The sequence below is a fragment of the Larkinella sp. genome, assembly GCF_965227735.1.
Taxonomy (GTDB): Bacteria; Bacteroidota; Bacteroidia; order Cytophagales; family Spirosomataceae; genus Larkinella.
In genome coordinates, this window is record NZ_OZ245776.1 from 6,103,226 (window position 1) to 6,160,896 (window position 57,671).

Sequence of the window (57,671 nt, forward strand, 5' to 3'; positions counted from 1 at the left end):
CAGCGCGCATTACCTGATTTATTTGGGGAAACAGATGCCGTCGGAATGGGTGTTCAGTCTGCCGAAAAAAGGCGCTCCACCCACCGGAGCGGTTTTCAAAGCCGAACTCATCGACACCTGGAACATGACCATTACGCCCGTTTTGGACAGCTTCCGGCTGGGCGAAGCCAAAGATTACCGGGTGTATGACGAAGGATTTAGGAAAATCCGCCTGCCTGCCAAACCGTATCAGGCGATTCGACTGACGCAGATCAAATGAAATGGTTTTCGATATTTATTTATTATTTGTGATTGTTAAGGAAAAACGATAGGGTACGAAAAAGAAAAATCAGCCCACGGTTTCAACCGTGGGACCTGGAGGGAAAAACCGGGTGTGCCAAAACCGTTTTAACGGTTTCAGGGTCTCAAAACCGTTAAAACGGTTTCAAAATGTGGGTGGATATTTTGCGAAACCCCACGGTTGAAACCGTGGGCTGGGTAACAAACCGGGTCTTAGGCAATTAATCTATTGCGAAGAGAAAATTTCTTTTTGTTACTTTTGACAAACTCAGATAGTTTAGAATAAAACCGTATGCTACCGAATCAACGTCGGGATAAAATACTTGAATTGCTGAAGGAAGACGGCTCCGCCAAAATCGTCAACCTGGCCCGGATTTTTAAGGTGACGGAAGTAACGATTCGTCAGGACATCGAAAAACTGGAAAAAGACGGACTGGTGATCAAGGACCACGGCGGGGCTTACCTGAAAAACGTGGAGGATCAGGTGCGGACGGTGTCGCTGGGAAACCAGGAAAACATCGATAAAAAAGAGCGGATTGCCAGCAAGTGCCTGGAGTACATCGAAAGTGGTGACACCATCATTCTGGATTCGGGTTCGACCACCACAGAAATTGCCAAGAAACTGCGCGGCTACCGAAACCTCACCGTCATTACCAACGCCCTGAACATCGCCCTGATTCTTGGCGCCGAAACCGGGATCGAGGTGATCATGACCGGCGGGGAGTTCAAACCGCCCACGTTATCGCTGACGGGCCAGAAAGCCGCCGATTTTTTCAAAGGCATCAATGTTCAGAAGCTGTTTCTGGCGACGGCGGGAATTTCGCTCAAATCGGGCTTAACGTATCCGAGTATCAGCGACCTGGTGGTGAAAAAAGCCATGATCGATGCCGCCGATGTAACCTATCTGGTCGCCGATTCGACCAAAATTGGCAAAAGCGCGTTCGCCAGTCTGGGAGCCTTGTCGCTCATCGATTACATCATCACCGACGCGACCATTCAGGAAAAGTACAAGCAGGTTTTCCACGACAACGAGATTGAGTTGATTATTGCGCCGTAGGCAGATCAAAGTTAGTTGACGGCCAGTGGGGAAAATTATCCAATCGCATTGATAAATTGTCCAGTTTTGTAATACCTTAAGGGTTCTGTCCCTTCCTGGACAGAACTTTTTGTTTCCAGATTCCTACACTCAAAGAACCTAAATGCTCATGTCTGAGAAAAAGATTATTGCCATTTTCGGCGCTACCGGTGCCCAGGGGGGCGGACTTGCCAGAGCCATTCTCCATGATAAAAACAGTGAATTTGCCGTTCGGGCCATTACGAGGGACACCAATTCCGATAAGGCGCAGGAACTGGCGCAATTAGGAGCCGAAGTGGTAACGGCCGACATTGATGATGAGCAAAGCCTTGGCCAGGCCCTGGAGGGAGCCTATGGAGCCTTTTTTGTGACCTTTTTCTGGGCGCATTTTTCGCCGGAGCGGGAATACAACGAAGCACGCAGCATGGCCCAGGCGGCTAAACAGGCCGGGTTGAAGCACGTGATCTGGTCGACGCTGGAAGATACCCGCGAGTGGATTCCACTGGACGATGACCGGATGCCAACCCTGCAAGGCAAATACAAAGTACCGCATTTTGATGCGAAAGGCGAAGCCGACCGATTCTTTACCGATTTAGGCGTACCAACTACCTTCCTTCGGGCTTCTTTTTATTGGGAAAACTTCATCTATTTCGGAGCAGGCCCTAAAAAGGGACCGGATGACAGGCTGTATCTGACCTTGCCGATGGCTGACAAGAAGATGGCCGGTGTGGCTTCCGAAGATATTGGCAAAACCGCGTATGCCATCTTCAAGGGCGGTCCGGAATTTGTTGGGAAGACCATCGGCGTGGCGGGGGATCAACTGACAGGTCAGGAAATGGCTGCGAAACTCTCCCAGGCGATCGGGCAGGAGGTCACCTACAACTACGTTACGCCGGAGGTTTACCGGGGCTTTGGCTTCCCGGGGGCTGATGATATGGGCAATATGTTCCAGTTTTACCGCGATTTCGACGAGGTGTGCAACAAGGTTCGGGATGTAAGCTACTCCCGGGAGTTGAATCCCGAATTGCAGTCGTTCGATGCCTGGCTGGAGCAAAACGCCGGAAAAATTCCGCTGGACTAAAGACCGGTTTTTTACTCAAACAGCCAGTCGATGTTCTTTTTATTGCCCGCCAGGCCCGCGTCAAAAACCGGAATCTCCTGATTGCCGTCCATGAAACCGAGCAGTAAACAGGCTCCTTTTCCCAGATTCAGGGTGTGCCTTCCCGCCTTGAACGAATACGTATGCACGTTGACCGGCGGAAAGCCATCCAGCAGAACGGCGTTCGAAATTTTGATTTCCGACTGCCCGTAGTCGTTGGCGCTGGCGTCGGTTTCCAGTTCCGGCGCGGGTAAGTAGCGGGGATTCTTTTCGGTAAAAAAACCGACCAGCAGTTTGACGGGTTGGCTGGCCGTAAAGGTCAGGCTGGTGCGTTCCGACTGCTGTGTCGATTTTGCCAGTTGCAGCCCTTTCAGATTCTTCAATTCCTCCGCTACCGCAGCGATGGCAAGAGCAGTATCGGAAAAAATACGCTGCCCTTTTTCAACGGTATAGGTCTGCACGGTCGGGCTTTGAATCGTAACGGTGGCCGGTTTGAACCACAGAGGTTGCCTGGCCACAGTCACCGGAGCCGATTTCAGCGAGTCGATGACGGATTTGAACCGCGTCAGTTCTTTTTGATAAACCGGCAGCATTTCTTCCCACGTTTTGTAGGTTCCATCGACGCCCCGCATCGGAATTTTGCGCTGCTTCGTCTGCATGCTGTTGGCATACAGGTACGTATCTTTCGTTAGTTTCACCAAATCGGTATAGTGTTCTACACTGCTTTCCAGCAGCGGAACGGCTTTTTCCAGATCGCGGACGTCGGTGGAATATTTGTATTTCAAAACCGTCAGGGCCGCCTGGGCTTTCTGGGCGTAGAAGTTCGCCATCGCATTCTGGGCGTAGACGTCATTTTTCAGACGGTCAAATTCGGCCTTGTTTTTAGTCACCGACCCAGCCGCCTTGTCAATGGCTGCCACGGCTTTTCTGCCGTGTTCAACCACTTCATCCGCCACCTGAACCGGCGTTTCTCCAAGGTGTTTTTCGTGTTTCGACTCCTTCTCGGCGTATTCGATAATCATTTCACCCTCAGGTGCTTCCGATTCATACATGAGCGTAAACAGCCCGTAACGAAACGGATTGACGAGTTGCGTCATCAGCATACCAAGTGTGAGGGTCTGGCGGTTGCCATCGGTGATGCCGTAACGTCTCAACAGTTTCGGTGAAATCTCGCCGGTTTGCTCGTAGGCTTCCAGCACGTCTTTGCCCTTGTCGGCCGGTAAACCGTATTGATCCGCCAGTTGATTGCCCCAGTAGGTAACCTCTGTCGGACGATCCCGTTCGGAATTCCAGGCGTAGCGCGCCCAGGTTTTGTACCAGATCCAGTCGCGGTCGAGCTGGAGCAGACGGGGTGACGTTTTATCGGCGGTGTAGGGCCAGTCCCAGTACGACGCCTGTGGATAGAGATGCAGGCCATTCGCGCCATATACGTTGTGCATCGCCTGAACGGACTTCTGAATAAAATCGGGCGAACCGTACCGGAAAGGCTCCAGATTAGCCAGAATGTGCACATTTTCAACGTGAACGGTGCCGATGTTGCTTAACGTCCGGTGCAAATCCGCCCATTTGCCGCGGGGTGTGTAGGTTGTCAGGGCCTCGCCGTTGTACTTCGCCATCGTGTACAGATTTTTATAGATTGGCAGGGCGGCTTTCATCACGCGGGGCGCATCGGAATCGTGGGCGCGGAGCACAATTGGCGGTTCGGCGGTTTGGCCGAGGGCTTTCAATCCGTCTTTGACGCCCGGAATAATCGTTTTGGTGAACCAGTCGACGTCATCCTGCCCGACACCTTCCATCGCTTCACCGAGGGTGATGAGCAGGCCGACATTCGGGTATTTCTGAACAAACGCAGCAATGGATTTCTGAGTGTAGTCGGCAATGAGCGGGGTAATGGGGCGGTTTCGGTCCTGGGTTTTGAGATTGTGTTTTTCGGCAAACGGTTTTGAAAGAATGATGTTGTAGAACATCTGAATGACCCAGATGCCGCGTTTGTCGGCTTCGGCGGTCAGGAACCGGAACATTTCTTCGTTTTTCCGGAAGGTCGCGTCGGTCACTTCAACGGCGTAGGGATAGTCTTTCAGCCGAACCAGCGAAGCAAAGGGGTGGCCGTTCCACAGATACAGGGAGTTGTAGCGGTTTTCAGCCATCTGATCCAGATACCGAATCCAGAGCGCTTTGTCATATAGCCACGGGAAGGTTTCGGGGGTATAGGGATATTCATACACCTCGCGACCGGGGAGATACACCGGTTTCTGGATGCCCACCGCCGTGCCGCGCAGCACCATTTCCGGCTGGTCGCGCAGGTTGATCGTTTCGGGAAGCTGGCCGGTTTTGCTGATTTTTTCAGCCATTTCCAGACAGCCGTACAAGACACCGGACGGGTCGGCTCCCACAATGAGCAGCGGATTCTGCGCGTCTCTCCGAATGGCGAAGCTTTCTTTGACCGGGTTTGGGTCTGCCGTTAATTTGTAACGCGAAGCAATCGGTTTGATGTTTAGATCAGACCATAACCCAATGACAATCTGTTGGCTACTCTTCGCCGGAATGCCCTCGAAAAACGTAGTTTGATAACCGGCTTTGGCCAGGGCTTGTTTGAGTTTTTCAGCACCAAAGCTGACGCGAACGTGCGCCGAAACCGGCGTGACGATGGTGACTTTTTTGCCGGTTTCCTGGGCAATGACGGACCCGATGCCTGGGAAGAAGAAGAGAACAGGGAAAAGAAAACGTTTCGCGTAGCGGTTCATACAACAGGACTTAGGAACAGTACAAATTTACCCTGACTGTGTACCGGTAATCTCCAGCATTTTCTCCAAAAAATATACAATATTAGCCTGAGGTAAGTCTAGGACTTCGAAACCGTATTTCTAAGAAGTTGAATTCGTGACGGCATTTTTCGGCTGAACCGGCTTTGATGCTGGTGAAGTTGCCTTGCCCCGCGTGAAGGAAATAAGAACACCCGTCAGCACTAAACCGCTCATGGTCAGGTAGGCATAATGCATCCCGCGCAGTTGGGCCGCCGTCGATTCGGGCGAGGCATCGTGCGCCAGTGCCCAGCGGTTGCGGGTGCTGTACCAAACGGCGGCCGCAATGGCGATGCCGACGACAAATCCCAGGTTGCGCATGAAGGCAATCATGCTGCTGGCAATGCCGCGCTGGGCGATGGGGGCCGCGTTGAGGGCGCTGCTGCTGTTGGGCGACTGAAAAAGGCCAAAGCCCAGACTCACCAGCGAACTTCGCCAGATGACGTCTTGCCAGGTCCAGTCGACGTCCAGAAACGAAAACGCAAAATAACCGCCCGCCGTGATCAGTAATCCGAAACTGGACAACCAGCGCGTGCTGATCCGGCTGGAAAGATACCCGCCCAACGGAGCCACCAAACTGAGGGTCACGGGGCCAGCCAGTAAAATCAGGCCGGCGCGTTCGGGCGGAAGTCCCAGAAGTTGTTGCAGGAAAAAAGGAATGACAAACAGATTGCCGCCCGACGCCAGAAAACCGCAAAAGGCCGCCAGGATAGCCGCTGTGTAGGGCCGGATGCGGAACAGGCTCAGTTGCAGCATCGGCTCCCGAACCCGCATTTCCCAGAGCAGAAACAACACCAGCAAAACCGTGCCGATCGATAGGAGCGTGACCACGAGCGGATGATCCCAGCCATAGTGCGGTTCCGGCCCAAAATCCAGACCGGTGAGCAGGGAGATGACGCCGAATAGAAACAGGCCCGCGCCCACCAGATCGAACCGTTGGCCAGTCGCTTTCGGGCTTTCCGGCAGGATGGTCCACGCCCGCCAGATGGCCAGCAAACCAATCGGTACGTTCACAAAAAAGATGCTTGACCAGCCGAATTTACCCAGCAGAAAACCGCCAATGACCGGCCCCGCACTGGACCCGGCGGCCACAATGGAACCCATCAGCCCCATGGCCTGACCGCGTTCCTGCGGAGAAAAGGTATCGCCGATGATGGCCGGGCCGACGGCGAAAATCATGGAAGCGCCCAGCCCCTGAACCACCCGAAACCCCACCAGCGACCACAGGTTCCAGGCCAGCCCGCAGAGCAGAGAGCCCAGCACAAACACGCAGAAACCGGTGATGTACAGCGTTCGGCGGCCCACCCAGTCGGAGACTTTTCCCATGATGAGCAGCGTGCTGGTGGTGGTCAGCAGGTAACAGAGTACGATCCACTCGACACTGTCGCCCGCGCCCAGTTCCCGCCGGATGGTGGGCAGGGCAATGTTGACAATGCTGCTGTCGAGCGTCGACATGAACGTTCCGAACATGATGGTGCCCAGAATAATCCATTTATTGGGAGAAGACGATGAAACGGCCGACGTTGTTGATGACACAGGAAAACCAGGCTACTTTTTCGAAGAAACGGGTTGTGGGGGCTGGTTGTTCGGAATGGAATAAGGAAATAATGAATATTGAATAGCCAATATTGAACAACGAAGTATAGCGGTCCATTGACTTCGCTATTCAATATTGGCTATTCAATATTCGTTATTTTTCAAATATCATGACGTGTTGCTGGGGCAGTTTGGTATACACGCTTTTTAGCCGCAAGCCGACGGCTTTCATTTCTTTCGTGGCCTGGGCAATGCTCATCTTGTGGTGGGGTTTGATAGGCACGTTCGGATCTTCGGCGCGGTATTCGACCAGCACCACGCGACCACCCGGTTTGAGCGCCCGGACGATGTTCGTCATCATTTCGCGGGGGTGTGAAAACTCGTGGTAGGCGTCGATCATCAGGGCCATATCGATGCCACTGACGGGAAGTTTGGGGTCCGCAATGGTTCCCAGAACCGGTTCGACGTTGGTCACGCCTTTCTTCTTTTTGGCGGTATTCAGGTCATTGATCATCTCATTTTCAATGTCGACCGCCAGAATTTTGCCTTTCGGAACCTTGGGTGCCATCAGAAAGGTAAAATACCCGGTTCCGGCCCCCACGTCGGCGACGACATCGGTCGGTTTCAGGTTCAGGGCGTCCAGCAGCAGATCGGTGCGTTCTTCCTGTTCGCGCTCCGGGCGTTCGAGCCAGGCGGCTCCCAAATGACCCATAACCTGCGAAATTTCCCGGCCCAGGTAGGTTTTTCCGATGCCGTCGTAAGCCGCTTTTCGGTACTGATACACGCCTTTGGGCGAATCGGCAGTGGCACCGGGTTGCTGACCAAAAGCCAACACGCAATGGAAAGTCGTGAACAGAAGGAAAAGGCAGAGGGACCGGAACGGGTTTTTCATGGCGGGCAGGAAATGAGCTATGGGTTGAACAAGCTGTAAAAGAAAGTGTTTATTTAGGGATTATTTACCATCAATCCCGCTTTCTCATGAATCTAATTTTGCACTTGTTACTCGATGCCGCCGTGATTTTCGGCTTGGCCTACATCATGCCTCAGGTAGATGTAAAAAGTTTTGGTACCGCCCTGCTGATTGCCGTTATCCTGGCCGCGCTTAACTTTCTGGTCGGCTGGATCATTCGTTTTCCGCTCAACCTGGTGACGCTCTTCTTCTTAACCGGCATTGTGCGGATTGTAGTGACGGCCATTCTGCTGAAGCTGATCGATAAAATGATGGGGAGTTTCACCATTGCCGGATTCTGGCCCGCGTTGGTAATTGCGGTTTCTGTCGCCATTGCCGGTGCCATTGTCGACGGTGCCCTGGCACCCTCCGAAGCGGTTGTGGAAGAGCGCCAGCGGGAAGCCGTGCTGCTGACACCCGGTGCGGAATTCGCTTATACTTTTAAACGGTAAAAAAGTACTTTAGAAAGGAATTTTAAATATCGAATGTCGAATGATCAATGTAAAAGTTTTGCCAATCCGGCACTTTTACATTGATCATTCGACATTTATCATTCTTCAGGAAAGTTAATCTACGATTTTCAAATCGACCTGAATATTCCCACGGGTCGCATTGGAATAGGGACAAACTTGGTGCGCTTTCTCAACCAGTTCTTCCGCTTTGGAACGCTCTACGCCCGGAATCTGAACTTCGAGAACAACGGCTAATCCAAAGCCGCCGTCTTCATTTTTACCGATACTGACCTGAGCCGTGACCCTGGTCTGACCCGCTTCAACTTTCTGCGTGCGGATAATTAAACTCAGCGCACTATCGAAACAGGCCGCATACCCGGCAGCAAACAAGGTTTCCGGGTTGAGGTAAGTGCCACTCGGCCCACCCATTTCTTTCGGTACGCGGACATCAACATCCAATGCTCCATCGTGTGATTTTACGTGGCCGTTGCGGCCTCCGGTTGCGGTGGCTTTCGCCGTATACAGTTTGTCCATGCTAAAAAATAAGTCACCGCCGAGGTTCGGCGGTGACAAAATACGTTTTCAAGACAACTGGCTTCGGGTCGAAATGGTTGCAGAAACGGTTTATTTCGCTTTGCGAATGTAGATGTTGCCGTGCATGTTTTTCATCATCACCTCTCGACCCCCGCCGTTGACTTTCCCCTGTACCCAGTCGTCGATGCTGACCTTATACATGCCGTCTTTGTTGCTGCGGCTGGCTTTGGGCTGGCTTTTGTCCACGTCCACGTCGAAGTCGCTGTAAATTTCGCCCCGGTCGGATTTGAGCTTTACGTCAAATTTGGCAGTGGCCGGAAAGGTGACATCGACATTGCCGTTGAGGGTAGAAAAGGCCATGGGTGCTTCGGAATTGACGTTTTTAAACGTGGCTTTCAGTTGACCATTGACGCTGTTGGCAACGGCAGAGCCCGACACGCCGGTCAGCGTAATGGGACCGTTCACGTTATTGACCTCCAGTTCTCCACTCACGTTTTCAATGACAATATCCCCGTTGTTGATCGTGCTGACTTTAAGCGAGAATTGTTGCGGGACTTTGATGGTCAGGTTGACGTTTCGTTTCATGGAACCGCCCGAACTCAGGTTTATCTTGTTATTTTTCTCTTCAGCGCTTAAATCGAGGCCGCCCCGGGTCGAAATCCGCTTCATGCCGTTGGCGAGTTCGTCGGGTTTTTCTTCTTTTTTCTTACCGGTATTCGTTTCTGCCACAGCGTCCACCACCACGTCTTTTCCGCTGTAGCCCACGACGTGGATGGAGCCGTTGATGATGCCGACGTGCAGGGAGCCCGGTTTGTTCGGGTCGGTCAGTGGAATGGTAAGTTGTTCCCTGATGTCACTTTGGGCCAGCAGCGGTTGGATTTCTGCCAAAGAAATAAGCATGAACAGGGTAACCAGGATGCGATTCGTTTTCATGGAATTTTAGCTTGTTTTTTACTGGAATAGAGAGGTGTATTTTGCCCCTAAATCCCCTAAAGGGGACTTGGACGCCGAAACATCCGGATGCAAAAGTCCCCTTTAGGGGATTTAGGGGCAAAACCGCTACGATTGTTTTTTGATGTACACGTTACCGTTGAACGTCTCGAACTGGAGCGTTTTACCGCCGTTTCCGATTCGGATGGACGTATCCTTGTTGAGCTTGTAAACCGTGCCGTCGCCCCGTTTTTCCTGCGTTTTAGTCACTTTGACGGGCAGGATTTCGGCATTGGGGAAATCGGTGTAGAAGTCGCCCTGAAAACTTTTGAAGCTCAGGTCGGCGGATAAACTGGCCGGATAACTGATCTTGATGTCGCCATTCAGCGTGTAATACTTCGATTTTTCGGGCGGACTGACCAGGTAATTGGCTTCCACATTGCCGTTGATCGTTCGGGCATCGGTGGCTCCTTTGATGTTGGTTAACGTAATGGCTCCGTTGACGTTGTGGGCAAATAAAGAACCGCTGACGTCTTTCACCGTTACATCACCCCCGTTCACCGTCGATACGTGCAGATTCATGGAATAGGGGACTTTTACGGTAAAATCGAGGTCGTATTTGTAGTCGATCCGCCGGTGGTTGGTGCCATCTTTCCAGTTATTTCGATTCGGCCGCGAATCATACGGCTGGGCGATGTAGGCAATAACACTGTCGGCATCCTGATCGAACTGCAGCAGAAATTCTTTCTTGCCCTGTTCCAGTAACTCACTGGTTTTGGCCCGAATGCTCCGGTCCACTTCCAGCACTATTTTGGTGCCTGAATAGCCTTCTACCTTAATAAAACCGCTGATGTTGTAGATGGCCAGCGTGCTGCTGCCAGCGTCTTTCGACAGCGTAAATTCCTTGCTGATGTGGTCCTTAAATTCCAGGGTTTGGGCCGATGCAGCGGCACAGGAAAGCCCCAGCCCCACCAGCAGGAGGGAGATAAATGGTTTCATACGGAGTTGTGTTTTTAGAGTAAAGAGTTAGGACTTTCGCTTTTGCCCCTAAATCCCCTAAAGGGGACTTGGACACAGCTTAATCTGGATGCTAAAAGTCCCCTTTAGGGGATTTAGGGGCAAAAGCGAAAGTCTTAAGAATAAAGAAGTGAGAGGGGAAGAAAACGCGGATCGAATGACAAGTCTGTACTCTCTTGTCTATCCTCTTTTCTCTTCTAGCTCAAATCCTTGATGGTCTGTTCGATTTTCACCTTGACGAAGTCGTTGAGGTTTTCCTGCCGGAGCAGTTGCCGAAGCGGTTTGAGCGATCGTTTTTCCTGGAGTTTCACCATCACGTCGGCCAGCGCGGATTGCACCAGGGGCGAATCCTGTTGGACAATCGAATGCACCAGGCCCTCCCGCACCCTGGGATCAGCCGCGAGCTGGGCCAGGGCTTCCAGCGTCACCAGCCGGACGTTTACATTCGAGTCGTTGTTGAGCGTACTCAGCAGCGCTTCGACCACCTGCGCATCCACCTGTTCAATGTCCTTGGTGTATTCCACTGCCCGAAGCCGTTCCGTAGCCGAAGAGTTTTCGAGCAGTGACAGCAAAACTGTCTGCCGCATCTGTTGCACCTGAGCACCTAATTCATTGATTTGCTGCTCATAAACCGGTGCTTTTTTCGCACTCAGCCAGTAACCACCCGCCAGCCCAACCAGCACGAGTGATAGGCTGTAGGCCACCCGAAGGACGAGTTCGGGCGTCAAAAACCGCCGAACCCGGCGCAGGATGCTCTTCCAGGAGCGACGGCGTTTTTTAGCCTCTTCGATCTGCACCGTTTCCAGCATGGCGTAAAACCGGGAGCGGACTTTATCGCCGGGTTCCGGCACGGGCACGTTGCCCATCGCCAGCCAGAGTTGGCGGGTGGCAGCCAGCTCTGCCTGGCATTCCGGGCAGTGGGCCAGGTGGGCTTCAACGGCGGCCCGTTCGGTGTCAGGAACCTGATTGCTCAATAAATCAATCAATTGCTCTTTTGCGCTTTCACAGTTCATGGTTGTGTTCGTTTCGGTTCGCGATGTCTAAAAATCACGGCCTTAAGCTTTTAAATACACGCGTTTCAGTTCATTCATGGCCCGGTGAACCCGAACCTTTACGGCTCCTTCGGTGGTGTCCAGAATCCCGGCAATTTCTTCGTATTTCAACTCCTGAAAACGACTTAAAATCAGGACTTCACGGTTTTCGGGACTCAGTTTTCGGAGGGCATCATGAAGGGATGCCAATTCCTGTTCTTTCTGCATCGATTCATCCGCCGAAGGGCCACCGCCAATTTTCTCCACAAAATCAGCCACGTCGTAATGATGTACCGCGTGTTTGTTTTTCCGGACGTGATCAGCCAGCACATTGCGGGCCAGGTGATACATCCACGTCCGAAACTCACCGTCGCCGGTGAACGTATGGCGGTATTTCAGCATCCGGTAAAACACGTTCTGCACCAGATCCTCGCTCGCATCGGTCTGCCCGGTCATGTGATACAGGAAACCGAACAGGGCGCGGTGATACCGCTCGAAGAGCAGGCCCATCTTCTCCAGATTGCCGTCCTTCACCTGCAGCATGAGTGAGTTGTCCGTCAGCGATTTCAACCGGGTGTGTGTTTCGGGTTGGTCTATTTGGGTGTGGAAACTTTGCGGCTTTGAGAAGGTTACACAAAGAGATGAAATTTTTTCGTCTTGTTTTTTGTAACTTGCTTGTAATGATTTTCGACAACCACAATCGCCCCATCACCTATCTCCGCCTGGCCGTCACCGATCGCTGCAATCTGCGGTGCTTTTACTGCATGCCGGAAGAGGGGATCAAGTACCTGCCGAAGAGCCAGTTGCTGACGTATGAGGAGATGGAACGGCTGGTGCGGGTGCTGGCCCGGCTGGGGGTGTCGAAAGTCCGGATTACCGGCGGAGAACCGTTCGTCCGAAACGGGCTGATGGATTTCCTCTGGCGACTGAAAGCCACCGAAGGCATTGACGAACTGAACATTACGACCAACGGCGTGCTGACCGAACCGCTGGTGCCGGAACTGGTGAGGCTGGGAATCGGTTCGGTGAACCTTAGCATCGATACGCTCGATCGCGAACGGTTTCGGCAAATCACCCGGCGCGACGAACTCCCCGCTGTGCAGGGAACGCTCAACGCCTTGCTGGAAAACCAGATTCCGGTGAAGCTGAATGCGGTGGTGATGGAAGGAAAGAACATCGAAGACCTGCCGCTCCTGGCCGAACTCACCCGCGACCATCCCGTTGACGTACGGTTTATCGAAGAAATGCCGTTCAATGGCGAGGGGAGTCACTACCCGGTTTTGAACTGGACCCACCGGCGCATTCTCCAGGAATTGCAAGCTTTGTATCCGGGTTTGCAACGGCAAACCGATTCGCCGTTTTCGACCGCTGCGACTTACCGGATTCCGGGTTATCAGGGAACGCTTGGGATCATTGCCGCTTTCACCCGCACGTTCTGCGGTACCTGCAACCGCATCCGCCTGACCGCGCAGGGAACGCTCAAAACCTGCCTGTACGACAACGGCGTGCTCGACGTACGGGCGTTGCTCCGGTCGGGCGCAACCGATGCCGACCTGACAGCCGCTTTCCTCAAAGCCTTCGCACACCGCCCGAAAAACGGTTTTGAAGCCGAGCACGAACGCGGCCCGGTTACGGAATCCATGTCGACGATCGGCGGGTAATGGAATTCAGTCTGGCAATTGCCCTTTAAAACCGCTCAGTTTTTTTCAATCCATTACGTTTTGCGTCGAACAAGTCGCGTAGCGACTCAATGTTTGTAGCCCGCAGATTGCCGTTTGTTTTCGGTCGCGTAGCGATCAAACCAGTTTGCCGATTTGTTCGGTCGCTACGCGACCATGTGCCAGGTTGAAAACCGCATGATGCTACAAACATTGGGTCGCCAGGCGACCAAGGAGGCTTTAATACTTTAGGGGATTCTTTTCAATGTAAATAATGGCAACCGGCTTCCACGCAATTCACGGAACAACTCTGTTTGTCCGAAATTTCTTTTCCTGTCCGTAAATGGACACTGGTTGTCCGCTCAGGGACAAGCCAATGCAGTAATAAAACCGGTCATTGCCATTCATCGATCTATGTTGCCTTTGATGTATTAGGTATTACATAGTACCTGTTATTGCCTAAAATTTGTTTGACTATTTGCAAACCATATACGTACTATCTCTCATGATTCGCAACTACTTCAAAATTGCCTGGCGGAATCTGGTCCGCAACCGCGCTTTTTCGGCTATCAACATTGTCGGTCTGGCGTTTGGTCTGGCGTCCTGTCTGCTCATCAGCCTGTATGTGCTGGACGAGTTAAATTTTGACCGGTATCATGAAAAAGCGGATCGGATCGTTCGTGTCATCTTCCGGGGCACCGTTCAGGGTGGAAAAATGAACGAATCGCACGTGATGCCACCGACTGCGCAGGCCCTCAAGGCGGATTATCCGGAGGTGCTGGAGTCTACCCGTTTGCGGCAGGCGGGGTCACCAACGGTGGTGCTGGGCGACCAGAACTATACCGGTGACCAGATGGCGTTTGCGGACGCCAATTTCTTTCAGGTCTTCACGCTGCCTTTCCGGAAAGGTGATGCCAGAACCGCCCTGGTGGAACCGAACACCGTGGTTATTTCGGAGCAACTGGCGGCTAAATATTTTGGAAAAACCGACCCCATTGGTAAAACCCTGGCGTTTAAAAACGCGTCTTCGGTTTTTAAAGTTACCGGGGTCATGGAGAAAATACCGGCGAATTCGCACTTTCACTTCGACCTGTTTGCTTCGATGGCGAGTTTCGAAGACGCAAAATCACCATCCTGGATGATTTCGGAGTTTTTTACGTACCTGGTGCTCCCGGAGGGCTACGATTACAAACAACTGGAAGCGAAACTGCCCCAAACCGTCGAAAAATACATGGGGCCGCAACTCAAGAAGGCGATGGGCGTGAGCATGGCCGAGTTCCGCAAGGGCGGCAACGAACTGGGCCTGTACCTGCAACCGTTGACGGACATTCACCTGCATTCGGATTTTGCCTACGACCTGGGGAATAACGGCGATATCAAATACGTCTATATTTTCGGCGCCGTTGCCCTCATCATGCTGCTCATTGCCTGCATCAATTTTATGAATCTCTCGACGGCGAGTGCATCCAAACGGGCGCGGGAAGTGGGCGTTCGGAAGGTGATGGGCTCTCAGAAGAAGGAACTGGTCTGGCAGTTTTTGCTGGAATCGATGCTGTTGTCGTTCATTGCCCTGGTGCTGGCCAGTCTCTTTGCGTTTGCCGCGCTACCACTATTTAACAGCTTGTCTGGCAAGAATTTAAGCTTGCAGCTTGATGCGGTTCCTACGTTGTTGCCCGGTATTTTGCTGTTCGGCCTGTTGGTTGGCGTTCTGGCGGGCAGTTACCCGGCTTTTTTCCTGGCGTCGTTCAAACCGGTTTCGGTCTTGAAGGGCAAATTTACGTCCGGCAAAAAAAGCATTGGGTTGCGGAGTGGGCTGGTGGTCGTTCAGTTTTTCATTTCTATTACCTTAATGATCGGAACCACGGTTGTGTATCAGCAACTGAGTTACATCCAGAACAAGAAGCTGGGCTACAACAAAGACCAGGTGCTGGTTTTACCGGATGCCTGGGCGTTGGGGAATAATCAGGAGGTGTTTCGGGATGAACTGCTTCGGGACCCGCGCGTGGCGACGGTCAGTTCGTCCGGTTATTTGCCGGCGGGGCCATCCTACAACAACAACTTCATGGTGTATCCCGACAACCAGACCACGCAGTTTGTAAAAACGCTGCGGTATGATGTCGATGCCAATTACATTCCGGCGCTGGGGATGGAGATGGCGGCCGGTCGGAATTTTTCCAGCGATTTCGGAACGGATTCGTCGGCGGTCATCCTCAACGAAACCGCAGCGGCTCAATTGGGCTGGAAGGGAAATGCCCTGAACCGGACGATCACCAATATGAACAATGAAGGGAATAAAGGCACTTACCGCGTGATTGGTGTCGTGAAAGATTTCCACTTCAAATCCTTCCACGAGCGCATTTCGCCCCTCGTGATGGTGCTGGGGAAGGGGGCCGGAACGATGATCGTGAAAATAAAAACCAACGATGTTACCGGTTTATTGGCGAGTATGAAAAATCAGTGGGATGTGTTTAAACCCGAACAGCCTTTTTCCTACTCGTTTCTGGACGAACGATTCAATGATACCTACAAAGCCGAGCAGAAAATTGGTCAGATTCTGGGTATTTTTGCCGGTTTGACCATTTTCGTGGCCTGCCTGGGTCTGTTCGGGCTGGCCACTTTCACGGCGGAACAGCGGACGAAAGAAATTGGCGTCCGGAAAGTGCTGGGTGCATCGATCGGCAGCATCGTCGGGCTGCTTTCCAAAGACTTCCTCAAACTGGTGCTGATCGCGCTGGTGCTGGCTGCGCCCGTTGCCTGGTACGCGATGAGCCAGTGGCTTCAAAGTTTTGAGTACCAGGTGTCCATCGCGTGGTGGATGTTTGCGCTCGCCGGTTTGCTGGCGATTGGGGTGGCCTTGTTCACCATCAGTTTTCAATCCATCAAAGCGGCTTTGATGAATCCGGTGACGAGTTTGCGGGGGGAATAAGCATTTAAAAGAGAAGGGAGACAAAACCATTCTATAGGCTGTCTTCTTCGCATCATTTTAATAATCGGTGCTTTAATCGTGTCAGGTGGCAGTCCAGCTTTAACTTCTTCATTTAAATGACAGAAATAGAAATCTTAATCAACCAAACTTCGAATGCTTACGAATGGACAAACAAGCTCCTCGAAGCCGTTCCATTCGACAAGTGGGAAATCATTCCGGATATAGTTGAATCCAACATCAGTTGGCAAGTTGGACATTTGATTATCAGTCATTACTTCCATTCCATTATGGTTATCAGAGGACATCAAATGGATATCCTCCAAAAGCTTCCAATTAAGGAATACAGTGACTATTTTACAGTATCAGCCCCTATCCTTTCAGTTGGAAAAACACAATCAATCACACTGCTCCAGGATCTAAAGGTCATTCAGCAAAAGTCGATAGATATCTTAACATCGCTATCAGTTTCAGAACTAAACAGCCCGCTTGAGCCTACCCCCACACCCCACCCAATTGCAGTAACAAAATTTGAGGCAATTGATTGGAATATTAAGCATACCATGTATCACTGCGGACAGATTGGTATGCTCAGACGCGTTGTGGATCAGCGTTATGACTTTGGCCTGAAGCTATCCAAATGAGCAGGAGCCCAGATGACACCGCTTGATTATAGAAGTATGAATTAATTTTTATCAGTGAACATTTGTCACTGAACCAACATGCTGGGCTTTCTAAACGGGTGTTTGTCAGGTGCAGTCGTGCTTATTACCAATGCGATTCGAATGGTTATGGCTTTCCGGCAATTGCTTTCTGGTTTTTAATCTTGACAAAATCTATATGATAGGCACGCTGGGTGTTCACTTCCAGTGACGTGACTTCGTGGTTGCTTCCTCGCTTAAAGAATAGATCGGCTTTGAGATCACACGGAGCGATAAAGCCATCGACAAAGTAGTTGATTAGCCCGCATTCACCCCCCGACGCGAAACGGGCCATGAGTTTATTATTCTTTTTCGTGATTTTTACCCACGCACCTACTTCTTTGGAGTAGTAGTTGCCCACATAGCTTTCTGAATGAATCGGATTGATAAGGGACATGTCGGTTTTATGATAGCGCATCGGCTCCGAAGAGGGTGGGTACACGACAAGTTCTTTAGTCGTATCAAAGGACAAAAGAATATCATGAAAACGAAACAACTTTTCAGTAATCGGTTTCAATAAGGTGCCTGATAATAAGAGGCCCTGTGGTCCTAATGAAATATCCACATCACGGGCACTGTGACTGCTTTTGTAGAGTCCAACATAGCGGTTCAGCTTTTCGATATTGACTGCCGTGTTTTCGACTTTTTCTTTTTCTTGTGGGGGGGAAAGGTAGGTTGGCCCCACCAGTATTCCGGCAACTTCCAGGGCGGGGTCTCTTCCCGTCGTATCCAGCATGGAAGTATTACTGAGCCAGGCGATGGATAGTCCCGTATCCGGTAAACAAATCAGTTTGGCGCGGTAACCAGCCGTCGCTCCACCATGTTGAAAAACCCGTTTTGTAGAGCTTCCTTCAATAAATAATCCTGCAGCATACGTATTGAAAACGAGGGTGCTGGTTGAATCCAACTCAATTTGTTTAGACAGTAATGCGTTGCCGCCCAACCGAGCACTCAGGTAAAATTCACTCCATTTTAGCAGATCTTCGGCGGTCGTTAGCAAGCCGCCTGAACCGTGGATATTATTTTCTGGCATCGACTTGCAGTAACGGCCGTCCTTTATGTCATAGGCGGTGCTGCGCATTGGAACCACTTCGGTATAGTCGTTGCGCCATTGGGTATGAGTCATCCCCGCTGGTTGAAAAATAAATTTCCCGGTAAAATCGGCAAACGATGACCCGCTTACTTTTTCGACGAGTATAGCCAGCAGAATATAATTGGAATTGCTGTATCGAAATTGCTCTCCTGGAGGGCTATTCAGTTTTTTCTGTCGGCAAATAATCTCAAACACCCGTCCATTATCGAGTATTCTTAGAGAATTTGGCCACCCTGCCAGTTCAGCTACATCTCCCCATTCACGCAATCCACTGGTGTGATGAATGAGATGTCTGATTCGAATGGGACGCTGATAGACAGGTAACTCGGGAAGATATAGGTTGACAGGGTCATCTAAGGTCAGTTTGCCTTGTTTCTCCAAGAGTAATATAGCCGCAGCGGTGAATTGTTTGGAAACGGATCCCGCTTCAATCCGGGTCTCGGTTGTCATCGGAACACGATGTTCAAGATCAGCAAGTCCCCAGGCTTTGGAGTAAACCACGCGCCCTTTCAGGCTTATGGAAAGTTGTCCACCCGGCTTATTTGGGCTATAAAAACGAAGTGCGCTGTCAATGCTGGCCACCTTGTCGTCGTTAAAACTCACTATTTCTTGCGCATGGATCTGGAAAGCGATAAAACACAAAATGAAAATCAACCTTTTTGATGACATAGCTACTATCTGTATATAAAAGAATATTATATAACAATGATAGTAAATAATTCATCCTTTGCAAAGCATTTGCAGGCATTATTCATCATCTCCCTCAATAAAACCGCCCGGTTTTGCTGATACAGACGTTTCCCTGCGCCAGTTGTTTCAAAAACTGCCGGGGTGTCAAACCCAGGTAATACTGAAAATCTTTGATGAGGTGGCTGTGATCGTGATACCCAAACGTCAGCACCAGATTGAGCCAGTCCGGGGGGTGCGGATGCTGTTGGATTAGAAAATTGAGGAGGTTTCGGAATCGGAGAAACCGGGTTAGTTCCTTGGCCGAATAACCCAGGTGCGATTGAAACCGCATCTGAATGCTCCGGGCCGAAACCTGCTGCGTTTCGGCCAGTACCTTGATTGGATCGACGACCGCATTCCGAAAATAGGGAATGCTTTCCCGCAAGGAAGCTGATGCGGCATCGGTCGGCGCAACGAACGTTACGGCATAGGCATTGAGCAACGAGATCCGGTCTGCCAGTTCAGACAGGAGAGTCAGTTGCTCCCAAAGTTCCGAAAAGCAATTCTTGTTGAGCAAAACGTCCGGATCGTGCCAATCGCCAGCTTTGAGTTCCTGCATCGATACGCCCAGAAGCCGGTAAAAACCGTCGAGTGTAAAGTTCACGACGATCAGATCGGTCCCGGCGGGCAGTTCATACGTCAGCATTTTTTGCAGAGGCCCCAGCACGGCGGTTTTCTGAATAACATAGGTTACATTGCCCAAAGCAATCGGAATGGCCGGACCCAGATTGAACGCCAGCAACATCTCGTAGTTGGGCATTAATTGCAACGTGACCGGTTGCTCTTCCGGAGAAAGCTGTACGCAATAATAATGGCTGAATACCGTCGCCAGCCGTTCGTCGGCATCAATAAGCTGACTGTTCATGCGCGAAGTAAACGAACAATATGGCAAAAAGTGCAAGGAGTGGTCAGATAACGGCAACACTAACGGCAACACCCGTCAGGTTTTCAAAACCTGACGGGTGTTGCCGTTAGTGTTGCCGTTATCTGGTAAACCGCTTACGCGTGTTGGCCCGCGTGAGCGCCTTCGCGAATCTCTTCAATCATTTTTCGATTAAACGCCGGAATGTCGTCCGGTTTCCGACTCGTGACCAGGCCCTGATCGGTGACCACTTCTTCGTCGACCCAGTTTGCCCCGGCGTTGATCAAATCCGTCTTGATAGACGGATACGACGTTATCGTACGGCCCTGCAAAACATCCGCTTCGATCAGCAGGATCGGAGCATGACAGATGGCCGCTACCGGTTTGTGTTCCTCAAAAAAGTGCCGGACAAATTCGACGGCTTTTTTCTCCAGCCGCAGGTGATCGGGATTCATGACCCCGCCCGGTAGCAGCAAAGCGTCGTAGCTGTTGGCGTCGGCATCGTCCAGAACCACATCGACGGCGAACGAATCGCCCCAGTCGGTCATGTCCCAGCCTTTTACTTCACCGCCTTTCGGCGCGATCAAATGCGTTTCGGCACCGGCTTCCTGCAGTGCCTTCCGGGGCTCCGTCAGTTCGACCTGCTCAAATCCTTCGGTCAGCAGAATCGCCACTTTCTTTCCCCTCAATTTTTGCTGATTTTCCATGATTACGTTGAGAATTGGTTCTGTCTATGTAACCCTGAAAAAGGAAGAAGGTTTTATTCTTTCCGGAAATCCATTCCTCCGAAAACCAGCGAATCGACCTTGCCCGAATTGCCCAGACTGAACCGGGCCAGCGCCTTGCCATACCACGCTTTCTGGTAGGAGCCATAGAACGTGTCGAAGTGCCAGTGTGCCAGCGTAGCGTTCAAAGCGTTGTCGTTGATGTTGAAAATCAGTTGGTTATCGACCAGCGTTACTTCGGCTTTTCCGTAGAGCGGACTGGTATATTTTCCGGCGTATTCCCTCAACGGCAACGACGGAGACGTGTTGGCGACCCGCTTTTCCTGAAAGGCCCGGGCGGCCTTTTTTCCTTGTTCCTTCAAGTTGCCGTACAACGTCTTAAATTCGGTATTCCAGTCACGGTTGCCACCGAGCGCGAAGAAGTCGAGGGTTTTGTAGAGCAGCACATGCCGCACCTCGGCGTGGTCGTAATTCCCGAACACATACACGCCCAGTTTTTCGTCGGGTAACTGCCCGGTAATGGCCGTCAGTCCGCCTAAACTTCCGGTATGAAAATTGACTTTGTGGCCCCGGTAATCGTGCTGATACCAGCCCAGTCCGTAGGTCAGCCAGTTGGGTTTCAGGATTTGCATGGTCGGGTATTCATCGTCCGGCACCATGGCCTGCGGTTTGAAAATCTCCGCCCAGGTTTGCGGTTTTACCAGACGACCACCGCCGTATTTGCTGCTGTCGAGCATGCAAATGATCCACTTGCTCATGTCATCCACCGACGACCAAACCGCGCCCGCCGAACCGATTTCACTATCCGCGCCGTAGTCGATCACCCGAATGGTATCGTTGACATTGTAATGTGGTTTGGTCATGTTGGTGCTTTTGCTCAGACCGCGTTTGGGGGCGGTTTGGGTCATGCCCAGCGGGTTGAAAATGCGTTCCTGCATCACCTCCGACCACTTTTTTCCGGTCAGCCGTTCGATGATCCGCCCGGCGGCTGAATACATGATGTTCTGGTAAATGAAGCCGGACCGGAGTGAATAAGACGGTTTGACGTAGACCATCCGCCGGAACATTTCCTGCGCCGGAATGGTCATGGCCCCCGTGAAAAAATCGGTGCTTCCAATGCCGGTATTGTGCGTCAGCAGGTCACGCACCTTCACTTCCCGCGTCAGATACGGATCGGAGAACTGGAGTTCCGGCAGGTATTTGTAAACCGGATCGTTCCACGACACCTTGCCTTCATCGACTAACATGCCCATCAGTGTTACTGTCATGGCTTTGGTCGTGGAGGCACAGGCGAATAAGGTTTGTGTGTCGACGGGTTCGGATTTGCCCAATTCCCGGACACCGTAGCCCTTCTTGAAAAGCACCTGATTGTCTTTCACCACCGTGATGGCCAGTCCGGGAACGTCCCATTCCTTACGAACCGCTTCCACGTAGGCATCAAATTCCTGCAGTTGTCTGGCCGTCGGTTTTTTCTGTGCAAAGGAGGTCAGAACGTTCAGGACGAGGGCGATGATCGCGAAGGTCTTCATTACCGAATGGATTGAACCGGCGGCTGAAACAGGAAATAATCGTAAACCGTGCGGCTCAGGTGCGCAATGGTCTGTTCCCGTTCGGCCGCTGCCTGCGATGATGCCGTGATGAAAACCGCAATGACAATGTGACCCGCATCGCCCGGGAGGGTGATGATGCCCACGTCGTCGGTGGCACTGGAATTCAGCGAGCCGGTTTTGTGGGCCACCACGGTGGCAGGGGGCAGGTAGCCCTTGATGCGAGCCAGCCCACCCCGGCAGCGTTCCATCACGGCCAGCAGCAGATCGCGGCTTTCGGGCTTGAGGGCTTTGGCCTGGTAAATCTGGGTCAGCAGATTCACCATCGCTTCGGGTGTTGAGGTGTCGCGCGGGTCTTGTTCCAGTTTTAAAGCCGCAGCCCGGCGGGTTTCGGGCGTAGTCGTTGCGCCAAGTTTATCATAGAAACCGACTGTCCATTGGTCGGAGGGCGGCAAAGTGACGCCCTCCAAATCCGCAATCAGTTCGACGATGGTCCGGTCGACCGACATGCCCTGAATGCCCAGCGCTTTCAGCCGCGCCCGAACCGGTTCGACGCCCCCAACCAGGTTCAGCAAAATGTCCGTTGCGGAATTGTCGCTGATTACCATCATCAGTTCCAGCAAATTTTCCACCGAAAGCTGAACGCCCGGTTTGGCAAACAGCGTTTCCAGCGTGCCGCTGCCCGGATGCAGATCGGAAGGTTTCAGATCCACCATCGTGCGCAGGGAAAGTTCGCCTTTTTCGATTTTGGTTAGCAATTCCACGGCAATCGCCACTTTCACGGTGCTGGCCATCGGAAACCGCTCCTGAAGATTCATACTCACCTGCTGGCCGGATTCGAGGTGAACTGCACAGAGGCCGACTTTGCCTTTGGCCAGTTTGGCAATGCGTTCCAGTTCCTGATTGAGTCGCTGCTCAACGATAAGGGAGGTTGGCTGGACGGCGGGCTCCGGTTCTTTTTTTGCTTTTTTGTACTGGCTGAAACCGGGTGTGCTGACCAGGAGCATCACCCAGAATAGAAAAAGATGGGTTGGGAAGGATAGCGGTTTTTTCATGAGTAGAAAGTGGGTTGAAATTGCCCCTAAGTTGCCCCGTTCCCCTAAAGGGGACTTTAAGCATCCGGCTTAAGCTGTGTCCAAGTCCCCTTTAGGGGATTTAGGGGCAAATGTTGAGTTATATACGTTCTTCCTCCAAAACCGTCTCTAGAGCGGCCAGCGCCTGGCTCAGATCGCTGATTAAATCTTCGACGTTTTCGATGCCGACCGAATACCGGATCAGGCTTTCGGGAATGCCAAGCTGGGCGCGCTGGGCCTCGGTCAGTTCAACGTGACTCGTCGTTCGGGGCGGCCCGGCGAGGGTGCTGACCGATCCGAGACTGGCGGCCAGGTGGACAAATTGCAGCCTGGTCAGGAACGTTTTCACATCCTCATAGTTTCCGTGGAGCGAAAAACTCATGACCCCGCCAAAACCGGCCATTTGTTCGCGGGCGATGGCATGTCCGGGGTGGGTTTCGAGTCCGGGATAAAACACGTCGCTGACTTTGGGATGGGCTTTCAAAAACCGGGCAATTTTCAGGGCCGACGCGTTTTGCCGTTCGATCCGGAGTTCCAGCGTTTTCATGCCGCGCGCAATGAGGTATGCCGGATCGGCCTGCAGGCTGGCGCCGTTGATTTCCCGAAACCGGAATACTTTTTCGACCAGCTCCTTCTTGCCACACAGCAGCCCGCCCATCGCGTCGGAATGTCCGCCGAGGAATTTGGTGGCACTGTGAAGCACCAGATCGGCCCCTAGTTTCAGCGGATTCTGGTTGATGGGCGTTGCAAAGGTATTATCCACCACCACCACTGCGCCGACTTTATGCGCTGCTGCTGATAAACGCTTGATATCGACCATTTTCAAGGTCGGATTGGTGGGTGTTTCGAGGTACACCAGCTCACAGCCTTTGGCAATTTCGGCTTCCATCGCTTCGTGGTTTCCGGTTTCGCAGAGCGTCACGTTGATCTGGTAGGAGGGCAGAAAATCCAGGAAGAGTCGGCTGGTGCCGCCGTAGGTATCCTTGATGGAAACCACCCGTTTTCCGGGTCCTAACAGCGCAAACAGCGTATTGCTGATGGCCCCCATGCCGGTGGCAAACGAGGTGGCGGCTTCGGCACTTTCCAGAATGCGGATTTTCTCTTCCAGTACGTGAACCGTCGGATTGGTGTTCCGGCTGTAGATGTGGCCCTCGGTTTTGCCCGTGGCGACGTCATACCATTCGTCGAGGTCGTGATAGGCAAAAGCGACACTATTGACAATCGGCGAGGTGGTGGCGCCTTGATAGAAACGCTCGGTCTCTCCAGCCCAAACGGAGGCTGTACCTTTATTTTGTTTAGAAAAATCCATTAATAATTCCGTAAAGAGCAAAATATTCTACGTTGAATAGCAAAAATTGCAAAATTTTGGATAAATGTTAAACTTGCCATGAGAATAGTTTTTTAATCATTTTTTAACTTATGAGCGTGTATGAAGGAATTACTACGAATCTACCTGGGAATGGCGTTGCTGTTCTGCTCGTCGATTACGCTGGCACAGCAAGTGGAAATAAGTGGGCGGGTGACGAGCGACGGAGACGCCGAAGCACTGCCGGGTGTTAACGTCTCGGTGAAAGGTACGACAACCGGAACCTTAACCGATGTGGATGGTCGGTACAGTCTCCGCCTGAGTGCCGGAAATACCGTGCTGGTTTTTAGCTACATCGGTTTTGAAACGCAGGAAATCAAGGTTGAAAACCGCCGGAGCATCAACGTTTCTCTGCGGCAGGACAGTAAAATGCTGAACGAAGTCGTCGTAACGGCTTTGGGGATCAGCCGGGAGAAAAAGGCACTGGGCTATGCCTCACAAAGTGTCAATTCGGAAGAACTGGTGCAAAACCGGCAACCCAACCTCGTCAATGCCTTGCAGGGTAAAGTGGCCGGGGTTACGATTTCGAGCACGGGTGGGGCCCCCGGCCAGGGCGCGCGGATTCTGATTCGGGGCATCAACTCGATCGATGTTACCCGCGACAACCAGCCGCTGTTTGTGGTCGATGGCGTTTTGTTTGACAACAGCACATCGACCGGAACCACCAATTCGGGGGCCGAATCCCGGGGCATGACGAACCGGGCGGCAGACATCAACCCCGACGACATTGAAACGATCAACATTCTGAAAGGTGGAGCGGCCACGGCCCTCTACGGGTTGCGGGGCGCCAATGGTGTGGTGGTGATCACGACCAAATCGGGCAAAACCGGGGCGCTGAGCGTCAACTACAACAGCACGTTCGGCGTCGAAAACGTGAATAAATTTCCGGAAGTGCAGGATAAATACACCATCGGTTATTCGGGCGTTTACAATCCACAGGACTTTTTTCCGTCGTGGGGACCCACCGTGGCCGAAGCCATCAAGATCGACCCGACACACCCGCAGAAACTCTACAATCACTTTCGGGATGCCTACCAGACCGGAAAACAATACCAGAACAACCTGTCTTTTTCCGGTGGGAATGAAAAAATTACGTTCCTGTCGTCCATTGGTCACCTGAAACACGAAGGGGTGATTCCGTTCACGGATTTCAATAAACTGTCGATCCGACTCAACACCAATGTTAAATTCAGTGACAAGTTCACGACCAATGCAAATTTAAACTTCATCAACTCCGGGGGAGACCGCTACAACGCTGATCGCTACAGCGAAAGCCTGAGCTACTGGTCACCCCGCTACGACGTTCGGGATTACCTCAATGCGGACGGTTCCTACAAAACCTACGGCAACGATAATCCCCTGTATGGTGCCATGACGAATAAACTGCGGGACAACGTAAACCGCCTGGTGGGTGGACTGAATTTTGTCTATGCTCCGCTTAAATGGCTGACGCTGAACTACCGCGTCGGGCTGGATACCTACTCGGAAGATCGCGAACGAACCGCGCCCGGCCCGTCGGGCATTGCCAATGAGCGTGTTTATGGAGACAACGTGCTGGGCTTTGTTTACCAATACCATACCAATTTTCGGGCGATTACGTCGACGTTTGCCGCCAGTGCCACGACCAAATTTGGCGAAAACCTGAACGCAACCCTGCGGGTGGGCCATGATCTCTACGACCGCCAGATCCGGAGTTTCGGGGCGGAGGGCAATGAATTGACGGTGTATAATTACTTCAATCTGCGCAATGCCAAAACGATCACGCCCAGCCAATCCGAAGAAGATTACCGGCTGATGGGCGTTTTTGGTGAATTGACGATGGATTACAAGGATTTCCTGTTCCTGACCCTGACCGGTCGGAATGACATCACGTCGTCGTTGCAGGCCCCCAACAATTCGTTCTTTTATCCGTCGGTAAGTCTGGGGTATGTGTTCTCGCAGCAGATGAAGCTGCCAACGTTCATCACGATGGGCAAACTCCGGGCTTCGTACGCCCGAATCGGGAAAGATGCGGCCCCGTATTCCACCATCACCGGCTATTCGGCCTACGCCAGCCTGCCCGCCGGATCGACCGGTTTTACGCGGGGCGCGTTGCTGGGTGACCCAAACCTGCGCCCGGAATTTACGGACACCTACGAAGGCGGTCTGGAAATGAGCTTCCTGAACAACCGGCTCGGCCTGGATCTGACCTATTACCACTCCGTTAGCAAGGATCAGATTATCCAGGTCGATGTGACGTCATCGACGGGGTATGTGAAAGCCGCCATCAACTCCGGATCGATGCGGAACAAGGGCATCGAGGTGATTCTGCGGGGAACGCCCATCCGGAAAGGCAAGCTGAACTGGGATATCAACCTGAATTTCTCGGCCAACCGCAACAAGGTGCTGAGCCTGCGCGACGGTCTGACGGAAATCAACTACGCATCGCAGTTTGGGTATGCCAGCTCGACGGTGACCATGAAGCTGATTCCGGGATACGCCTACGGAAACCTCTACGGACGTACCTACAAACGGTATTATGCCAATGCCGCGGACGAAGTTCCGGCGGTTTTCGACAAAGACCGGCCCGTTGTGATTGGGGCCAATGGCTTCCCGGTGATCAGCACGGCGCAAAAACTGATCGGCAATTCGCAGCCTGACTGGATCGGTGGTATCACCAACACGGTACGGTACGGGGATTTCTCGCTGTCGGCGCTGGTCGACGCCCGCGTGGGTCAGGATCGTTACAACCAGTTGGACAACTTCTTCTCGGCCTTCGGGATTGCCAAATACACCGAGGATCGCAACGATACCAAAGTTTTTGAAGGGGTGCTGGCCGACGGAACGCCGAACACCAAAGCCGTGTGGCTGGGGCAGGGAGTAGGGCCGGATGGCGTCAACTACACCAACGGTTTTTACCGGAACGTACACCGGGGTGTGTCGGAAAATTTTATCGAAGATGCTTCCTGGGTGCGGCTTCGCTCCGTGAGCCTGTCGTATAGTTTACCCACAACGGTGCTGAAAAATACGTTCATCAAAAATGTTCGCTTTACCGTGACAGGGAATAACCTGGCTTTGTGGACCAAATACACCGGCTACGATCCCGAAACAAGCTCGACCAACAGCGGCAGCAACGTCGATGGGTTCACCGGGTTCACGTATCCGGCCGTCCGCAGCCTGCTGTTTTCCCTGAACGTCGGTTTTTAAGCTTCATCTTTATTCCTGAATATCATGAAATTCAACCATAAAAAACTAGTTCCGCTGCTGACTTTTCTGCTGATTGGGCTGGGAGGCTGCAAGGATTATTTTGAACTGAAGGAGAATCCGAACCTGATCGGTAATCCACCCCTGGCTTCGCTGCTGTCGACAACGACGCACAAAACCGCCCTCAATTCGCAGCGGGTTGCCAACACAACGTCCTATTTTGTGCAGTACCTCGCCAACCCCGGAACGGCGGGCTCGACGGATACCTACCAGATTACGGATTACACCGCCACCTGGGATGCGGTTTATTTCGGCATGGCCGACCTGTATGACCTCAAAAAAAAGGCGCAGGAGCAGGGCAGTTCCGAATACGTCGGTGTGGCCAATGTCATGCTATCGTATCACCTGACGCTGATTGCCGATATTTTCGGGGATGCACCGTTTTCCGATGCCTTTACCGGAACGACGCTGACGCCGAAGTATGACACCGCCGAAACGCTCTACACGACGGCCTTGACGTTGCTCAACGAGGGCATCACCGAACTGGCCAAAACCGATTCCAAGGTGAAGCTGTCGGCCGCCAACGATGTAATTCACAAGGGGAGCACGGCAGCCTGGATCAAAACCGCCTATGCCCTGAAAGCCCGGATGCTGAATAAGGTATCGAAAACGAGCACCTACAAACCCGCCGACGTTCTCGACGCGGTGGCGAAGTCGTATGTCGCCAATGCCGATGATGCGCAGATGTCGACATTCCTGCTGCGGAATCCGTGGGCGCAGGTGGCCCGCAATAACGCGCAATTACTGCTCGATGGCTGGCTTTCCGACCAGTTGGTTAATCACCTGAACGGCGTAACCTACGGCGTTGTCGATCCGCGGATTGAGAAGATTACGGACAAAACCGTGAACAACGACTACAAGGGAACCCGGAACGGTCAGGGCAACGTCGGTGGAAACAATACGGTCAAAGACGAAAATTACATTTCCCTGAACTCCCCGCTGACGGGCGATGCCTCTCCGTTGTTGATTGTGACGTTCGCTGAAATGAAGTTTGTGGAGGCTGAAGCCGCTTTCCGGGCGGGTGACAAGGCGCGGGCTTACGCGGCTTATCTGGCCGGTATTACGGCGAATATGGACAAATACGGTGTGGCTGCGGCCGCCCGCGATGCTTATCTCGCCAATCCGGCGGTTGGCGTCGGCTCGTCGGCTTTGACGCTCGATCTGATTTTCAAGGAAAAATACGTAGCCACCTACCTCAACCCGGAAGCCTGGAACGACGCCCGGCGTTACGATTACAAATACAAAGGATTCCGCCTGCCGCTGAATGCCGCCCTGCCGACGTTCATCCGGAGAGCCGCCTATCCGAACGGCGAAAATTCGAAAAACGGTGCCAACGTCCCGGATGAAGTGCCGCTGTCGACGCCACTCTGGTGGGATAAATAAGGTTTACGGTATTCGGTTTACGGTTTACGGTGGCTGACGCAAGCTTTGGAACGCGTCAGCCACCGTAAACCGTAAACCGAATACCGTAAACTATAAACCGTAAACCACAAACTAAACCCCAACCCGGCTTCGTTTTTAGGAAGATGGGGCGGAGTTTAGCTGGTTATGTGCAAAATAACTGAGCTATTTTCCGGACTTTCAGAACTTGTTAGCAGATTACAACGTAGTATAGAAAGCATATGATCTGGATTGGCGTTCTTCGCTTGTTCCATTCCACTCCTCTTCTTTTTTATCTATCAACGGTGCCATCAAAACCAATTCCGGGCATTGTTACTCCTAAAATTGGCTGTAAATATTTTTTTTATATTTTTACGCGACTGTCAACCAGAAGGGTAATTCCGAATAGGCTTGATATTTCCTGTGAGAAGTCTGGCCGAAAGGGTCAGAACACCTTGTCTTCAAATTCGAACAGGTATTGCTTAGCAACAAACGGGATATTCTGAAGCGCAAAACCGATGGCAAAATGCCGTCACGGGTTCACTCTATTAAATCAGGTAAGGGCCGACCAACCTACCTTATTATTTTAAAATATTCTGGAAATCGGCCAAATTTTATAACAACTAGTCTATGGTAACGCCACTCAAGTTTAATACCACCAATCGTTCCCCGTTTTTCTCTACCGTTCGTCAGCGTGTCAATGCGTATTTCAAAGACAATAACCTTTCTCCCAACGCCAACGGCGCGATGTGGGGCAAAGCCATTTTCTTCCTGACTGGCTATGTGGGGCTTTACGCGCTGATTCTTTCGAACCAGTTTGGATTGTGGACGATGCTGGGTATGGCTATTTTACTGGGTATGTTTGCGGCTTTCATCGGTTTCAATGTTTCGCACGATGCCATTCACGGTGCCTTTTCCTCAAAAGGCTGGGTAAACCGGTTGCTGGCGTCCAGTTTTTACCTGATTGGTGCCAATCCTTACGTCTGGAAAATGACGCATAACGTCGTTCACCATACCTACACCAACATTCCCGGCCACGACGAGGACATCGAAATTGCACCGGGTCTGATCCGCGTGGATGTCGATGAGCCGCTCCGGCCCTGGCAGCGCCATCAGCAGTGGTACTCGTTCGCCCTCTATTCGCTGGCTTCGCTTTCTTGGGTTTTTCGGAAGGACTATCTGAAATTTTTCAAGAAAACCATCGGCCAATGTGATAATACGAACCATCCCCGGAAGGAATACATTACGCTTTTTGCAACCAAATTTGGCTATTACATCGTCTTTATCGTTATCCCGTTGCTGGTGCTGGATCTGACCTGGTGGCAGTTTGTCATCGGATTTTTATTGATGCACATGGCCGAAGGGCTGGTGTTGGGGTTGGTTTTTCAGCTAGCACACGTCGTAGAAGGCACGGCCTTCCCGGTGCCGGTCGAAGGTGTGGGCATTCAGGAAGCCTGGGCCGTTCACCAGATGCGGACCACGGCCAATTTTGCACCCAATTCGCCCATTGCGGCTTTTTTCTGCGGAGGATTGAACCGCCAGATCGAGCACCATTTATTTCCGAAAGTGTGCCACATTCATTATCCGGCCATTACCGCGATCGTGCGGGACACCGCCCACGAATTCGGGTTGCCCTACATCGAAAATCCGACGTTCTTCACGGCGCTGGCGTCACACTACCGGCTGTTGAAAAAACTGGGTCGGGAGCCCGTCAAATCGCCAGCGTCCGCACCCGTGGGCGTTCCCGTGTAGCTCTGGTATTTTTCAGAATCTTGAAGCCCTATTTTCTATAATGGCCACTGTCTCACAGACTTTCGTCTCTGGGACAAACCTAAATGGATTCCGGCGTTTTTTCGCAACGGGGAAGTCGCTTTCTTTGCGGACAAATTGTACGGAAAACTCACCTTTAGGTTCCTTATGTTACACCGGGTTGTTATTACAGGCATTGGCGCATTCACTCCCCTTGGCAACGATATTTCCACATTCTGGCAGCAGGTCGTCAGTGGAAGGTCGGCTTTTGCCGGTATCACCCGCTTCGATGCGTCCTTATTCCGAACCCGGTTTGCCGCCGAGATCGCCGGTTTTGATGCATCTCAGCACCTCAGTCGCACCGATGTCAAACGCTCCGACCGGTTCACACAATTTGCCCTGATTGCTGCCGACCAGGCCATCAGCGATTCCGGTTTCGATCTGGCCAAAATGGACCCGTTCGAGGTGGGGGTCATCTGGGGATCGGGTCAGGGCGGCACGGAAACGCTGGAAGAACAGACGCGAGAATACGCCCTGGGTGACGGCCAGCCCCGGTTTAGCCCGTTTTTGGTTCCTAAAGTACTGGTGAATCTGGCCTCCGGCCTGATTTCGATCCGACACGGTTTCAGGGGCATCAACTACACGGCGGTTTCGGCCTGTGCGAGTTCCAATTCGGCCCTGATGGATGCCTTCAACTACATCCGGCTGGGGAAAGCCAAAATTATCGTCAGTGGCGGTTCCGATGCCGCTATTACGCCCTCGTCCTTCGGTGGGTATTGTTCCATGAAAGCCATGTCGACCCAAAATGACAGCCCTCAAACGGCTTCGCGGCCTTTCGATGTCGGGCGCGACGGTTTTGTGATGGGCGAAGGGGCGGGAGCGCTCGTTCTGGAAGAGTACGAACACGCCGTTCGGCGGGGAGCAACGATCTACGGCGAGATGACCGGCGCGGCCATGACCGGCGACGCTTACCACATTACGGCTACGCACCCCGACGGTATCGGGGCCACCAAAGCCATGCAACTGGCGTTGGCTGAAGCCCGCATCAACATCGAGGACCTGGATTACCTGAATGCCCACGCCACCTCCACGCCTGTGGGCGACTTGTCGGAGATGAATGCCGTTGCCAAACTGACCGGCGCCAAAAAGACAAAACTGCACATCAGCGCCACCAAGTCGATCACCGGGCATTTGATGGGTGCTGCCGGTGCCATCGAAGCCATCATCTGCCTGCTGGCGATGCGCGACAATGTGATTCCCGCCACCATCAACACCACCGTCCGCGACCCGGCGATTCCCGAAAGCCTGAATCTCGTTTTCAAAGAAGCCGTGTCGACGCCCGTCAAAACCGTCATGAGCAACACCTTCGGTTTTGGGGGACACAATGGAATTGTGGTTTTCCGGAAAGTGTAAGTTCCAAGACCGTAAGACGGGAATTTTTCGAAGTTTATGCCGAAATACGGGGGAAACCCCGGATCGATACAGGAATTCTCCCCTAGCAGATCAGGACATAGTGTGTGAGTTTTGAGGCAGCAATCCGCTGATCACAACACACTAACCGGATTGGCTACATCGTGGGTATGGAAACGCCTGAAAAGAAGAAAAAAAAGTTGCCGGTTCTGAGCGACACGGTCATCGTCTCCCTGTTTTTGCTCACGACATTCTGCGCTGGAGTTGCCTTCGTTTGGGTGGGCGCATACGATGCGAAGGACGGAAAACCGCTCACGGCCGTTCTGTGGTCGCTCGCCTGTTTCGTGCTGGGTGCCCTGATCGGTTTCCTGTTCGGGATTCCGCGCGTGCTGCAAGGCAACCCTCCGCCACCACCACCGCCTTCGGGAAGCCCGGCTGCCAAGCTCACCGCGCCACCACCGCCACCAACAGCGCCGATTCTCCTGCAAACGGCGGGGTATGATCTGCGGGTCAACACCAACCTGGAGCAAATCTCCGACTGGCTCACCAAAATCATCGTGGGGTTGGGACTGGTTGAGCTGCGAACGGCTCCTGCCCGGCTCAAAAGTGCGGCCGGGTACATCGCCAGAGGCATTGGCCCCGGCACCGACTATTTTGCGGCTGGCCTGGTGGTCTATTTCACCATCCTGGGGTTCATGGGAGCGTATCTGATTACCCGCCTGTATATTGCCGGTGCGTTTGGCCGCGCCGACCGGGCCGCATCGAAACAGGAGGAGCAGGATCTGCAACGGGTCGAAAACATCCAACTGCCGGCGCTGGGCCGGGATGAGGTGCTGTCTGACGACGACAAAAAAGCCGCCAAAAACGTGGCCAGCAAGCCCCTGGCGGAGTTGGAATCTCCCAATGAAATATCGGTTTGGGCCAAAGCACAACTCTCGCTGGGCAATTACGTCGATGCCGTGAAAGGGTACGGGAAAGTGATTGGCCAACTGGGCGAAGACCCGGAAAAACGGTATGCCTATGCAACGGCCCTGTATTACAGCGGTGCCAAAGACCTGGCCTTCGTGCAACTGCTGGAAGCCTACAAACGACTGACCGCGACCTCGGATAAAACCCTGCGCCGGAATGTATACCGCTCACTGACCTATCAGGCTCTGTTTCAAGACCCGCCAAAAGGCTTCGACGATGCCATCCGGTTTGGTGAAGAATACGTTCGGGACCACCAAAACCTGGTTTCTCCGGGTGTCTGGGCCAACCTCGCTGCGGCTTATGGACAAAAAATGAAATGGCTGCTGGCCAACAATCCGACCGATCAGCCCGCACTGGAGGCAACCCGGAACCGGGCGCTGGCGGTGGTGCAGCAAACCGCCGGGATGGGCGAGCGATGGAAGAAAAAGATTCGGGAAATGATGGATAAAAACTTCCCGAACAAGGACCCCAATGAAAGCGATCTCGAAGTGTTTGCCGGGGATGAGGACTTCCGCAAGCTTGTGGGCCTTTGAGAACCTGACCCAAATTGCTGCGGTTGTACGAACTCGTGGAAAAACCGCACCGGGGTTTGGAAAAGCCAGTGACCTTCGTTGACCTAAACAATTGAAAATATGGTGAATCTATTCGGGAAGGCGGAGGAGTGCAGCAACCGGGGCCTTTATGGATTGTGAAGTTGGGTATCTCCCGGTTTTTATACTGATGACAGGGGCAATCAGTGTCGGTCTCTTCCTGTTATTGGTTCGGCAAAAACAGTTTCGAAACCAGCTCAGCCATCGGTTAAGACAAGAAACCCTGGAACGGGAAAGTCTGGCTTCCCGGCTGGCAATGCAGCAGGTGCTTCTAGAGGAAACGGCCGACGAACTTCACGAAAACGTCGGGCAATTGCTAACCGTGACGCAATTGGTCATCTACACCATCGAAGAGAAAATCGGCGATTCTTCCACTACGCCTGATTTCAAAAAGGCCTTCGATTCACTTCAGACCAGCATTCAGGCCGTGCGGGGCGTTTCAAACACCCTGAAGAAGGGCCGGAACCCGGATTTGTGGGAGGGGTTGAAAAAAATCTGCGATCGGATCCGTCAATCAGGCCCGTTCGAGGTCGATCTTACCCGGCATGGCGCGGTTCGGCCCGTTTCACACCGGGCCGAACCGATTTTGCTTCAACTTGTCCAGGAACTTGCCAAAACGGTTTTGGAAAGATCAGCAGGAACGACATTGACGATCCGGTTAAAATACGTCCTGTCCTCGTTGTATATCACCCTGAGTGATGAAAACTACGGATTTACCCTGCCTGCTGAGCCAGGCAGGTTTTCGGCTGCGATCCAAACGATAAACCAAAAAATGGCCCTGCTGGGTGGCCGGTGCCTCATTGCAAGCGAAGAAGGAAAAGGAACGTGGGTCGTTATTCGGCTTCCGACGGAGTTCGCTGAAACCAAAACGGCTTCCGCCGTGCCATGAACATGCCGCATTAAACCACCATCGAGTGTGCTCCGGTGGGCATAAACCGGATCTGGTACGTATTTTCGTTCTGCGGAAAATCGTCCAGAAACTGCTGAATCAGGGGCGTATGGTTCGACAAAACCAGTTCGATGGGGCGTTGTTGAACCGTTGCTGCCGTAACGATCCATTTCAGGGTGTCGTAATCCGGGTTGCCGTGTTTCCCATTGGCCGAAATGACGTATTGCCTGGCCCGCACTTTCCGGAAAAAATCCAGCGTTACGTTGCGGTCGCTGCCGTGGTGAGGAACTTTCAGCACATCGACATCGATGGAGCCGTCGGGCTGTAACAAGCGGGTCTGCTTCAGGCCTTGCAGCAGATGATCACCCCGGGCGTCGCCGGTCAGCAGCACCCGAACGCCGTTCGATTCGGCCAGCAGACAGACGCTGCTCAGGTTTGGAATACTTTCGTCGGCCATCGCAAAACTTTCGATATCGGCGGAGGCCACGGCTTCTTCCTGTTTATCGAGCCACTTTTGCCATTCCTTTCGCAGTTCGGTCAGGTTTCGGGCGGTGGGGCCAACCACCGTGAGCGTTATTCCGCCGATTTGCAGTTTGAAGGGATTGGCTGTGGCTTTGAGCAGGCCGTTCGGTACGTTGGGGTTAATCGGAATGTTCAGTTGCTGCGCCCGGGTTCGCAGTTTGTTGCCCTGATTGATGGATTGAATCGTTACTTCTTCGGTATTCGCCATGCGGACGCCCTGCATACCCGCCTGCTGAAAAACCGCACTGACGCGAACGGCGATGGTGTTGTTCTGCCCGATGGCTTTGTCGAAACTGTTGAACCAGAGTTGCGAAATCGAGATTTGCGGGCGTTGCAGCAGTTCCGAAAACAAATCCAGTAAACCCACGATATGGTCGCCATCGACGTGGCTCAGCACCACCAGATCGAGCTGCCCACCCCGTTGCTTGATGGCGTCCAGTTCCCCGCTGAGGTGATCGTCATACGTTCGTTCCGGCCCGCCGTCGATCAGGATGTAGCGGATAACTCCGGCAGAATCCGGGGTCTCTAAAATCAAACAATCGCCAAACTCGGCCTGAATCATGCGGAATACCATTGTTCTAAGGGGAAAACCGGGTTAAATACGTCCGAAATTCTGGATGGAAGGGGCCGTTAGCACCAGCGCAAAATCCTGCGAAATCGGTTTGGGAATGTTATAGGCACTCACCTTGATCAGATACCGCCCCGGTTGCGCAGCCTCCAGCCGAATCACCTCCACGTTGTTTTTACGATCCGGCGTCTTCAGCAACTGATTGGCCACGGCGTCCTGATTGCCGACCCATTTGGTGGCAGGCCCGGCCGCCGGGCGGTATTCCAGCGTCAGATCCAGGTCGTTTTGCAGGGAGCGGCCGGGAGAATCCGTGTAGACCAGACACAGCCGCAGCCAGCTTGCCGCCGGAAGGTTAAACGCAAACTGAAACCGCTGGCCGGTTCGCACAAACCGGAGTTGGGGATCTTTTTTCCAGGAATCGATAAAAACCAGATCAAAGGTTTCCGCTGCGTTCGGAATGGTCCGGCCCATATCGATACCGCCAAAACCCTGGTGAAAATTGGGCAGGGTAGGGTGTTCGGCCACGGCACTTCGGCCCGTCAGCCATTTGGTGCCGTTGACGAGCGTGGCCCGGAGCAGGGCCGCACTGGGTTCGGCCAGGTTCCGGTCTTCGGTGTAATACTGACGAACCAGCGCGGCACAACCGGCCACGAGCGGAGAGGCCATGCTGGTGCCGCCGTTGTAGGCGTATTCCGGGCGGGTGTCGGGTCCCCAGAAGTTCCGGAGGGGGGCCAGTTTGGATTTGGCCGAAACGATGTCGGTTCCGGGAGCCACCACATCGGGCTTGATCCGCTCGTCGTCGCACGGCCCCCGGCTGCTGAACTCGGCCAGGGAGGTGGGATCGCCCGACACGGTTTCTGACGAACTGGGGTTGATCGGAAACGAACCACTCCAGACGTTGCCGTAGGTGAGCGCTGCGAGTCCACCTGTCGTGCGGTTGCTGCGGCTGGCACCCACCGTCAGGGCGTTTTTGGCCGTCGCCGGCGACCCCACCGAAAGCCAGTCAGCAAAACCGGGCTGCACCCGCTGGCTGGCTTTGGACGCGTCGCCGTCGTTGCCGGCCGCAATGACAATGAGCATATCCCGGTGTTGATCGACATACTCGTCTACCTCGTTGGAATTGAAGGTGTAGCGCGCTTCCGTATTGGCACCCCAACTGTTGTTATGAATCCGCGCTCCCCGACGGTAAGCCTCTTCAAACAGATCGGCGAGGTTGAGCGGCAAACCGCCCAATTCGCCCCGCGCATCGAGCAGAGACTGGAAAAAGAGGGAGGCTCCGGGAGCCGTTCCCCGGATGGCTCCGCCCGACGCCGATCCGTCACCGGCTACTGATCCGGCCACGTGGGTTCCGTGGCCGTTCGGGTCGGAATGATCACCGGGCCGTCCCAAACCCACCGCTCCGATCAGGCGATTGACCAGATCCGGGTGCGTGTCGTCGATCCCGGTATCGGCCACGCCCACAATCTGACCGGTTCCGGTTTGGGAAATGTTGGTGGTCGTCAGCCCCGGCGGCAAGGGGGCGTTGTCGATCCGGAGCAACTGACGGGCCGCGTCGTTGAAGAGTTTCGGGAGTGTATATTCTTCAATATCAAACACTTCTGACATTGATCGGAGGTCGTCGAGCAGGGGGTCGTCTTCCAGTGCCTGAATGCGAATTTTCCGCCCCTTCGCCCGAACCACCAGCGTATTCCGGTCGCGGAGGGCATCCACCACGATGTCGAGGTCGTCGGGCAAATGGAGCAGGACGTCGTAGGTTTTTATACTGCCCACCTGCGGAATGCCCCCGCCGACACCACGGGTAGCCGTTCTGCTCCTGATGACGGGTGTGGCGTAGAGCACTACGTCTGTGACGAAGGTTTCGTTGCGTAAATCCTGCACCTGAGCAATGGACAGTCGGGCGGAGAAGGAGTTGGGCGGAAAAAACTCGATCGGGCTGACGTCCAGCACCTGCAACCGATTCCGCTGCGATTCCAGCAACGGGCCATTCAGATATACTTTGTAAAAATCGATGTCGCGCGGAAAAGCCTCTGCATTCTCCACAAAACCGCCCCGGGGTCGGCCGACGGAGAAACTCCCCGCCCGACGAGGTTCATCGGCTGAGGGTTCCGAAACCGGGATTTCTTCCACAATCAGCCCCTGTTCACGCAGGGCCGCAATCTGGAGGTCGTCGGCACTGCCAATGACAAAACTCTCGGTTTCTTCGGCCTGAGAGAGCAATTGCCGGGCGGCAGCCTGCTCAAACTCATGCATGAAATGAGCAATAACACGTTTGATTGCCATGACGGTAGGAGGAAGGATTTAGGATGAATGAAGGACCAGTCGGGTGTTGATGAAGCGGGGTGGGTGTTCCGCCCCGATATACCAGGCAGGAACGAGTGCTAAGGTATCATTCTGAAACCCGGAATCCATCGTCTCGGAAACGGTTTTTACTGAACGGTAAGTTGTGAACCGTTGGCTCAGTTGGCACCGAAATACGGCCAGGAAAGGATCGAATGAAATGACAGGCATGTTTCGGATAAATAGCTGATTTTTCGGGTAGAATTGGACCGGATTTTTCATTTATACATTGGAAAACAAGAGAATCCGTATGGAAGAAAGACCGCCCGGTGGCCTGACGCGTGATGTATCGATGTTGCTCAATCTGTTCGACTTTGAAGAAAGCGCGGTTGACTGGATGACGAAAATGGCGTACGAATACGTAGCGAGCGGGGCCGCCGACGAGCTGACCCTCCGCTGGAACCGGCAGGCGCTGGATGCGATCAGGCTCAACCCGACGGTTTTGACAGATGTGAGTCGGCTCGACACCAGCGTGTCGCTTTTTGGAACCCGCTTATCGCATCCCATTCTGATTGCGCCCACGGCCTATCATCGGCTCCTGCACCCCGAAGGGGAACTGGCTACCGTCCGGGGAGCCGGAGCCGCTTCGGCACTGTACGTTGTCAGTTCGTTTACGACCACGCCCCTCGCCGAAATTGCGGAGCGGGCAACGCAGCCCCTCTGGTTTCAGCTTTACGTTCGGGACGACCGGGCGTTTACCCAAAATCTGATTCAGGAAGCGGAAGCTCTGGGCTATCGCGCCCTTTGCATTACCGTGGATACGCCCACGCCCGGCGTCCGGAACCGGGAACACCGGAGCCGATTTAAATTGCCGGACGGCGTACGCACGCCCCACATGGGCGGGCCGCTGGTCGAAAAAAAACCGCTTACCTGGAAAGACATCGAGTGGATTCAGTCGTTTGCCAAAACACCGGTTTTGCTGAAGGGCATTCTAAACCCGGACGATGCCGAAAGGGCGGTTGAGTCGGGCGTTTCGGGCATCATCGTTTCCAACCACGGTGGCCGGAATCTGGATACCGTACCCGCCACGATCGACGCCCTGCCGCGTATTGCGGAGCGCGTCGACCAGCGAATGCCGATTTTGCTAGATGGCGGAATCCGACGCGGAACGGATGTGCTGAAAGCCATTGCCCTGGGTGCCAGTGCGGTTTTGGTTGGTAAACCGATCTGTTATGGCCTGGCCTGCGGAGGAGCCGAGGGCGTGGCCAAAGTGCTGCAAATCCTGCAACATGAACTGGAACTGGCCATGATCCTGACGGGGCGGGCGACTCTTTCAGGCATCGACCGCTCGGTGATCTGGCCATAAATAGCGCAGCTCTTACGGTTTTTGCTTCAGATAGGGAGGATCGGGCGGCAACGGCACCACGTCGGTTTCGCCTTCGATCATCGGAAATTCACCCTTCTGCCACTGCTGTTTGGCCTGTTCGATGCGTTCCAGGCTGGTGGCTACAAAATTCCAGTAGATGTGGCGCGGTTCGACAAAGGGTTCTCCGCCAAAAATATAAACCGTGCTGTTGGCGTTGATCGTAAATTCGCAAAGCTGGCTGTTTTTAGCCACCAGAATGCGTTTGGGTTCGTAGGTATGCCCCTCACTCTCGATGCTCCCTTCCAGAATATACAGACCCGCTTCGCCCGCGAGTTCATGGCCAATGGTCAGGGTTTTCGTTGCTGGACTTTTGATTTCCAGGAAGAACAGGTCGCTGTACACCGGCACGGGTGATTTGCGGCCAAAAGCCGTTCCCGCAATCAGTTTGTAGGAAACGCCGTCGGTTTCCCAGACCGGTATTTCGTCGGCATTCGCGTGGAAGAACGAAGGCGGCATTTCTTCCAGGTCTTTCGGCAGAGCCACCCAGATTTGCAAACCGTGCAGGTTTTTGTCCGAATGGCGCAGGTGTTCCGGGGTTCGTTCCGAATGGACAATGCCTCTTCCGGCTGTCATCCAGTTGACCTGACCGGGGGTGATTTCTACTTCCGTGCCGAGGGTATCTTTGTGGAAAATGGCTCCGTCGAAGAGATAGGTAAGGGTCGACAGGCCGATGTGCGGATGGGGGCCGATGTCGATGTTCTCGTGATCGCTCAGGTGGGCAGGCCCCATGTGGTCGATAAAAATAAAAGGCCCCACCATCCTTTTTTCGCGAAAGGGGAGGAGTCGGCCGACCAGAAAATGGCCAATGTCGGCCGGGCGTTCTTCAATAATGATAGAAATATTCGACATGTAAAACCCTATTTAAAAAGCGAAATACGAAACGCTGGTCGAGAACGGGCGGCCGGCGCCGTTGCAATCTTGACCCACTCTGTCGCGAATTTGCAATTCGCAGTCTCGTCCGCCCCTCACAGCCGTCGCTCGTGGTGAATTGAAATACTATAACCGGTATAGTTTCCGGCAATACCGTTGCCCGAGTCGGCGGGTTTGAAACTGACAACGATTTTATCTTTGTAAAAGATCTGGCGTTCCGTCAATTCCGAACCGGCCACGGTTTCGGCGGGTTGAAAGCCCATTCCGATCAATTCCCGGCGCAAAACCGCCTGCACGGTTTTGGAAGGCTGCTGAAAATTCAGTAAACCCAGCCGACCGTTGCAAATGTACAGAATCAGGGCCGATGTTTGGGTCAGCGTACTGACGTAGGGAAACGCCTGAAATTCGTAAATACAAGCCGGATTTGCTACACTTTCGGAGCGGTTTTTAAATAGAAAGCCCTTTCGGAACAGGCAGGAATCAACCTGTGCGGTTTTCAGACAGGTTAGGTCGATGAGTTCGCGCATCGTGATTTGTTGGGCGAAAACCGGGCTGCTCAGGAATAAGAAAAGAAAAATGGAGAGATACCTGCGTGCCATGTCGATATTTAGGGAGAACGTGGTGTTATTTGTTTTACAAACAAATAATCTGCCAGACTTGCCTAAAAAAGAAACGCCAGTGCAAGGCTGGCGTTTCGCAAAGCAATACCGTCAACAGGGGATGCTTAAACCGGCTTCGAAAATTTGGAACCGAACAGAAAAATGACGGCGTAACAAATGATCGGGAGGTAATAGGCGGCCGCCACATCGTATTCGGCGACGGCACCCATCGCAAACGGAAAGAGCGCACCACCGCAGACGCCCATCGAAATAAACGATGCGGCTTGCTGCGTGTGCGAACCCAGGTTTTTCAAACCCAAACTGAAAATGGTCGGGAACATGATGCTGAAAAAGAAGTTCAGCATCAGCAGGGCGATGAATGACGGCCATCCCCAGCTTTGGGCGATGATGAGACACATGACGATGTTGCTGGCGGCAAAGATCGCCAGCAGCGAATGGGGAGCGATAAAGCGCATCAGGAAAGTCCCGACAAACCGCCCGGCGAGCATGAGACCCATGAACAAGACCATGTAGTTCCCGGCGGTTTCATCGGAAAAGCCCATTTTTTCGTGGCCGTAATTGATGAAAAACGCCCAGGTACCGGCTTGGGCCGCGACATTGAAAAATTGGGCAATCACCGACCAGACGAAATGCCGGTGCTGAAAAAGGCCCTTCCCCGGTTCACTATCCACATTGACGGCTTCCGGATCAACGGCAGCCGCACCGTGCGGGTCGGTGAGGGCGGGGACTTTGACGAACGAAAACAGCACCGCGATCCCGGCGATGACGCTGCCGATAACGATGTAGAGCGTCTTGACCGACGTCAGATCCGTGCTTCCTTCCGTATTGCCTCTCAGCAGAAAGTAGGCACCGATGGCGGGTCCCATGATGGCTCCCAATGCATTGAATGCCTGGGCAAAATTGATTCGCTGGTCGCTCGTGCGCTGGTCGCCGAGCGAAGCCACAAAAGGGTGAGCCACGGTTTCGAGGGTGGACAGTCCGCAGCCCAGGATGAACAGCGCCAGCCCGAAGTAGGTAAAGGAAGCCGCGTTGGCCGCCGGAACGAACAGAAAGGCTCCCGTAGCAAATAGGCCCAGGCCCAGCAAAACACCGGCTTTGTAGCCAAACCGCTTCATGAAAAGACCGGCGGGAATTCCCATGACGAAATAGGCCCCGAAAATCGCAAACTGGACGAAAGCCGACTGGGTTTTGGTCAGGCTCAGCACATGCTGAAAGTGTTTGTTGAGCACATCGCCCATCGTGATGGCAATGCCCCAGAACATGAACAGGGAGGTGACAAATACGAGGGTAATGAGGTACTTCTTATCGGTGAAAGCCGCGGGCTTTCGGTTACTGACACTGGCCTGCATGGTTAAGCGTTCGTTTAGAATGGGTCAAGGGGTTGCTAAGACGTCGATTGAAGGGACAAGGTAACGCTTAATTTTAATTTGGTAAATGAAGCCCATAAAAAAGCCGACCCCTTGACGAGGTCGGCTCTTTTGCCCCTAAATTCCGATGCATCGGGATTTAGGGGCAAAATTCAATCTATTTTTCGTGCTTAAAGACCTTCACCATGTAAACGCTTTCCTGAATTTTCTTGATCTGATCTTTCCGCGCCAGCTTGGCGAGACCGTTTTTGCGGCTCATCCGGATCGAGCTGTTTTTGAGCGAGTCGGTCGGAATGGCGGAAATGGCCCGGAATAAATAGTCCGTTTTGATGGCAAACGTTGCTCCTTCCGTGGAGGTCTGCTTGCCACTGATGATGCCGATCACATTGCCTTTTTCGTCCAGCAGCGGACCACCGGAGTTCCCGGGGTTGACACTGATGGCCACCTGATACGCTGTGGAGTCGCCCCGGTACCCGGTTTTCGAACTCAGATAGCCTTCACCGTAAACGATTTCTTCCCGTGGAAAACCCAGCGTAAAGACGCGTTCGCCGAGATCAGTCGGCCCGGCTTCAAAACCGTAGGGCAGGACGGTTTTTCCCCGAAAGGCACTGTCCTCGTGAACCTGCAAAATGGCCAGGTCATATTTGCGGTCGGCGTAAACGACCTTCGCTTTGTAAATATCCCCGTGTGTACTTTGGATATACACCGAGTCGGCATCCTGAATGATGTGCGTGTTGGTGACCAGATACCCGTCCGGCGACAGCAGAAAGCCCGAACCGGCCACCTGACCCGGATTGATCTGCAAGGCGCGTTCGCGGGCGTTCAGATCCTGCAAAATCGCGTTTTGCGAGCGCCGGATGGCCTGTAAGTCTCGGCGCATCATGCTGTATTGTTCCTGTTGCTTGTGGCTCGACTGGTATTGCCGCACCAGCATCAGCGTTCCGAAGGTCGTGATGAGCGCAACCGAAGCCGCCACCGCCAGAATGGGGCGGTAGGTTTGCCACAACTGCCGGATCGTTCCGCCGTTGCGGTGCAGTTTCCGAACGTTAGACACCTGGCTGGCTTCGTCCCGAACGGCGTCCATGTCCAGGCGGGCATGAATCCGGTTCAGTCGACTGCGGAAGTCCGTCCGCTGGCCATAATTTTTCAGGGCTTTCGCCAGTTGCTGTTGCTCATTGGCACGCTGGGCCAAAACCGGGTCTGACCGACGGAGCGTTTCAAATTCCAGCCGTTCCGTTTCCGTCAGCTCGTTCCGAAGCCATTTGTCAATCCAGTCGGTGAATTTCTGGTGGTCGATCATCTTACTCCTCTTTAAAAACTGAAAAGAACAACCGTTTAAGCCGCATCAGGCACTTGTACTTCTGCGTTTTGGCATTATCGGCGTTCGTATAGCCAAATTTTTCGGTAATGTCCTGCATCGACAGATGGCGGATGTAAAAATCCTCCAGCAACGTCCGGCAGGGTTCTCCCAGGCGGTCGAGCGAATCGGCCATCAGGTCGAACTGGCGGTCACGGGCTTCGTGATCAATCAGATCGTCGTCCACATCGGCCAGATCTTCGGTATCGATCAGCGAATGGCCGTTTCGACTCCGCTTCGATAACTGCTTGAGCCAGAGTCGGCGACTCACCGAATAGAGATACGTCTTTAACTGGCAATGCAATTCCAGCGAATCCGACGTCACCTTCTCGTACAGGACGATCAGCGTTTCCTGATAAATATCTTTGGCATCGTCTTCGGTGCCGCTGTTATTCTGGATCAGGTGTAATACCATCGGGAAATACCGCCTGTACAGTTCTTCCAGCATCTCGTCCGAACCGTTGGCTAGCCCTGCAAGCAGTTGGTCGTCAGATACATGCAAACGGTTGGACTCTGTCATTGGTTCCTTGCATACTTAATACGATTCCGGGTCAAATGTAACCCAAAAATAAATTTTAATTTTTCTGAAAAAAGATGGGTTACCTAATGGCCTTTCCCGTATTAAAGGTGAGATCTAAAAAACTTTTAAACTAACTACTCTCATGAAACGTATCGTTAAATCTGTATTGTTCGTTGCTACAATGGTTTCTTTGGCTGCTGCTTGTCAATCTAAAAAAGCTGAAGATACAACTTCAACGACGGACTCAACTGCAATGTCTTCAGACTCTTCTATGATGTCTGACACGACGATGGCAACTGACAGCATGGCTGCTGATTCAGCAAAATAATTCTACGTTTCTATAACGTACGAAAGCCGCCCGGCAATGGGCGGCTTTTTTGTTTTTAAGCGTATTCCCTTCGTTTCGACGCAATTCTAATTTAGACTAGTAAAAAATAATACGGCTCAATAGTTGTTTATTTAGAAATAGTCTAATTAATTTGTGCTACCCAAACGACTGGTTCATCATGGCGAAGAAACTCTATTGGCTTATCATCCTCCTGACGCTCCGTGTTACGACGTTTGCACAGGGCGTTCCGAAAACCGAGCGAATCGTCTCCCTGAACGGAACCCTGACCGAAATTCTCTGCGGTCTGGGGCTGCAAAACCAGTTGGTCGGCGTCGATATTACCAGTACCTATCCGGTCACTCTGGAGAAAATTCCGAAAGTGGGCCACAATCGGAACATCGGTGCCGAAGCCGTTCTGGCCCTGCGTCCTACCATCATCGTTGTCACTCGATCCAATGGAAGCATGGATCTGAAGCCGGAAGTGCTGCAACAATTCAAAAGTGCCGGGGTGAAAACACTGATTTTTGAGCAGGAAGCGAGCGTGGCTGGCACCAAAAAACTGATTACTGAGGTCGCGAAAGCCTTTGGTGCTTCGGCGAAAGCAGTGGCCCTCACCCGCAAACTGGACGCCGATCTGGCCAGGGTACGAAAACCGGCTAAAGTCCAGAAAGTACTATTCATCTACGCTCGTGGCACCGGAACCATGATGGTTTCGGGCCGGAATACACCCATCGAAAAAATCATCCAACTGGCCGGGGCGCAGAATGCCTTCAACGACTTCGAAAACTTTAAACCGCTGACACCGGAAGCGCTGGTGAGCGGTAATCCGGATGTGATTCTGCTGTTTACGAGCGGATTGGAAAGCCTGGGTGGGATCGACGGTTTGCTGAAAATACAGGGCGTGGCCCAAACCAATGCTGGTCGGAACCGCCGGGTGATTGAGATGGACGGGCAGTTGCTGACCGGTTTTAGTCCGCGACTGGGGCTGGCCGTGCAGGAGTTGAGCCGGAAACTCAGTCAGGAAGTATCCTTAAAATAAAACGGAATAGACCCACACGGATGCAAACGGATTTGTCCCCACTCGCAACGACCCGGCCGCTCCCGCAGGCTTCGCGGCCCGGCTTGTCCCGCTCCAAAGGCTGGTGGCTGAACGGCTTGCTGGCCGTCCTGCTGATTGTCGTGATGATCTGGTCGGTGGGCATTGGTGCCGTGTCGATTCCCATTCCGGATGTTCTGGCCATTCTCCTCAAACAGATTGGTTGGGAAGTTGGCGTCGTAGAACCGCAGCAGGAGACGGTTTTGACCGTCATCCGGTTGCCGCGAATCCTGCTGGGCGTGCTGGTGGGGGCCGTGTTGGGAATTTCGGGAGCCGCCATTCAGGGTTTGTTCCGGAACCCCCTGGCGGACCCGGGCCTGATCGGTATTTCGTCGGGCGCATCGGTCATGGCGGTTTTGATGATCGTGCTGCAACTGCGGGTTTTCAGCGATCTGTCGTCGCTATCCGGTTTGTACGCGCTGTCACTGGCGGCTTTTGCCGGTGCGGTCGGCACGACGCTCCTGGTCTATACCCTGGCTCGTAAAAACGGTCGGACCGTGGTCTCAACAATGTTGCTGGTCGGCGTTGCCATCAACGTTTTTTGCGAAGCCCTGCGCGGACTGATGATGTATCTGGCCGATGATGCCCAGCTTCGGGCCATTTCCTACTGGAGTCTGGGCAGCCTGGGCGGTGCCAGTTGGGAGGTATTGCAGGTGGCCACGCCCTTTCTGCTGGTGCCGGTTCTACTGATGCCGCGTCTGAGCAAACCCATGAATGCCTTCGCGCTGGGCGAGAGTCAGGCCGGACACCTCGGCGTGGATGTATCCAAACTGAAACGGAATGTGGTCGTTCTGGCCACGCTCGGTGTGGGCGTTGCGGTGGCGGTTTCGGGCGTCATCGGTTTCATCGGGCTGGTCATTCCGCATCTGATCCGTCTCGTTTCGGGTGCCAACCACCGCACAGTATTGCCCGGTTCCGCTTTGTTGGGAGCCATTGTCCTGACGTTATCGGACCTCGTTGCCCGAACGCTGGTGGCCCCCGCCGAACTGCCCATCGGAATCATTACCGGAATGATCGGCGCGCCAACCTTTCTGTTCATGCTGGTGCGGGGCGCGGGGGGAAAGTAGGTTTTCGGTGGGCCGTATTCTGAAAACGAATTAACAACGAAGTTCTATGCTGGAAGCGCAACATATCACCTACCAAATCAACCGGAAAACCCTGCTGGACGACGTGTCGCTGGCAGTGAGGGCGGGTGAACTGGTGGCGGTGGTGGGAGCCAATGGGGCCGGGAAGTCGACTTTGCTGAAAACCTTTAGCCGGGAACTGACGCCCACGGAGGGGCAGGTGTTGCTGGATAAAAAACCGATTCAGGGATTTTCGGCCCTGGAACTGGCCCGGCGACGGGCGGTTTTGGCCCAGCAAAACCCGCTGGCCTTCGAATTCAGCGTCTACGAGTTGGTGATGATGGGGCGGTATCCGCATTTTGAAGGCCACCCGCGGCCTGAAGATCAGGCGATTGTCGCGTATGCCCTGGAACGAACCGGTATAACGCATTTGGCCGGTCGGGCTGTACCAACGCTGTCGGGCGGGGAGCAGCAACGGGTTCATCTGGCTAAAATACTGGCTCAACTGATGGATGCTGACGAAATGAACCAGCCCGAAGCGCCCATTCGCCAACCCAAATACCTGCTGCTCGACGAACCGACCACGGGGCTGGATTTTTATTACCAGCACAGTTTGCTGGAAGTCGCCAGCGAGTTGACCCGGCGCGGCTACGGCGTCATCGCCATTCTGCACGACCTCAATCTGGTGATGCAATACGCCGACAAAGTGCTGTTGCTCAAGGAGGGCAAGGCGCTGGCTTTTGGCAAACCGGTTTCCGTTCTGACCGCCGATTCCATTTTTAAAGCGTTTCAGTTATCCGTACAAATTATTCACCAGCCGGAGCTGGATGGTCCGTTGATCGTTCACACCCGGCAAACTGTTCCTGTTCCCTTTCCTTCTCCAATTTAGCGAACCAAAAACATGACAACAACCGTTCTGGATCTCAAAAAACAGTATGCGGCTTTTAAGGCCGAAAATCCCAAAGTGCGCATTCGCGATGCGGCTAACCAACTGGGTGTCAGCGAAGCCGAGCTGGTGGCAACGGGCCTGGGCGAAACCGCCATCCAACTGGAAGGTGATTTTCGCGAACTGCTGAAGGAAGTGCCGACGCTGGGCTACGTCATGGCCCTGACCCGCAACGACAGCGTGGTTCACGAACGAAAAGGCGAGTACCTCAACGTGTCCTTCAACGGCCATGTTGGGCTGGTGTTGGGCGAAGATATCGACCTGCGCCTGTTTCTGACAAACTGGAAGTTCGGGTTTGCCGTCCACGAAAACGACCGCCGGAGTTTGCAGTTTTTTGCCGCAGATGGCGAAGCCGTTCACAAAATTTACCTGACCGACCAAAGCAACGGGGCGGCTTATGATGCCCTGGTTGCCAACTACCGGTCGGCTGAGCAGACGGGAAGTCTGGACCTCGAACCCAAGCCGGAAGCCGTCATTCCAACGCCGGATGCGGACATCGACACGATGGCTTTTCAGGAATCCTGGCTTAACCTGAAGGATACGCACGCGTTTTTCGGGATGTTGCGGAAACATAAGGTTTCCCGTTTGCAGGCCATGCACCTGGCACCGGAAGGCTATGCACTCCCGATCACGATGGAAGCGGTGAAGCGTGTGTTTGCCGAGGTTTCCAAAACCGGGTTGCCGATTATGATTTTTGTGGGAAACCGGGGTTGCATCCAGATTCATACGGGCGAAGTCCGGAAACTGGTTGCGATGGGGCCGTGGTTCAACGTGCTCGATCCACAGTTCAACCTCCACCTGCGGGAAGACCATGTCGCGTCGGCCTGGGTCGTGAAAAAGCCGACGACCGATGGCATTGTCACCAGCCTCGAATTATACGACGCCGAAGGCAATCAGATTGCGCTGATTTTTGGCAAACGGAAACCCGGTATTCCCGAAAAAACCGAATGGCGCGACGTTATCGTGCAAACGGCTTTGGCTCACCCTGTCAGCGGTCAAAGACCCTGACAGGGTGAGCCAAAGCCGTTTGCTTTCCTCTGCGCCGGGCCGTCGTACGGTCAAAGACTTTGACAGGGTGAGCCAAAGCCGTTTGCTTTCCTCTGCGCCGGGCCGTCGTACGGTCAAAGTTCCTGACAGGGTGAGCCATTTGCAATTTATCAACGCCACCCTGTCAGGGTCTTCGACCGCTGACAGGGTGTGGATCCACACCCTGATGAACGTACTGGTTTTTCGAACGAACATCAATTCCGGGCAACGGCTTCACAAAGCGGCTTGCCGGTTGTGTAAACTCCGGGGCATTTGCCGGTGGAGCGTCGATATGGAAGACCGTGACTGTGTGTTGCGGATCGAGGCCCCGGAGGACTCGCCGAGTCCGCTGACTGAGCAGGTCGTGATCCGCCTGTTAACCAAAGCCGGTATCGTATGTGAAGTGCTGCCCTGATCTGAAAAACCGGTAAATCACCACACTACTCCGTAAAACCGTACCTCTGAAAAATGAATTCTTTAACGATCGCAAAGTTGCTTCTGGGTGCCGTGTTGTTGTACCCATCCGTTCAGGCACAAACGGTAAAAGTCCTAACTATCCAGGATTTGCCTGCCGACCCGGCCAGCAACGACCCGCAATCGGGCCGACCGATGGGCTCGAACAACCGGTTTACGTTTTTTAGTTTTAGAGACGGCAAACAGGTCCCCAACAGCGATTCCGCCACGGCGAAATGGGACATCGGTTTTCGGGCTACAACCATCATTGTGAATGGTGGAACCGGTCGGTCGGGCCGGGGGGGCGCGTATGTGCACAACGGAACGTTTGAAAGCCTGACGGCCATACCGGAAAACGCAGCCTTTGCCGTCGATGATAATGCGAACAAACCGGCGATTCCGACCGGCTCGGGAAATGGCTGGTATACCTACGGCGGTGGTGTGATTGCTCCGACGGCCGATAAAGTGCTCGTGATCCGCACCGGCGACGGCAAATACGCCAAAGTGGAAATTCTGGGCTATTACAAAGGTGGGCCGGACGGGCCGGGAAGCGAAAGCCGGTATTACACCTTTCGCTATGCATACCAACCTGACGGCAGCAAAAAAATTCAGTAATCAGGACTATATCCACATCATCCGGCGGACGAATCCGTGACTCCGCCGGTTTTACCGACTTTGTTATGGCTAACCGCGATGCCTGCTTTATCACCCTGGCCCAAACCGAACACGGCGAGATTCACCTTTGCCGGGGTTGCAAGGCCAACCTCAGTTTTCGGTTCAACAACATCTTCCAGATTATGTCACCGGGCGAGTTTCAGCAATTATTCCGGCACGTCGAGTCGATCGACATCGACGGTTTTTTTGCCCGGCATCCGACGGATTGCGCCGGTGAGATTCGGCGGCTTTACCTCGGCACGACCGTTGAACCCCTGTATTTCTGTTTCACGAGAACCGAACTGGAGCAGTTGAAAGGCATCCTTCACAACGCCATGGCGCGTATGAATACGCTGGAGAAAGCCTGGACGGAACTAAATTAAGTTACCTCTGGGGTAAAAACGAAGACAATACAGTAAAAGCTATAGTGAGTAGGATAGAAAAAGCAGGGTCTTTGACGCTGCTTTTTTTTTAATAGAACAATTCATCAGACCTTTGCACGTAGTAATAAAGAGAGGATAGAGAAGAGAGGAAAGAGCAGAGACTGGGAATCATGGTGTTAGATGCTGATGAATAGCTTTTAGGCCTCTGTTCTTCGCTCTATCTTCTTTCATCAAAAATAAAACACAATGAGTAAAGTGTATCAAATCCGGCGATTGGCCCTTCTGCTGGTAAGCGGCTTCACGATTGGGATGGTTTCCTGCCGGGAAGAAAGAGACCCGGATGTGCGTCCCATGCTGAATATTCCACAGGTGTATGATAGCGTTGGGTATCGCTTTAATTCGGAGTCGCTACAGCCTTTGATTCAGCAATTTACGAGTTTGGTTGGGGAGGCCCGGAAAGGAGGGCAGCGGGGGACGTATGTCTCGGAAGAATCGCTCAACGCGGCTTTTACGCAGGGTAATTTCAGTTTACTGTCCGTCACAACGCCGTATTTCGCCAGCCGTCTTCAGGCCCAGAACAACGGTTTTTTTGCCGAGCTCTCGAAAGCCAGTGGCGGAACCTTCTACCCGTTTGACCGGAGTTGGGAAGGGGGCGTTTATGGCTCGTATCTGTTTGATGAATACGGCCTGGAAATGGGGCAGATGATTGAAAAGGGCATGTATGGCGCGGCTTTGTACAATTATGCTCTCTCGCTAACCAAAGGGACCTTCACCCCGGCGACTGCCGACCAGATTCTGTATGTATACGGAGCCAGTCCGATGTTTTACAACAGCGATAACGGCACGTTTTACCAGAATCCCGACCGGCTGATGGCAGCTTATGCGGCCCGGCGGGATGATGCGACCGGAAAGGGATTGTACAGTCAAAACCGTCTGGCATTCATTACGTTACAGGCCGCTTTGCAGGAAGGCGAAGATTACAATACCTACCGGGATGAAGCCCTGGCTGCCATCAAACTGAACTGGGAAAAAATCAACGCGGCCACAGTCATCAACACCATTCATGCCAGTACTTCGATTCTGAATTCAACTGGCATCACGGAGCAGCAGCGGGCGGATGTATTGCATTTGATCAGCGAAGCCGCCGGTTTTCTGCACGGCTGGCGGACGATTGATGCTAGCAATAAGAAAATTACGGACAACCAGATTGATGAACTGCTAACCCTGTTAAATGCCCCTTACGACCGTTCGGCCTCGGTCTATCGCTTTGTGACCAATACCGCCGAAGAATTGCCAAAACTGAGCCAGGCCGTTGCAAGAATTCAGGGTATTTACGGATTTACCAACGAGGAAGTCGAGAGTTTCCGCCGGAATTATGTCGCCGATCAGGCCAGATAAGGTTTACGGTTTACGGTTTTCAGTTTACGGTGGCTGACGCATTCTTTTGTAAGCGCGCGTCAGCCACCGTAAACTGTAAACTGAAAACCGTAAACCGTTAGACTTTCTTCACCAGTTTGAATTCGATATTCGGGTAGCCCCGTACGCCACCATCGGACGAAGTATAATTCAGGAATTTCAATTTATAAACGTTCCCGACGGCGTCTTTGATGACGTAAAACCGGTCGGATTTAACCCCCGCAGCAACGCCATTCGGACCCGCTGACGTACGCCAGTTGCTGCCGATTACATTGCGTTCTTTCCTGAAGGTTGTTGTCGTGATGTTTGCTTCGGCATAGGCGTCATATGCAACGGTGCTGGTCAGCACTTCAGCCGCTTCAACACCGCCCAGGTGATTGATAAAAACAAAATCCGCGTAGGTATAAGGAACGGATGCCGTCGCGCTTAAAGCCGCTTTATAAGTCGCTAATGTCCATTCGATATCCCAATTGTTTTTCGCCGGTTCCACCTCCGTCAAGCCTTTTTCGAAGGATACATACCTGAAATTTAAATTGGCATCTTTCGAGACATCCAACGTCTTGAACGTCGTTTCGGCAATCTGCGCGTATTGCAGCGTATAACCGGTTCCCTTGCGGATCACCCGCACTTTATACCAGGCTTTGGCCGCCGTTCCTGACGTTCCCGGATTGATGATGTATACTTTATTGTCGGCATCCGTAGCGGAAATGGTTTTGATGACGGTTTTGGTTACATCGCCTTCTACATCATCCACATTATCGAAACTGCCTGTTCCCTGGCTCAGAATCAGGATGTTCCGTAAACCGGCCGTGTCTGCGGCTGTGACCTGACCCAGATCGGTTTTGGTCAGTTCTTTGGCCGAAGCGCCCGTGGTACCGTTGATTACAACGCGGAAATCTGTGCCACCGTAGAATCCGAGATCCCAGCTATTGCGAGCCACCGAGGTCTGGGCGTTGTTGCTGAAATCGACAAAAACCGAATTGACCGCGCTGGAACCGCCTTCGCCACCGTTTAATTTCAGTTGCGAACCGGTCGATACGATCGATGAAAACTTCAGCGCTGCCGTGGTTTTTGTGCCGACTAAAACCGGGCTGGCAGCTGATTTAATCGTAAAATTAATGGCCTCTGTTCCACTCAGAAAAAGATTGGCAGCTTTGATTATTTTGAATGAACCCGTGCTGCTTCCGGCCGGAATGGTAACGGTCAGGCTGTTGTTCGTTGCCGCCGGATCGGTCGTGAACTGGGTGCCATAGGTAATACCGCTGGGTGCCAGATCGATGGTAATGGCCGTGGCGGTTTCGGCACTTCGGGTCAAGGTAAGTTTGACCTCCGTTTCGGTTTTATCAGATTCGAATCCCTGCTCACTGGCATCAAATTGAACCAGGTTGTCAGGTAGCGGGGGATCATCCTGTTTGCAGGCGCTGATGCAGGCACTAAAAGCGAGAAATACGAAAAAGGAACGTACGGTGTTCATGGATGTACTGATTTATTTGATTTTGATTGTTTTTTAGATGATTGACGATTGACCATTGACGATGGTCAATCGTCAATGGTCACTTCATTTCGCCCACTGAAAATTTAACCCGACAAAATAAGATCGTCCGTAACTCAGCGGAACGGCTCCGCCGGTGCTGTGTGAACCGCCGGTGTCGGTCGACGTATTGTTGAGCCGCGTGACATTGAACAGATTTTTGGCCCCGCCATTTAGCGTGACGTATTTCGTGATGGATTTGCTGATTGTCAGGTCGGCCCAGTGGTAATCGGCGGTTTCGGCCAGGCGCGTGACCGGTTTTCCTTCTGCGTCGGTCAAACTTTCGTAAGTCGGTCTTTTACCGGTGTATTTATAAAAGAGACTGACCTTGGTGTCGATCTTTTGCAGGTGATAGGTGAGGTTGGCATTGACCTCCGGCGACCACACAAAGGTGGGCAAACTCCGGTCGTTCTGCGTCAAACTGTTGTAGCGACCGACATGGGAAAAACCGACGGTTAACTGGAGATTCTTGCTAGACAGGGTGTTATTGAAGGTTCCGCCGGTGGTTTTGAACCGGTCAATGTTGATGGTTTTCATCACGCCTGGGTTATTGGGGTCGTTGCCATACGCAATCAAATCATGGAAATCGTTGTAAAAACCGGTCAGGGTGGACGTAATCTGGAGCGTGCTGGTGGCCACCGACCGCCAGGTTAGGGAACCGTTGAAACTGTTGGAATACTCCGCTTTCAGGTTTGGGTTGCCGGTGATGGAGTGACTGGCATCGAAGAAGTTAAAATACAGTTCACGCAAAGCCGGGGAGCGAAAACCGCGGGCGTAGGCCAGCCGCAAATCCGTATTTTTGTGTAGGGTGATTTTCGTATTCAGGGACGGAATAACCGGTGGCGCGTCGTAAACCGAGTTTTTTACAAACCGCAAACCCGGCCGGATGGTGATGGCGGAGGTGGGTTTGAGTTCCGAAGAAACAAAAAAAGCATAGTCGTTGATCGATGGTGAACCCAGGATGCGGGCACCGCTGGCACGCTCCGTGTTGATGTCGATGCCGGGCTGCAGCGAAACCGCCGGCGACACTTTATACTGGGCCGTGACCCGAAACACCTGGCTGACGAAGTCCGAAACATCCTGCTCGCCCTGGCCGAGCGACAACGTCCGTCGACCGGTTGTTAAATCGAGGGTGGTGGTCTGGGTGCGACGGCTGTAATCGGTGTACGACACAATACCGTTCAGTTGCAGCCGCTCACTGGCCCGCCAGTCACCTTGCGCCTGGTGGGTAAACCGGCTGGTGATGAAGTTCTGGTCCCGGGCCTGGTTGGTGTTGACGTTAACGGCACCCAGCGCGTTGATGGTTTCATCGACCGCATCCAGCCGGTACCAGACGTTGAAATTTTCATTTCGAAACCCGAGTTTGACATTGCCCAGCCACTGCTCTTTGGCATGCCAGTCTTTCGTTCGGGTCAACGACGTTCCCTGCCAGCCGCCGAAGTCATTGTGCGTTCCGCCCACGCCCACGTGCCAGCCATTTTTTTGCCAGGTCGCTCCCAGGTTCTGATTGTGAGTGCCTTTTCCGCTAAATCCTATGTATTCCTTGCCGACGGATTCTTCCTGAACACGCCCCGACAGAGCGAGTCTTTCGCTGCCCGGTTTTTTGGTGATGATGTTGATGATGCCAGCCAGTGCGTCGGTGCCGTAGGAAACCGACATTGGACCTTCCACGATTTCGACGCGTTCGATGGTGTTGATGTCGATCTGATTCAGGCTCTCACGGGTGTCGCCCCGGTCGACCATTGGGACGCCGTCGAGCAGAATTTTGACGTTGCGGCCCGACATTCCCATTAGTTGAATGTCCGAGGTCCCGAGCGTTGCATCGTTGGAAAACCGGATGCCCAACTCATTGTTTAACACGCCGATGAGGTTGGTTGCGCCCCGCAGTTGAATCCGCTCGCGGTCGATGGTGCGAATCTGGTAGACCGACTGGCGGACGGATTGCGGTTCATACTGGCCGGTGACGACCACATCGTCCAATTGGCGGGCCGCTTCGCTGAGAATGGTTGGCAGAATGGTGATGGTTTCACCGGCTTTTACCCGAACCGGAATAGTTTGCGTTCCGAAGCCAAGCGACTGAATTACTACTGTATAGCGGCCTTCCGGAGCTTCCAGTGAGTAGAGTCCTTCCGCGTTTGTGGTGGTTCCATACCGGGTTGATTTCAGCAGAACCGTCGCCGAAACTGCCGGTTTTCCGTCGGCCGAAACCACCCTTCCGCTAATTTTTCCGGTTGATTCCTGCGCCCGGGCCAGCGTAGTGATCAGATGGAAACAACACAGGTAGAGGAAAACGTATCGCATCGATGCAGACAGTAAATTTTATTTAGACTGATTAATTATTCTTATTTGGACTGATTATAAATTAATGCAAAGGTACAACTTGAATTGAGCAATGCTACGGTTCGGGAATTTTTTTGAAAAATTTTAGAAACGGGCTGTTATTCAGTCTGCGATTGGAACCAAAAAGAAACCCGGCCAATTGGCCGGGTTATATGCAACCACGATTGGTTTTCAAGGGCCAGGCGATCCTTGTCATTTTATCGGTCATCCCTATGGGATTTTAGACTCTGGGGGCATTAAAACCCACCGCTACAAAATGATCCATCCCTACGGAATTCACTAATACCCGGTTCAAACCGGGGGCTACAAGATGATCCATCCCTACGGGATTCATTTATACCCGGTTTCAACCCCCCGAAACGGTTTCATCGAATCCAACCAATCCCGTAGGGATGGCCCATTTTGTAGCGGTGGGTTTTAACCCGTCGAAACGGTTTCATCGAATCCAACCAATCCCGTAGGGATGGCCCATTTTGTAGCGGTGGGTTTTAACCCGTCGAAACGGTTTCATCGAATCCAACTAATCCCGTAGGGATGGCCCATTTTGTAGCGGTGGGTTTTAACCCGCCGAAAAGGCATCGCCAAATCCAACCAATCCCGTAGGGATGGATCATATTGTAATTCCCCGATTTGAACTGTGGGTAGATTAGTCTTCTCCTCTTTTATCCTGCTGAGCGCCAATCACCACAATCCGGTACGGTTTACCCGGAACGGAAATCGCCGGTTTGGCCGAAAAACTACTGCGGAGGACCGGGATGATCTGATTTTTGACGGGATCGGTTACGTATACATACCGCTTCGTAATGCTGAAATCCGGTTTCACTTTGGCATCAGCCGCAATGGCATCCACTACTTTCAAATAGCGCAATGCCGAACCGGAAGCACTAAAGCCCTTCAACGTGCCATCGGTCAGCATCGCAAAAACATCCCCATCATTCGAAGCCTTGAACGAATGAAGCTGATCGGTTTTGAGGAGTGGTTTCAATGTGTTGGTGATGAGATCGATCCGATACACGCCCAGAGTGGCTCCGAAGCCGTAAAAAGTCTTCGAGCTTTGGTCATAGACGATGGAACCCAGCCAGCCGGTTCCAAAGTCGGCCGGATACTTGATCAATTGCTGACTACCGTCTTTATTGACAGACAGAATCCCGCTGGTGGTACCGAAAAGCGCGACTTCGCCATTGCCCACATCGCCGTGAATGCTGGTAACGGCAATCGTAGATTCTTTTACCACCACCCCATTTTCATCGACAATTTTCACCCCTTGAGGCAAGGTCCCGGCAACCGAATTGTCCTTTTTGGTCACGGCAAACGTGCCATTGCTGAACGGAACCACCGCACCGTGGTGGGGCACATCCACTTTAATCACTTTGGCTTTGGCCCCCGCTGTGTGCAGTTCATCCTCCGTCGTCAACGACAGGGAACCTTCGCCGTCATTGAAAACGACGATGCGGTTTCCCCAGACATAAACGTGCGTGGGCAAACTGGCCTGGAGCGTCAGGGCCGCCCATTTGGGCGTTCCTTTCACGTCGGCATGGTCACCGTGATCGACAATACCGCTGTCAAAAAACCGGACGTGGTGGTTCGCCCGATTGACCACCGCCGAAAACCGTCCGCTGGCAGTTGGATAAAGGGCATTGGAGCCAAAGGGGGCCGAAAATTTCTCCGTGGTCTGCTTTGCAGGATTCACCAGCGTCAGGTCACCGGTTTCGGCATCGCTGACCAGCAGGCGCGTGAAAGCGGCTTCGTTGTCGGTGGGTTGTACGTCTTTTGATTCGTCGGTGTGACAGGCCGACAGGCTGGCTGCGAGTAAACCCATCATCCAGAACCGGGAAAGTAGCGTTGTTTTTTTCATCGTAGTTTTATTAATGCAACATTGTTGCAAAAATATAGGCTGCGTGATAATATGCAACAATGTTGCATTAATAAAAACAAAAACCGCTTACTTCCCGAACAGAATGGTGAATTCCGTCCAGCCGTCCGGATTGGTTTTGAGGGAAAAAGGAAAACCGTGGTTGAGCAGAATGTCGCGGGTGAGGGTGAGACCGATGCCCTGGCCGTCGGGTTTGGTGCTAAAGAAAGGATTGAACAGATTGGTTTCCAGATCGGGGCTAATCGGGACGCCATTATCGCGGATGATCAGGTGTTCAGGCGTTACCAGTATGTCGACCGTTTGTCCGGCAACACAGGCTTCAATAGCATTCTTAATGACGTTCACCAATACCTGTTCCAGTTGTATGACATCCACCGGAATCCGTACGGCATCGGGCGGTAACGCATGGTGAAGCGCAACCCCG

At 53.0% G+C, this 57,671-nt stretch carries 48 protein-coding genes (2 of these 48 running past the window's edge); 23 read left to right on the forward strand and 25 right to left on the reverse strand.

All coding sequences use genetic code 11. The features are described 5' to 3' along the window. The 3 genes from ACO064_RS23880 to ACO064_RS23890 form a co-directional block, all read left to right on the forward strand. Positions 1-259, forward strand: partial view of a DUF5060 domain-containing protein gene (locus tag ACO064_RS23880; protein ID WP_421829714.1) — the final stretch only. It extends 1,355 nt beyond the left edge of the window; only the last 259 of its 1,614 coding nucleotides appear in the window; its start codon lies off the left edge, out of view; its stop codon occupies positions 257-259. A gap of 312 nt (positions 260-571) precedes the next feature. Continuing rightward, on the forward strand, positions 572-1,336 hold the full coding sequence (locus tag ACO064_RS23885) for a DeoR/GlpR family DNA-binding transcription regulator (protein WP_421829715.1): 765 nt from the start codon (positions 572-574) through the stop codon (positions 1,334-1,336). 148 nt (positions 1,337-1,484) lie between these two features. Beyond that, a complete protein-coding gene (locus tag ACO064_RS23890; protein WP_421829716.1) occupies positions 1,485-2,435 on the forward strand; it encodes an NmrA/HSCARG family protein in 951 nt (316 codons plus the stop codon). An 11-nt stretch (positions 2,436-2,446) separates the two neighbouring features. Here the strand turns inward: ACO064_RS23890 and ACO064_RS23895 are convergent, their stop codons facing one another. From ACO064_RS23895 to ACO064_RS23905, 3 genes are all read right to left on the reverse strand, one after another. Next, on the reverse strand, positions 2,447-5,197 hold the full coding sequence (locus tag ACO064_RS23895; protein WP_421829717.1) for an alpha-d-galacturonidase: 2,751 nt from the start codon (positions 5,195-5,197) through the stop codon (positions 2,447-2,449). A 120-nt stretch (positions 5,198-5,317) separates the two neighbouring features. Further along, the gene (locus tag ACO064_RS23900; RefSeq protein WP_421829718.1) at positions 5,318-6,790 is read right to left on the reverse strand and encodes an MFS transporter; all 1,473 of its coding nucleotides are present in this window, start codon (positions 6,788-6,790) and stop codon (positions 5,318-5,320) included. Positions 6,791-6,944: 154 nt separating this feature from the next. Next, complete coding sequence (locus ACO064_RS23905) at positions 6,945-7,682, reverse strand: class I SAM-dependent methyltransferase (protein ID WP_421829719.1); 738 nt, start codon at positions 7,680-7,682, stop codon at positions 6,945-6,947. Positions 7,683-7,768: 86 nt separating this feature from the next. Here ACO064_RS23905 and ACO064_RS23910 point away from each other — a divergent pair, with 86 nt between their 5' ends. Continuing rightward, positions 7,769-8,191, forward strand: a complete 423-nt coding sequence (locus tag ACO064_RS23910; RefSeq protein ID WP_114405663.1) for a phage holin family protein — start codon at positions 7,769-7,771, stop codon at positions 8,189-8,191. Between the two features lie 114 nt (positions 8,192-8,305). On the opposite strand, the gene ACO064_RS23915 is transcribed toward ACO064_RS23910, so the two are convergent. The 5 genes from ACO064_RS23915 to ACO064_RS23935 all read right to left on the reverse strand — a co-directional run bounded on the left by ACO064_RS23915 (position 8,306) and on the right by ACO064_RS23935 (position 12,246). After that, positions 8,306-8,725, reverse strand: coding sequence for an organic hydroperoxide resistance protein (locus ACO064_RS23915; protein ID WP_421829720.1), 420 nt, complete (start codon positions 8,723-8,725; stop codon positions 8,306-8,308). A gap of 90 nt (positions 8,726-8,815) precedes the next feature. Next, the gene (locus ACO064_RS23920; RefSeq protein WP_421829721.1) at positions 8,816-9,658 is read right to left on the reverse strand and encodes a DUF4097 family beta strand repeat-containing protein; all 843 of its coding nucleotides are present in this window, start codon (positions 9,656-9,658) and stop codon (positions 8,816-8,818) included. A 126-nt stretch (positions 9,659-9,784) separates the two neighbouring features. Further along, the gene (locus tag ACO064_RS23925) at positions 9,785-10,654 is read right to left on the reverse strand and encodes a DUF4097 family beta strand repeat-containing protein (RefSeq protein WP_421829722.1); all 870 of its coding nucleotides are present in this window, start codon (positions 10,652-10,654) and stop codon (positions 9,785-9,787) included. A gap of 215 nt (positions 10,655-10,869) precedes the next feature. After that, the gene (locus tag ACO064_RS23930; protein ID WP_421829723.1) at positions 10,870-11,685 is read right to left on the reverse strand and encodes a HEAT repeat domain-containing protein; all 816 of its coding nucleotides are present in this window, start codon (positions 11,683-11,685) and stop codon (positions 10,870-10,872) included. Positions 11,686-11,727: 42 nt separating this feature from the next. After that, a complete protein-coding gene (locus ACO064_RS23935) occupies positions 11,728-12,246 on the reverse strand; it encodes an RNA polymerase sigma factor (protein WP_421831060.1) in 519 nt (172 codons plus the stop codon). Positions 12,247-12,383: 137 nt separating this feature from the next. On the opposite strand from ACO064_RS23935, the gene moaA reads away from it, so the two are divergent. The 3 genes from moaA to ACO064_RS23950 all read left to right on the forward strand — a co-directional run bounded on the left by moaA (position 12,384) and on the right by ACO064_RS23950 (position 16,928). Further along, on the forward strand, positions 12,384-13,364 hold the full coding sequence (moaA, locus tag ACO064_RS23940; RefSeq protein WP_421829724.1) for a GTP 3',8-cyclase MoaA: 981 nt from the start codon (positions 12,384-12,386) through the stop codon (positions 13,362-13,364). 502 nt (positions 13,365-13,866) lie between these two features. Further along, positions 13,867-16,287, forward strand: coding sequence for an ABC transporter permease (locus ACO064_RS23945; RefSeq protein ID WP_421829725.1), 2,421 nt, complete (start codon positions 13,867-13,869; stop codon positions 16,285-16,287). Between the two features lie 116 nt (positions 16,288-16,403). Further along, positions 16,404-16,928, forward strand: coding sequence for a DinB family protein (locus ACO064_RS23950; RefSeq protein WP_421829726.1), 525 nt, complete (start codon positions 16,404-16,406; stop codon positions 16,926-16,928). A gap of 145 nt (positions 16,929-17,073) precedes the next feature. Here ACO064_RS23950 and ACO064_RS23955 read toward each other — a convergent pair whose 3' ends face one another. The 6 genes from ACO064_RS23955 to ACO064_RS23980 form a co-directional block, all read right to left on the reverse strand. Beyond that, the gene (locus tag ACO064_RS23955) at positions 17,074-18,747 is read right to left on the reverse strand and encodes a serine hydrolase domain-containing protein (RefSeq protein WP_421829727.1); all 1,674 of its coding nucleotides are present in this window, start codon (positions 18,745-18,747) and stop codon (positions 17,074-17,076) included. Between the two features lie 94 nt (positions 18,748-18,841). Beyond that, positions 18,842-19,672 carry a helix-turn-helix domain-containing protein gene (locus ACO064_RS23960; RefSeq protein ID WP_421829728.1) on the reverse strand — a complete coding sequence of 277 codons (831 nt, stop codon included), beginning with the start codon at positions 19,670-19,672 and terminating at the stop codon, positions 18,842-18,844. A gap of 134 nt (positions 19,673-19,806) precedes the next feature. Then, on the reverse strand, positions 19,807-20,376 hold the full coding sequence (locus tag ACO064_RS23965) for a type 1 glutamine amidotransferase domain-containing protein (protein WP_421829729.1): 570 nt from the start codon (positions 20,374-20,376) through the stop codon (positions 19,807-19,809). Between the two features lie 53 nt (positions 20,377-20,429). Further along, positions 20,430-21,923 carry a serine hydrolase gene (locus ACO064_RS23970; protein WP_421829730.1) on the reverse strand — a complete coding sequence of 498 codons (1,494 nt, stop codon included), beginning with the start codon at positions 21,921-21,923 and terminating at the stop codon, positions 20,430-20,432. Next, positions 21,923-22,996 (reverse strand): class A beta-lactamase, encoded by a 1,074-nt coding sequence (gene bla / locus ACO064_RS23975; RefSeq protein ID WP_421829731.1) that lies wholly within the window; start codon positions 22,994-22,996, stop codon positions 21,923-21,925. Before bla ends, ACO064_RS23970 begins: the two co-directional genes overlap by 1 nt. Positions 22,997-23,114: 118 nt before the next feature. After that, positions 23,115-24,323 carry a cystathionine gamma-synthase family protein gene (locus ACO064_RS23980; protein WP_421829732.1) on the reverse strand — a complete coding sequence of 403 codons (1,209 nt, stop codon included), beginning with the start codon at positions 24,321-24,323 and terminating at the stop codon, positions 23,115-23,117. Positions 24,324-24,443: 120 nt separating this feature from the next. Between ACO064_RS23980 and ACO064_RS23985 the strand changes: the two genes are divergently transcribed. The 6 genes from ACO064_RS23985 (at position 24,444) to ACO064_RS24010 (ending at position 34,610) form a co-directional block, all read left to right on the forward strand. Next, on the forward strand, positions 24,444-27,566 hold the full coding sequence (locus tag ACO064_RS23985) for a SusC/RagA family TonB-linked outer membrane protein (RefSeq protein ID WP_421829733.1): 3,123 nt from the start codon (positions 24,444-24,446) through the stop codon (positions 27,564-27,566). Between the two features lie 24 nt (positions 27,567-27,590). Beyond that, positions 27,591-29,006, forward strand: a complete 1,416-nt coding sequence (locus tag ACO064_RS23990; RefSeq protein ID WP_421829734.1) for a SusD/RagB family nutrient-binding outer membrane lipoprotein — start codon at positions 27,591-27,593, stop codon at positions 29,004-29,006. Positions 29,007-29,633: 627 nt separating this feature from the next. Further along, the gene (locus tag ACO064_RS23995) at positions 29,634-30,755 is read left to right on the forward strand and encodes a fatty acid desaturase family protein (protein ID WP_421829735.1); all 1,122 of its coding nucleotides are present in this window, start codon (positions 29,634-29,636) and stop codon (positions 30,753-30,755) included. A 165-nt stretch (positions 30,756-30,920) separates the two neighbouring features. Then, positions 30,921-32,165: a beta-ketoacyl-ACP synthase II gene (fabF, locus tag ACO064_RS24000; protein WP_421829736.1), complete on the forward strand. Its 1,245-nt coding sequence runs from the start codon at positions 30,921-30,923 to the stop codon at positions 32,163-32,165. Positions 32,166-32,332: 167 nt separating this feature from the next. Then, positions 32,333-33,664: a hypothetical protein gene (locus ACO064_RS24005; protein WP_421829737.1), complete on the forward strand. Its 1,332-nt coding sequence runs from the start codon at positions 32,333-32,335 to the stop codon at positions 33,662-33,664. 148 nt (positions 33,665-33,812) lie between these two features. Then, positions 33,813-34,610 (forward strand): sensor histidine kinase, encoded by a 798-nt coding sequence (locus ACO064_RS24010; protein ID WP_421829738.1) that lies wholly within the window; start codon positions 33,813-33,815, stop codon positions 34,608-34,610. A gap of 10 nt (positions 34,611-34,620) precedes the next feature. Here the strand turns inward: ACO064_RS24010 and ACO064_RS24015 are convergent, their stop codons facing one another. Further along, on the reverse strand, positions 34,621-35,706 hold the full coding sequence (locus ACO064_RS24015; RefSeq protein ID WP_421829739.1) for a ComEC/Rec2 family competence protein: 1,086 nt from the start codon (positions 35,704-35,706) through the stop codon (positions 34,621-34,623). Between the two features lie 21 nt (positions 35,707-35,727). Further along, positions 35,728-37,980, reverse strand: coding sequence for a S8 family serine peptidase (locus ACO064_RS24020; RefSeq protein ID WP_421829740.1), 2,253 nt, complete (start codon positions 37,978-37,980; stop codon positions 35,728-35,730). A 307-nt stretch (positions 37,981-38,287) separates the two neighbouring features. On the opposite strand from ACO064_RS24020, the gene ACO064_RS24025 reads away from it, so the two are divergent. Beyond that, positions 38,288-39,343, forward strand: a complete 1,056-nt coding sequence (locus ACO064_RS24025; protein ID WP_421829741.1) for an alpha-hydroxy acid oxidase — start codon at positions 38,288-38,290, stop codon at positions 39,341-39,343. Between the two features lie 12 nt (positions 39,344-39,355). On the opposite strand, the gene ACO064_RS24030 is transcribed toward ACO064_RS24025, so the two are convergent. From ACO064_RS24030 to ACO064_RS24050, 5 genes are all read right to left on the reverse strand, one after another. After that, positions 39,356-40,252, reverse strand: a complete 897-nt coding sequence (locus ACO064_RS24030) for a pirin family protein (RefSeq protein ID WP_421829742.1) — start codon at positions 40,250-40,252, stop codon at positions 39,356-39,358. A 116-nt stretch (positions 40,253-40,368) separates the two neighbouring features. Further along, positions 40,369-40,872 carry a hypothetical protein gene (locus ACO064_RS24035; RefSeq protein WP_421829743.1) on the reverse strand — a complete coding sequence of 168 codons (504 nt, stop codon included), beginning with the start codon at positions 40,870-40,872 and terminating at the stop codon, positions 40,369-40,371. 125 nt (positions 40,873-40,997) lie between these two features. Continuing rightward, positions 40,998-42,242 (reverse strand): sugar MFS transporter, encoded by a 1,245-nt coding sequence (locus tag ACO064_RS24040; RefSeq protein WP_421829744.1) that lies wholly within the window; start codon positions 42,240-42,242, stop codon positions 40,998-41,000. A 175-nt stretch (positions 42,243-42,417) separates the two neighbouring features. Beyond that, on the reverse strand, positions 42,418-43,560 hold the full coding sequence (locus tag ACO064_RS24045) for a trypsin-like peptidase domain-containing protein (protein ID WP_421829745.1): 1,143 nt from the start codon (positions 43,558-43,560) through the stop codon (positions 42,418-42,420). 1 nt (position 43,561) lies between these two features. Beyond that, entirely contained in the window at positions 43,562-44,137 is a 576-nt protein-coding gene (locus ACO064_RS24050) for an RNA polymerase sigma factor (RefSeq protein WP_421829746.1), read from the reverse strand. 142 nt (positions 44,138-44,279) lie between these two features. Here ACO064_RS24050 and ACO064_RS24055 point away from each other — a divergent pair, with 142 nt between their 5' ends. The 9 genes from ACO064_RS24055 (at position 44,280) to ACO064_RS24095 (ending at position 51,485) form a co-directional block, all read left to right on the forward strand. Beyond that, a complete protein-coding gene (locus tag ACO064_RS24055; RefSeq protein WP_114405693.1) occupies positions 44,280-44,465 on the forward strand; it encodes a hypothetical protein in 186 nt (61 codons plus the stop codon). Positions 44,466-44,643: 178 nt separating this feature from the next. Next, entirely contained in the window at positions 44,644-45,504 is an 861-nt protein-coding gene (locus tag ACO064_RS24060; protein WP_421829747.1) for a heme/hemin ABC transporter substrate-binding protein, read from the forward strand. A 32-nt stretch (positions 45,505-45,536) separates the two neighbouring features. Continuing rightward, the gene (locus ACO064_RS24065) at positions 45,537-46,628 is read left to right on the forward strand and encodes a FecCD family ABC transporter permease (RefSeq protein ID WP_421829748.1); all 1,092 of its coding nucleotides are present in this window, start codon (positions 45,537-45,539) and stop codon (positions 46,626-46,628) included. 46 nt (positions 46,629-46,674) lie between these two features. After that, positions 46,675-47,514 (forward strand): heme ABC transporter ATP-binding protein, encoded by an 840-nt coding sequence (locus tag ACO064_RS24070; RefSeq protein ID WP_421829749.1) that lies wholly within the window; start codon positions 46,675-46,677, stop codon positions 47,512-47,514. A gap of 12 nt (positions 47,515-47,526) precedes the next feature. Further along, positions 47,527-48,579: a hemin-degrading factor gene (locus tag ACO064_RS24075; RefSeq protein ID WP_421829750.1), complete on the forward strand. Its 1,053-nt coding sequence runs from the start codon at positions 47,527-47,529 to the stop codon at positions 48,577-48,579. Between the two features lie 205 nt (positions 48,580-48,784). Further along, the gene (locus ACO064_RS24080; protein ID WP_421829751.1) at positions 48,785-49,012 is read left to right on the forward strand and encodes a hypothetical protein; all 228 of its coding nucleotides are present in this window, start codon (positions 48,785-48,787) and stop codon (positions 49,010-49,012) included. Positions 49,013-49,065: 53 nt separating this feature from the next. Further along, on the forward strand, positions 49,066-49,665 hold the full coding sequence (locus tag ACO064_RS24085; RefSeq protein ID WP_421829752.1) for an HmuY family protein: 600 nt from the start codon (positions 49,066-49,068) through the stop codon (positions 49,663-49,665). A 65-nt stretch (positions 49,666-49,730) separates the two neighbouring features. Further along, complete coding sequence (locus ACO064_RS24090) at positions 49,731-50,087, forward strand: DUF6686 family protein (protein ID WP_421829754.1); 357 nt, start codon at positions 49,731-49,733, stop codon at positions 50,085-50,087. Between the two features lie 246 nt (positions 50,088-50,333). Further along, a complete protein-coding gene (locus tag ACO064_RS24095; RefSeq protein WP_421829755.1) occupies positions 50,334-51,485 on the forward strand; it encodes a hypothetical protein in 1,152 nt (383 codons plus the stop codon). 97 nt (positions 51,486-51,582) lie between these two features. On the opposite strand, the gene ACO064_RS24100 is transcribed toward ACO064_RS24095, so the two are convergent. From ACO064_RS24100 to ACO064_RS24115, 4 genes are all read right to left on the reverse strand, one after another. Further along, positions 51,583-52,977, reverse strand: a complete 1,395-nt coding sequence (locus ACO064_RS24100) for an HmuY family protein (protein WP_421829756.1) — start codon at positions 52,975-52,977, stop codon at positions 51,583-51,585. 84 nt (positions 52,978-53,061) lie between these two features. Next, positions 53,062-55,335 carry a TonB-dependent receptor gene (locus tag ACO064_RS24105; RefSeq protein WP_421829757.1) on the reverse strand — a complete coding sequence of 758 codons (2,274 nt, stop codon included), beginning with the start codon at positions 55,333-55,335 and terminating at the stop codon, positions 53,062-53,064. A gap of 685 nt (positions 55,336-56,020) precedes the next feature. Beyond that, positions 56,021-57,229 (reverse strand): hypothetical protein, encoded by a 1,209-nt coding sequence (locus ACO064_RS24110; protein ID WP_421829758.1) that lies wholly within the window; start codon positions 57,227-57,229, stop codon positions 56,021-56,023. An 87-nt stretch (positions 57,230-57,316) separates the two neighbouring features. Beyond that, positions 57,317-57,671: the 3' end of a sensor histidine kinase gene (locus ACO064_RS24115; RefSeq protein ID WP_421829759.1), read on the reverse strand. The gene runs 935 nt beyond the window's last position; only the last 355 of its 1,290 coding nucleotides appear in the window; its start codon lies beyond the right edge, outside the window; the stop codon is at positions 57,317-57,319.

Excerpts from the sequence above, each read along its gene's own strand:
- ACO064_RS23885 (WP_421829715.1), top strand. The coding sequence starts at position 572 with ATGCTACCGAATCAACGTCGGGATAAAATACTTGAATTGCTGAAGGAA.
- ACO064_RS23890 (WP_421829716.1), top strand. The coding sequence starts at position 1,485 with ATGTCTGAGAAAAAGATTATTGCCATTTTCGGCGCTACCGGTGCCCAG.
- ACO064_RS23895 (WP_421829717.1), bottom strand. The coding sequence starts at position 5,197 with ATGAACCGCTACGCGAAACGTTTTCTTTTCCCTGTTCTCTTCTTCTTC.
- ACO064_RS23905 (WP_421829719.1), bottom strand. The coding sequence starts at position 7,682 with ATGAAAAACCCGTTCCGGTCCCTCTGCCTTTTCCTTCTGTTCACGACT.
- ACO064_RS23910 (WP_114405663.1), top strand. The coding sequence starts at position 7,769 with ATGAATCTAATTTTGCACTTGTTACTCGATGCCGCCGTGATTTTCGGC.
- ACO064_RS23915 (WP_421829720.1), bottom strand. The coding sequence starts at position 8,725 with ATGGACAAACTGTATACGGCGAAAGCCACCGCAACCGGAGGCCGCAAC.
- ACO064_RS23920 (WP_421829721.1), bottom strand. The coding sequence starts at position 9,658 with ATGAAAACGAATCGCATCCTGGTTACCCTGTTCATGCTTATTTCTTTG.
- ACO064_RS23925 (WP_421829722.1), bottom strand. The coding sequence starts at position 10,654 with ATGAAACCATTTATCTCCCTCCTGCTGGTGGGGCTGGGGCTTTCCTGT.
- ACO064_RS23930 (WP_421829723.1), bottom strand. The coding sequence starts at position 11,685 with ATGAACTGTGAAAGCGCAAAAGAGCAATTGATTGATTTATTGAGCAAT.
- ACO064_RS23935 (WP_421831060.1), bottom strand. The coding sequence starts at position 12,246 with ATGCTGCAGGTGAAGGACGGCAATCTGGAGAAGATGGGCCTGCTCTTC.
- moaA (WP_421829724.1), top strand. The coding sequence starts at position 12,384 with ATGATTTTCGACAACCACAATCGCCCCATCACCTATCTCCGCCTGGCC.
- ACO064_RS23945 (WP_421829725.1), top strand. The coding sequence starts at position 13,867 with ATGATTCGCAACTACTTCAAAATTGCCTGGCGGAATCTGGTCCGCAAC.
- ACO064_RS23950 (WP_421829726.1), top strand. The coding sequence starts at position 16,404 with ATGACAGAAATAGAAATCTTAATCAACCAAACTTCGAATGCTTACGAA.
- ACO064_RS23955 (WP_421829727.1), bottom strand. The coding sequence starts at position 18,747 with ATGTCATCAAAAAGGTTGATTTTCATTTTGTGTTTTATCGCTTTCCAG.
- ACO064_RS23960 (WP_421829728.1), bottom strand. The coding sequence starts at position 19,672 with ATGAACAGTCAGCTTATTGATGCCGACGAACGGCTGGCGACGGTATTC.
- ACO064_RS23965 (WP_421829729.1), bottom strand. The coding sequence starts at position 20,376 with ATGGAAAATCAGCAAAAATTGAGGGGAAAGAAAGTGGCGATTCTGCTG.
- ACO064_RS23970 (WP_421829730.1), bottom strand. The coding sequence starts at position 21,923 with ATGAAGACCTTCGCGATCATCGCCCTCGTCCTGAACGTTCTGACCTCC.
- bla (WP_421829731.1), bottom strand. The coding sequence starts at position 22,996 with ATGAAAAAACCGCTATCCTTCCCAACCCATCTTTTTCTATTCTGGGTG.
- ACO064_RS23980 (WP_421829732.1), bottom strand. The coding sequence starts at position 24,323 with ATGGATTTTTCTAAACAAAATAAAGGTACAGCCTCCGTTTGGGCTGGA.
- ACO064_RS23985 (WP_421829733.1), top strand. The coding sequence starts at position 24,444 with ATGAAGGAATTACTACGAATCTACCTGGGAATGGCGTTGCTGTTCTGC.
- ACO064_RS23990 (WP_421829734.1), top strand. The coding sequence starts at position 27,591 with ATGAAATTCAACCATAAAAAACTAGTTCCGCTGCTGACTTTTCTGCTG.
- ACO064_RS23995 (WP_421829735.1), top strand. The coding sequence starts at position 29,634 with ATGGTAACGCCACTCAAGTTTAATACCACCAATCGTTCCCCGTTTTTC.
- fabF (WP_421829736.1), top strand. The coding sequence starts at position 30,921 with ATGTTACACCGGGTTGTTATTACAGGCATTGGCGCATTCACTCCCCTT.
- ACO064_RS24005 (WP_421829737.1), top strand. The coding sequence starts at position 32,333 with ATGGAAACGCCTGAAAAGAAGAAAAAAAAGTTGCCGGTTCTGAGCGAC.
- ACO064_RS24010 (WP_421829738.1), top strand. The coding sequence starts at position 33,813 with ATGGATTGTGAAGTTGGGTATCTCCCGGTTTTTATACTGATGACAGGG.
- ACO064_RS24015 (WP_421829739.1), bottom strand. The coding sequence starts at position 35,706 with ATGGTATTCCGCATGATTCAGGCCGAGTTTGGCGATTGTTTGATTTTA.
- ACO064_RS24020 (WP_421829740.1), bottom strand. The coding sequence starts at position 37,980 with ATGGCAATCAAACGTGTTATTGCTCATTTCATGCATGAGTTTGAGCAG.
- ACO064_RS24025 (WP_421829741.1), top strand. The coding sequence starts at position 38,288 with ATGGAAGAAAGACCGCCCGGTGGCCTGACGCGTGATGTATCGATGTTG.
- ACO064_RS24030 (WP_421829742.1), bottom strand. The coding sequence starts at position 40,252 with ATGTCGAATATTTCTATCATTATTGAAGAACGCCCGGCCGACATTGGC.
- ACO064_RS24035 (WP_421829743.1), bottom strand. The coding sequence starts at position 40,872 with ATGGCACGCAGGTATCTCTCCATTTTTCTTTTCTTATTCCTGAGCAGC.
- ACO064_RS24040 (WP_421829744.1), bottom strand. The coding sequence starts at position 42,242 with ATGCAGGCCAGTGTCAGTAACCGAAAGCCCGCGGCTTTCACCGATAAG.
- ACO064_RS24045 (WP_421829745.1), bottom strand. The coding sequence starts at position 43,560 with ATGATCGACCACCAGAAATTCACCGACTGGATTGACAAATGGCTTCGG.
- ACO064_RS24050 (WP_421829746.1), bottom strand. The coding sequence starts at position 44,137 with ATGACAGAGTCCAACCGTTTGCATGTATCTGACGACCAACTGCTTGCA.
- ACO064_RS24055 (WP_114405693.1), top strand. The coding sequence starts at position 44,280 with ATGAAACGTATCGTTAAATCTGTATTGTTCGTTGCTACAATGGTTTCT.
- ACO064_RS24060 (WP_421829747.1), top strand. The coding sequence starts at position 44,644 with ATGGCGAAGAAACTCTATTGGCTTATCATCCTCCTGACGCTCCGTGTT.
- ACO064_RS24070 (WP_421829749.1), top strand. The coding sequence starts at position 46,675 with ATGCTGGAAGCGCAACATATCACCTACCAAATCAACCGGAAAACCCTG.
- ACO064_RS24075 (WP_421829750.1), top strand. The coding sequence starts at position 47,527 with ATGACAACAACCGTTCTGGATCTCAAAAAACAGTATGCGGCTTTTAAG.
- ACO064_RS24080 (WP_421829751.1), top strand. The coding sequence starts at position 48,785 with ATGAACGTACTGGTTTTTCGAACGAACATCAATTCCGGGCAACGGCTT.
- ACO064_RS24085 (WP_421829752.1), top strand. The coding sequence starts at position 49,066 with ATGAATTCTTTAACGATCGCAAAGTTGCTTCTGGGTGCCGTGTTGTTG.
- ACO064_RS24090 (WP_421829754.1), top strand. The coding sequence starts at position 49,731 with ATGGCTAACCGCGATGCCTGCTTTATCACCCTGGCCCAAACCGAACAC.
- ACO064_RS24095 (WP_421829755.1), top strand. The coding sequence starts at position 50,334 with ATGAGTAAAGTGTATCAAATCCGGCGATTGGCCCTTCTGCTGGTAAGC.
- ACO064_RS24100 (WP_421829756.1), bottom strand. The coding sequence starts at position 52,977 with ATGAACACCGTACGTTCCTTTTTCGTATTTCTCGCTTTTAGTGCCTGC.
- ACO064_RS24105 (WP_421829757.1), bottom strand. The coding sequence starts at position 55,335 with ATGCGATACGTTTTCCTCTACCTGTGTTGTTTCCATCTGATCACTACG.
- ACO064_RS24110 (WP_421829758.1), bottom strand. The coding sequence starts at position 57,229 with ATGAAAAAAACAACGCTACTTTCCCGGTTCTGGATGATGGGTTTACTC.